This is a genomic window from Streptomyces sp. NPDC029122 (assembly GCF_055569445.1).
Genome location: NZ_JBVHWK010000025.1, coordinates 55107 through 110686, shown reverse-complemented (window position 1 = coordinate 110686; position 55580 = coordinate 55107). Strand labels below are relative to the sequence as shown.

Annotated in this window: 51 protein-coding genes and 1 other RNA gene (2 of these 52 cut by a window edge); 28 read left to right on the top strand and 24 right to left on the bottom strand. The window is 72.8% G+C overall.

Features of this window, described 5'->3' with window-relative positions; genetic code table 11:
* Both ACZ4WZ_RS26010 and ACZ4WZ_RS26005 read left to right on the top strand, forming a co-directional pair.
* A protein-coding gene (locus tag ACZ4WZ_RS26010; protein ID WP_467893907.1) for a hypothetical protein crosses the window boundary here: on the top strand, nt 1-119 show its 3' end. Its footprint begins 568 nt before the window's first position; only the last 119 of its 687 coding nucleotides appear in the window; the start codon falls outside the window, past its left edge; its stop codon occupies nt 117-119.
* A 911-nt stretch (nt 120-1030) separates the two neighbouring features.
* Nucleotides 1031-2785, top strand: a complete 1755-nt coding sequence (locus ACZ4WZ_RS26005) for a GmrSD restriction endonuclease domain-containing protein (RefSeq protein ID WP_467893905.1) — start codon at nt 1031-1033, stop codon at nt 2783-2785.
* An 885-nt stretch (nt 2786-3670) separates the two neighbouring features.
* Here the strand turns inward: ACZ4WZ_RS26005 and ACZ4WZ_RS26000 are convergent.
* A complete protein-coding gene (locus ACZ4WZ_RS26000; RefSeq protein WP_344153501.1) occupies nt 3671-5032 on the bottom strand; it encodes a glutamine synthetase family protein in 1362 nt (453 codons plus the stop codon).
* A gap of 176 nt (nt 5033-5208) precedes the next feature.
* Here ACZ4WZ_RS26000 and ACZ4WZ_RS25995 point away from each other — a divergent pair, with 176 nt between their 5' ends.
* From ACZ4WZ_RS25995 to ACZ4WZ_RS25985, 3 genes are all read left to right on the top strand, one after another.
* The gene (locus ACZ4WZ_RS25995) at nt 5209-5592 is read left to right on the top strand and encodes a hypothetical protein (protein ID WP_467893903.1); all 384 of its coding nucleotides are present in this window, start codon (nt 5209-5211) and stop codon (nt 5590-5592) included.
* Between the two features lie 69 nt (nt 5593-5661).
* Nucleotides 5662-6312 (top strand): DUF3105 domain-containing protein, encoded by a 651-nt coding sequence (locus tag ACZ4WZ_RS25990; RefSeq protein ID WP_467893901.1) that lies wholly within the window; start codon nt 5662-5664, stop codon nt 6310-6312.
* Nucleotides 6309-6983 carry a DUF305 domain-containing protein gene (locus ACZ4WZ_RS25985; RefSeq protein ID WP_467893899.1) on the top strand — a complete coding sequence of 225 codons (675 nt, stop codon included), beginning with the start codon at nt 6309-6311 and terminating at the stop codon, nt 6981-6983. The genes ACZ4WZ_RS25990 and ACZ4WZ_RS25985 overlap by 4 nt, the downstream gene beginning before the upstream one ends.
* 18 nt (nt 6984-7001) lie before the next feature.
* On the opposite strand, the gene ACZ4WZ_RS25980 is transcribed toward ACZ4WZ_RS25985, so the two are convergent.
* Entirely contained in the window at nt 7002-7859 is an 858-nt protein-coding gene (locus tag ACZ4WZ_RS25980) for an alpha/beta fold hydrolase (protein WP_467893897.1), read from the bottom strand.
* A 38-nt stretch (nt 7860-7897) separates the two neighbouring features.
* Nucleotides 7898-8626 (bottom strand): DUF998 domain-containing protein, encoded by a 729-nt coding sequence (locus tag ACZ4WZ_RS25975; RefSeq protein WP_467893895.1) that lies wholly within the window; start codon nt 8624-8626, stop codon nt 7898-7900.
* A gap of 308 nt (nt 8627-8934) precedes the next feature.
* Between ACZ4WZ_RS25975 and ACZ4WZ_RS25970 the strand changes: the two genes are divergently transcribed.
* Nucleotides 8935-10161 carry a hypothetical protein gene (locus tag ACZ4WZ_RS25970; RefSeq protein ID WP_467893894.1) on the top strand — a complete coding sequence of 409 codons (1227 nt, stop codon included), beginning with the start codon at nt 8935-8937 and terminating at the stop codon, nt 10159-10161.
* Nucleotides 10162-10241: 80 nt separating this feature from the next.
* A complete protein-coding gene (locus tag ACZ4WZ_RS25965; RefSeq protein WP_467893892.1) occupies nt 10242-11996 on the top strand; it encodes an NAD+ synthase in 1755 nt (584 codons plus the stop codon).
* A gap of 84 nt (nt 11997-12080) precedes the next feature.
* On the opposite strand, the gene ACZ4WZ_RS25960 is transcribed toward ACZ4WZ_RS25965, so the two are convergent.
* Nucleotides 12081-13109, bottom strand: coding sequence for an endonuclease/exonuclease/phosphatase family protein (locus tag ACZ4WZ_RS25960; RefSeq protein ID WP_467893890.1), 1029 nt, complete (start codon nt 13107-13109; stop codon nt 12081-12083).
* Between the two features lie 306 nt (nt 13110-13415).
* Here ACZ4WZ_RS25960 and panB point away from each other — a divergent pair, with 306 nt between their 5' ends.
* The 3 genes from panB to ACZ4WZ_RS25945 all read left to right on the top strand — a co-directional run bounded on the left by panB (nt 13416) and on the right by ACZ4WZ_RS25945 (nt 16281).
* Nucleotides 13416-14276 (top strand): 3-methyl-2-oxobutanoate hydroxymethyltransferase, encoded by an 861-nt coding sequence (gene panB / locus ACZ4WZ_RS25955; RefSeq protein ID WP_467893888.1) that lies wholly within the window; start codon nt 13416-13418, stop codon nt 14274-14276.
* A gap of 128 nt (nt 14277-14404) precedes the next feature.
* Nucleotides 14405-15436, top strand: coding sequence for an ATP-binding cassette domain-containing protein (locus tag ACZ4WZ_RS25950; protein ID WP_467893886.1), 1032 nt, complete (start codon nt 14405-14407; stop codon nt 15434-15436).
* Nucleotides 15433-16281 (top strand): ABC transporter permease, encoded by an 849-nt coding sequence (locus tag ACZ4WZ_RS25945; RefSeq protein ID WP_467893885.1) that lies wholly within the window; start codon nt 15433-15435, stop codon nt 16279-16281. The genes ACZ4WZ_RS25950 and ACZ4WZ_RS25945 overlap by 4 nt, the downstream gene beginning before the upstream one ends.
* 64 nt (nt 16282-16345) lie before the next feature.
* Here the strand turns inward: ACZ4WZ_RS25945 and ACZ4WZ_RS25940 are convergent, their stop codons facing one another.
* Nucleotides 16346-19678, bottom strand: a complete 3333-nt coding sequence (locus tag ACZ4WZ_RS25940; protein ID WP_467893883.1) for an ATP-binding protein — start codon at nt 19676-19678, stop codon at nt 16346-16348.
* Nucleotides 19679-19739: 61 nt separating this feature from the next.
* Between ACZ4WZ_RS25940 and ACZ4WZ_RS25935 the strand changes: the two genes are divergently transcribed.
* Nucleotides 19740-20543, top strand: a complete 804-nt coding sequence (locus ACZ4WZ_RS25935) for a site-2 protease family protein (protein WP_467893881.1) — start codon at nt 19740-19742, stop codon at nt 20541-20543.
* A gap of 54 nt (nt 20544-20597) precedes the next feature.
* Here the strand turns inward: ACZ4WZ_RS25935 and ACZ4WZ_RS25930 are convergent, their stop codons facing one another.
* Nucleotides 20598-20780: a hypothetical protein gene (locus ACZ4WZ_RS25930; protein WP_467893880.1), complete on the bottom strand. Its 183-nt coding sequence runs from the start codon at nt 20778-20780 to the stop codon at nt 20598-20600.
* Between the two features lie 140 nt (nt 20781-20920).
* Nucleotides 20921-21625, bottom strand: a complete 705-nt coding sequence (gene npdG, locus ACZ4WZ_RS25925) for an NADPH-dependent F420 reductase (RefSeq protein WP_467893879.1) — start codon at nt 21623-21625, stop codon at nt 20921-20923.
* 61 nt (nt 21626-21686) lie between these two features.
* On the opposite strand from npdG, the gene ACZ4WZ_RS25920 reads away from it, so the two are divergent.
* Nucleotides 21687-22292, top strand: a complete 606-nt coding sequence (locus tag ACZ4WZ_RS25920; RefSeq protein ID WP_467893878.1) for a hypothetical protein — start codon at nt 21687-21689, stop codon at nt 22290-22292.
* Nucleotides 22293-22316: 24 nt separating this feature from the next.
* Here the strand turns inward: ACZ4WZ_RS25920 and ACZ4WZ_RS25915 are convergent, their stop codons facing one another.
* On the bottom strand, nt 22317-22559 hold the full coding sequence (locus ACZ4WZ_RS25915) for a hypothetical protein (RefSeq protein WP_467893876.1): 243 nt from the start codon (nt 22557-22559) through the stop codon (nt 22317-22319).
* A 109-nt stretch (nt 22560-22668) separates the two neighbouring features.
* Between ACZ4WZ_RS25915 and map the strand changes: the two genes are divergently transcribed.
* Nucleotides 22669-23526 carry a type I methionyl aminopeptidase gene (gene map, locus ACZ4WZ_RS25910; RefSeq protein WP_388935920.1) on the top strand — a complete coding sequence of 286 codons (858 nt, stop codon included), beginning with the start codon at nt 22669-22671 and terminating at the stop codon, nt 23524-23526.
* 185 nt (nt 23527-23711) lie between these two features.
* Nucleotides 23712-24359, top strand: coding sequence for a biliverdin-producing heme oxygenase (locus ACZ4WZ_RS25905; RefSeq protein ID WP_467893874.1), 648 nt, complete (start codon nt 23712-23714; stop codon nt 24357-24359).
* A gap of 75 nt (nt 24360-24434) precedes the next feature.
* Here ACZ4WZ_RS25905 and ACZ4WZ_RS25900 read toward each other — a convergent pair whose 3' ends face one another.
* Nucleotides 24435-25085: a PhzF family phenazine biosynthesis protein gene (locus tag ACZ4WZ_RS25900; RefSeq protein WP_467893872.1), complete on the bottom strand. Its 651-nt coding sequence runs from the start codon at nt 25083-25085 to the stop codon at nt 24435-24437.
* A 387-nt stretch (nt 25086-25472) separates the two neighbouring features.
* Between ACZ4WZ_RS25900 and efeO the strand changes: the two genes are divergently transcribed.
* The 3 genes from efeO to efeU are packed head-to-tail and all read left to right on the top strand — an operon-like array spanning nt 25473 to nt 28787.
* A complete protein-coding gene (efeO, locus tag ACZ4WZ_RS25895; protein WP_467893870.1) occupies nt 25473-26624 on the top strand; it encodes an iron uptake system protein EfeO in 1152 nt (383 codons plus the stop codon).
* Nucleotides 26625-26655: 31 nt separating this feature from the next.
* Entirely contained in the window at nt 26656-27918 is a 1263-nt protein-coding gene (gene efeB / locus ACZ4WZ_RS25890) for an iron uptake transporter deferrochelatase/peroxidase subunit (RefSeq protein WP_467893868.1), read from the top strand.
* Between the two features lie 23 nt (nt 27919-27941).
* The gene (gene efeU / locus ACZ4WZ_RS25885; RefSeq protein ID WP_467893866.1) at nt 27942-28787 is read left to right on the top strand and encodes an iron uptake transporter permease EfeU; all 846 of its coding nucleotides are present in this window, start codon (nt 27942-27944) and stop codon (nt 28785-28787) included.
* A gap of 50 nt (nt 28788-28837) precedes the next feature.
* Here efeU and ACZ4WZ_RS25880 read toward each other — a convergent pair whose 3' ends face one another.
* Nucleotides 28838-29599 carry an SDR family oxidoreductase gene (locus ACZ4WZ_RS25880; RefSeq protein WP_467893864.1) on the bottom strand — a complete coding sequence of 254 codons (762 nt, stop codon included), beginning with the start codon at nt 29597-29599 and terminating at the stop codon, nt 28838-28840.
* Between the two features lie 108 nt (nt 29600-29707).
* Between ACZ4WZ_RS25880 and ACZ4WZ_RS25875 the strand changes: the two genes are divergently transcribed.
* Entirely contained in the window at nt 29708-31108 is a 1401-nt protein-coding gene (locus ACZ4WZ_RS25875) for a multidrug effflux MFS transporter (RefSeq protein WP_467893862.1), read from the top strand.
* A gap of 9 nt (nt 31109-31117) precedes the next feature.
* Nucleotides 31118-32128, top strand: a complete 1011-nt coding sequence (locus ACZ4WZ_RS25870; protein WP_467893860.1) for a small ribosomal subunit Rsm22 family protein — start codon at nt 31118-31120, stop codon at nt 32126-32128.
* A 27-nt stretch (nt 32129-32155) separates the two neighbouring features.
* Here the strand turns inward: ACZ4WZ_RS25870 and ddaH are convergent, their stop codons facing one another.
* Nucleotides 32156-32965: a dimethylargininase gene (ddaH, locus tag ACZ4WZ_RS25865; RefSeq protein WP_467893859.1), complete on the bottom strand. Its 810-nt coding sequence runs from the start codon at nt 32963-32965 to the stop codon at nt 32156-32158.
* Nucleotides 32966-33121: 156 nt separating this feature from the next.
* On the opposite strand from ddaH, the gene ACZ4WZ_RS25860 reads away from it, so the two are divergent.
* Nucleotides 33122-33748: a TetR/AcrR family transcriptional regulator gene (locus ACZ4WZ_RS25860; protein WP_467893857.1), complete on the top strand. Its 627-nt coding sequence runs from the start codon at nt 33122-33124 to the stop codon at nt 33746-33748.
* Nucleotides 33749-33898: 150 nt separating this feature from the next.
* On the top strand, nt 33899-34648 hold the full coding sequence (locus ACZ4WZ_RS25855) for a bifunctional DNA primase/polymerase (RefSeq protein WP_467893856.1): 750 nt from the start codon (nt 33899-33901) through the stop codon (nt 34646-34648).
* A gap of 76 nt (nt 34649-34724) precedes the next feature.
* On the opposite strand, the gene yaaA is transcribed toward ACZ4WZ_RS25855, so the two are convergent.
* Complete coding sequence (yaaA, locus tag ACZ4WZ_RS25850) at nt 34725-35525, bottom strand: peroxide stress protein YaaA (protein WP_467893854.1); 801 nt, start codon at nt 35523-35525, stop codon at nt 34725-34727.
* 164 nt (nt 35526-35689) lie between these two features.
* Here yaaA and ACZ4WZ_RS25845 point away from each other — a divergent pair, with 164 nt between their 5' ends.
* Entirely contained in the window at nt 35690-37132 is a 1443-nt protein-coding gene (locus tag ACZ4WZ_RS25845; protein WP_467893853.1) for an RNB domain-containing ribonuclease, read from the top strand.
* Nucleotides 37133-37162: 30 nt separating this feature from the next.
* On the opposite strand, the gene ACZ4WZ_RS25840 is transcribed toward ACZ4WZ_RS25845, so the two are convergent.
* Nucleotides 37163-37972 carry a hypothetical protein gene (locus ACZ4WZ_RS25840; RefSeq protein WP_467893852.1) on the bottom strand — a complete coding sequence of 270 codons (810 nt, stop codon included), beginning with the start codon at nt 37970-37972 and terminating at the stop codon, nt 37163-37165.
* Complete coding sequence (locus ACZ4WZ_RS25835) at nt 37969-38703, bottom strand: MerR family transcriptional regulator (protein WP_467893851.1); 735 nt, start codon at nt 38701-38703, stop codon at nt 37969-37971. Before ACZ4WZ_RS25835 ends, ACZ4WZ_RS25840 begins: the two co-directional genes overlap by 4 nt.
* 76 nt (nt 38704-38779) lie before the next feature.
* Between ACZ4WZ_RS25835 and rnpB the strand changes: the two genes are divergently transcribed.
* Both rnpB and ACZ4WZ_RS25825 read left to right on the top strand, forming a co-directional pair.
* Nucleotides 38780-39182, top strand: an RNA gene (gene rnpB / locus ACZ4WZ_RS25830) — RNase P RNA component class A.
* 157 nt (nt 39183-39339) lie between these two features.
* Nucleotides 39340-40113, top strand: coding sequence for a glycosyltransferase family 2 protein (locus tag ACZ4WZ_RS25825; protein WP_467893850.1), 774 nt, complete (start codon nt 39340-39342; stop codon nt 40111-40113).
* Between the two features lie 41 nt (nt 40114-40154).
* On the opposite strand, the gene ACZ4WZ_RS25820 is transcribed toward ACZ4WZ_RS25825, so the two are convergent.
* The 4 genes from ACZ4WZ_RS25820 to ACZ4WZ_RS25805 all read right to left on the bottom strand — a co-directional run bounded on the left by ACZ4WZ_RS25820 (nt 40155) and on the right by ACZ4WZ_RS25805 (nt 44082).
* Nucleotides 40155-40769, bottom strand: coding sequence for a DUF4352 domain-containing protein (locus ACZ4WZ_RS25820; protein ID WP_467893848.1), 615 nt, complete (start codon nt 40767-40769; stop codon nt 40155-40157).
* Between the two features lie 300 nt (nt 40770-41069).
* Nucleotides 41070-42482 carry a bifunctional RNase H/acid phosphatase gene (locus ACZ4WZ_RS25815; RefSeq protein ID WP_467893846.1) on the bottom strand — a complete coding sequence of 471 codons (1413 nt, stop codon included), beginning with the start codon at nt 42480-42482 and terminating at the stop codon, nt 41070-41072.
* Nucleotides 42482-43225 carry a zinc ribbon domain-containing protein gene (locus ACZ4WZ_RS25810; protein ID WP_467893925.1) on the bottom strand — a complete coding sequence of 248 codons (744 nt, stop codon included), beginning with the start codon at nt 43223-43225 and terminating at the stop codon, nt 42482-42484. The genes ACZ4WZ_RS25815 and ACZ4WZ_RS25810 overlap by 1 nt, the downstream gene beginning before the upstream one ends.
* Nucleotides 43222-44082, bottom strand: coding sequence for a Nif3-like dinuclear metal center hexameric protein (locus tag ACZ4WZ_RS25805; protein ID WP_467893844.1), 861 nt, complete (start codon nt 44080-44082; stop codon nt 43222-43224). Before ACZ4WZ_RS25805 ends, ACZ4WZ_RS25810 begins: the two co-directional genes overlap by 4 nt.
* A 176-nt stretch (nt 44083-44258) precedes the next feature.
* On the opposite strand from ACZ4WZ_RS25805, the gene ACZ4WZ_RS25800 reads away from it, so the two are divergent.
* Both ACZ4WZ_RS25800 and ACZ4WZ_RS25795 read left to right on the top strand, forming a co-directional pair.
* A complete protein-coding gene (locus tag ACZ4WZ_RS25800; RefSeq protein ID WP_467893843.1) occupies nt 44259-45395 on the top strand; it encodes a hypothetical protein in 1137 nt (378 codons plus the stop codon).
* A gap of 94 nt (nt 45396-45489) precedes the next feature.
* Nucleotides 45490-46017, top strand: a complete 528-nt coding sequence (locus tag ACZ4WZ_RS25795) for a ferredoxin (RefSeq protein WP_467893842.1) — start codon at nt 45490-45492, stop codon at nt 46015-46017.
* A 58-nt stretch (nt 46018-46075) separates the two neighbouring features.
* On the opposite strand, the gene ACZ4WZ_RS25790 is transcribed toward ACZ4WZ_RS25795, so the two are convergent.
* The 3 genes from ACZ4WZ_RS25790 to ACZ4WZ_RS25780 form a co-directional block, all read right to left on the bottom strand.
* On the bottom strand, nt 46076-47017 hold the full coding sequence (locus tag ACZ4WZ_RS25790; protein ID WP_467893840.1) for a 3-oxoacyl-ACP reductase: 942 nt from the start codon (nt 47015-47017) through the stop codon (nt 46076-46078).
* Nucleotides 47018-47096: 79 nt separating this feature from the next.
* On the bottom strand, nt 47097-48173 hold the full coding sequence (locus tag ACZ4WZ_RS25785; protein WP_467893839.1) for a Zn-dependent alcohol dehydrogenase: 1077 nt from the start codon (nt 48171-48173) through the stop codon (nt 47097-47099).
* 22 nt (nt 48174-48195) lie between these two features.
* Complete coding sequence (locus ACZ4WZ_RS25780) at nt 48196-49068, bottom strand: MaoC/PaaZ C-terminal domain-containing protein (protein WP_467893837.1); 873 nt, start codon at nt 49066-49068, stop codon at nt 48196-48198.
* A gap of 250 nt (nt 49069-49318) precedes the next feature.
* Here ACZ4WZ_RS25780 and ACZ4WZ_RS25775 point away from each other — a divergent pair, with 250 nt between their 5' ends.
* Entirely contained in the window at nt 49319-49678 is a 360-nt protein-coding gene (locus ACZ4WZ_RS25775) for a response regulator (RefSeq protein ID WP_388936235.1), read from the top strand.
* Between the two features lie 98 nt (nt 49679-49776).
* On the opposite strand, the gene ACZ4WZ_RS25770 is transcribed toward ACZ4WZ_RS25775, so the two are convergent.
* On the bottom strand, nt 49777-51081 hold the full coding sequence (locus ACZ4WZ_RS25770) for a cytochrome P450 family protein (RefSeq protein WP_467893836.1): 1305 nt from the start codon (nt 51079-51081) through the stop codon (nt 49777-49779).
* Nucleotides 51082-51310: 229 nt separating this feature from the next.
* Between ACZ4WZ_RS25770 and ACZ4WZ_RS25765 the strand changes: the two genes are divergently transcribed.
* On the top strand, nt 51311-52480 hold the full coding sequence (locus ACZ4WZ_RS25765; RefSeq protein WP_467893834.1) for an amidohydrolase family protein: 1170 nt from the start codon (nt 51311-51313) through the stop codon (nt 52478-52480).
* A 45-nt stretch (nt 52481-52525) separates the two neighbouring features.
* Here ACZ4WZ_RS25765 and ACZ4WZ_RS25760 read toward each other — a convergent pair whose 3' ends face one another.
* Together ACZ4WZ_RS25760 and ACZ4WZ_RS25755 are read right to left on the bottom strand one after the other, a co-directional pair.
* Entirely contained in the window at nt 52526-53710 is a 1185-nt protein-coding gene (locus tag ACZ4WZ_RS25760) for a thiolase C-terminal domain-containing protein (RefSeq protein WP_467893833.1), read from the bottom strand.
* Nucleotides 53711-53754: 44 nt separating this feature from the next.
* Nucleotides 53755-55580 carry the 3' portion of an acyl-CoA dehydrogenase gene (locus ACZ4WZ_RS25755; protein ID WP_467893831.1) on the bottom strand. Its footprint extends 340 nt past the window's final position, so the window shows 1826 of its 2166 coding nt (coding positions 341-2166); its start codon lies beyond the right edge, outside the window; it ends in the stop codon at nt 53755-53757.

Sequence of the window (55580 nt, the reverse complement as noted above, 5' to 3'; positions counted from 1 at the left end):
TCGACCTCCCGGCGACCGTCAACGGCGTCTCCCCGAGCGTGTTCATGACCCTCCACGTGCCGTCCGCGGGCCTGAGCGCCCGCAGCGACCAGGTCACCCTCACCTGCGCCAAGCCGTAGAAACCCCGCCGGGCCGCCGGCCCCCGACCGACGGCCCGCACGAGCGGAGCCGAGCCCTACAGCACCGGGAGGTTCTTGCGCAGCTCGACTCCCCAACCTGCCGCATCCCTGCCTGACCCCGTCATCAGCAGGAAGGGGGCGTCCATGGCAATCGCCAAGCGCCCTCGGCCACCGTCGGACGGCCCACAGACGGCCCAGGTACACCGCCCCGCGCTGTCGGCGGGCGGTTCCTGGCGAGCACATCGTCTTCACGACCGGGCCAAGCGAGCGCGATCCCGACACGCTCGCACAGGCCGACTCATCTCCGACGGCTCGCTCGGCCCGCAGAACAGCGTGCACGGATTTCGCTGCCCTTGAGCCTGTCGTGGTTCGAGCAGCTGCCCGATTCGCGCTCGTAGCCGCTGCGCTTAATTGGCCAGCGTCAGCGACCTCACCTCACACACGCTCAGCTCAGCGGTAGTCGGCGGCCCAACCGGGGTCGAAAGTCAGGGACGACAATGCCCGATGAGAGCACCTCCAGTCCGCGCGCGGCGGCCGCCTTGACCAAGTCGTTCTCACACGAGCTACGGCAGGGGTACGGCACGGCCCAGGGCCCAGGAGGCAATGCCTGGCCCGGGCTAGCAGGGACAGCGCAGCCTCCAGAGGCAGACTGAAGTAGACGCTAGCAAGGGTTGACCTGCGCAAACGTTCCTCAGCAACACACGGCGCTCGCATCGCACGCGGCGACCTGAGTCCCCTTTGCGGGGAGGGTGTGTGCCGAGACAAGGAACATGCCGACCTGCCCCCCTCGACTACGGCAATACGCCAGACAGCATCGCCTTATTGTGCAAAACTTCCTCATCTGTCAGTCAGTCAACCCTGAGGAGGAGCTCTTGTCGACAGAACCTCACGTCTCGATCACGCCCCGAGGCATGAGCGTCCAGGAAGCTTACCGTCTCTTTCGCGATGATTCACTTTTCGTTAACAGGCGATATCAGCGGAAGCTCGTATGGGCCGTTTCCGAAAAGCAGCTGCTCATCCGCAGCATCTTGGACGGATATCCCATCCCTCTGATCCTGCTCGCCGAGCGTCCCGAGATCCACGGCGCGGGTAGATACGAGATCATCGACGGCATGCAGCGACTCGATGCGATTTTCTCTTTCATCGAGCAGCGATTCGATTACGAGGGTATGCACTTCGATCTAAGCCAGAGCGCTCGAGCTCAACAAGCCGCGAAGGCAGGCGCCTTCCCGCCTGTCGATACCCTAATGTCGCTTCCGGCGGACAAGTGTGCAAACATTCTCGATTATCAACTCGCAGTGACCATCTTCCCTACACATACCGAACAGCAGATCACAGAAGTTTTCAGTCGGATCAATTCAAACGGCCGGCAGCTGAGTGTTCAAGAGAAGCGGCAGGCCGGAATACTAAACCGGTTCTCCGAAGCCGTGCGGTCCGTAGCCAGCTCATTGCGGGGTGACGTATCCGAGGACATTCTATTCCTCCACGATATGCCCAGCATTTCCATTGACTCGTCACGCGAGCGCCAACAATACGGCGTACGAGCCGACGACACACTTTGGATTAGGCACGGGATCCTAAACGTCAAACAGCTCCGAGAAGGCTACGATGAACAGATGGTTGCCGACATCGCCGCCTCAATCCTCTTCGGAGTCCCGTTCCCTGCAAGTCGCGAGGCGTTTGATGAACTATACGACACCGAGAGCGAAAAGTATCGACGCCTGGATGTGGCCCTTTCCGCCTATGGCGCTAAGCGCCTAGAGTCGGAGATCAAGTCGACCTTCTCAGTAATGTCAGAGGTCATCGACAGTCAACTCGCAACCCCCAATGGGCTGCGCAACCTCGTTCGCCCGGGGAGTGCAAACCCGATCCGCACTCCTTTCTACGCGATCTTCATGGCATTCTTTGATTTGATCGTAAAACAACAGAAATCTCCTGACGATTACCCGGCAATCGTCTCCGCCTTGAAGGGAGTGGGATCAAAGCTCGAGAGCGGGAAGCACTACACCTCCTCCGAGGAGCGCGTATCAAATATCGACACGATCACCGGATTGATTCAGCGCCACTTCGTCAACAAGGTCCCGCCCGTGTTTGGGCATGGTGCGGGACTTTCTCTCGACTTCGAAAACTCGCTGCGTAGATCGAAAATCGAGACAGCGCGTTATGAATTCAAACAAGGGCTACTCCGGCTCGACAGTTCTCGCGAATGGGACAGTGAGATCGTTGGACGCCTGGCCGAGACGATCTGCGGTATCGCGAACACTAAACCCGGCACCGACGGATACCTCTTCCTCGGCGTTGCCGACAAGGAAGCCCACGCGACCCGCATTCGCCAGATGGATTCAATGACCCCAATTCCGATTGGGGTGCATCATGTGGTAGGGGTTGAACGGGAGGCTAACGCTAAGAGCATGACGCTAGACAGCTATGTTCAGCGATTTGTAGAACAACTTTCCCGCGCGGGCCTCAGCGAACCTCTCGCAACACAAGTCTTGTCAGCCATTGACACCATCGACTACAAGGGCCTTTCGGTCATTCGAGTATTGGTGCCAGGCCAGCAAGAGTTGTCGTTCCGAAATGGCACCGTCTTCGTGCGCCGCGGATCCTCCACTGAGCGTGTGCATGAATCGCAAGAGATCGTCGCATTGTCAAGGCAATTTCGCTAACCTTCCATTACCGGTGCAGCTCCGGGTTTGCCGTACCCGGAGCCCTACCGCTGCCTTCGACTGATAAACCCACAGCGCTCGAGTGTCAGCGGGGACCTAAAGCCCGGACAGCTCACTCACATCCGTCCGGGCTCCGACATTTCAACAAGCCAGCAAGTGATAATTCGCCACGCGTGTCCGATTCTCCAGGCCATGGGTATCTACCACCTCAACACCCTCAGCACGAAGCTCTTGCCTCCACAGTCATGCACGAGGAGGCTCGGCTCGCGCAGGCAATGACCGCACAGCGGATGGGCGGGCGAAGGATCAATCGGGTGCAGGTGAGGGGACGGGGTCGGCGTTCGGAGCGGGGCTCCAGGGTGCTGGAGATAATCACACCGAGCGTGGGGCCTGCGCCTGGAGCTCGTCCAGGGCCAATTCCTCGGCTGTGGACGGGGGTATCCGTCTCGCGGAAGTAGCTACTAGCCAGGTCCTCGCCGCCGGCGTTCACCATGAGCACATCGCCCGAGAACGCCCCTTCCGCCAGCGGGCACTGGCAGGAAGCTCGATGCCCGATTCATCCACATCACATCGTCGACGTGCGTCACGCGGGTCCTCCTCCTCAGGCAGGTACTGGACCAGGACCACGTCACCGGTGACGGCGGCCTCAGCGAGGTGCATCCGGCGGGCGAAGCCGCCCGTGCTTGGTAGCGGGGTTCGGGAAGCAGAGGTCGCCGACTACCAGAGGGGCGAAGGCGAGGTTGGCTCGTCGGGCAGGCCCTCAGGGATGAACGCCGTGGCCGCCGAGGCGACGGCGGGCGGCCTGAAGGGGGGAGACGGGTCCGGGCCGGCGGCTTGGTGCCACCGGCCCGGGGTCGTGATGCTGGGGTACTGCCGGAGCTGGGGTTACAGCACCGGGAGGTTCTTGCGCAGTTCGAAGGCGGTGACCTCCGAGCGGTACTCCTCCCACTCCTGCTTCTTGTTGCGCAGGAAGAAGTCGAAGACGTGTTCGCCGAGGGTTTCGGCGACCAGTTCGCTGCGCTCCATCAGGGAGATGGCTTCGCCCAGGTTCTGCGGGAGGGGTTCGATGCCCATCGCGCGGCGTTCGGCGTCGGAGAGGGCCCAGACGTCGTCATCGGCGCCCGCCGGGAGTTCGTAGCCCTCCTCGATGCCCTTGAGGCCCGCCGCCAGGAGTACGGCGTACGTCAGGTAGGGGTTGGCGCCGGAGTCGATCGAGCGGACCTCGACCCGGGAGGAACCCGTCTTGCCCGGCTTGTACATCGGGACGCGGATCAGCGCCGAGCGGTTGTTGTGGCCCCAGCAGATGTACGAGGGGGCCTCGCCGCCCGAGCCGGCGGTGCGGGAGGAGCCGCCCCAGATGCGCTTGTAGGAGTTGACCCACTGGTTGGTGACGGCGGCCGTCTCCGCGGCGTGCTTCAGGAGGCCCGCGATGAAGGAGCGGCCCACCTTCGAGAGCTGGTACTCGGCACCCGACTCGTAGAAGGCGTTGCGGTCGCCCTCGAAGAGGGACAGGTGGGTGTGCATGCCCGAGCCCGGGTACTCGGAGAAGGGCTTCGGCATGAACGTGGCCTGGACGCCCTGTTCGAGGGCGACCTGCTTCATGACCAGGCGGAACGTCATGATGTTGTCGGCGGTCGAGAGGGCGTCGGCGTAGCGGAGGTCGATCTCCTGCTGGCCCGGGGCGCCCTCGTGGTGGCTGAATTCCACCGAGATGCCCATGGACTCGAGCATGGTGATCGCCTGGCGGCGGAAGTCCATGCCCACGTTCTGCGGGGTGTGGTCGAAGTAGCCGGAGTTGTCGGCCGGGACGGGGCGGGTGCCGTCCAGCGGCTTGTCCTTCAGCAGGAAGAACTCGATCTCCGGGTGGGTGTAGAAGGTGAAGCCCAGGTCGGACGTCTTGGCCAGGATGCGCTTGAGGACGTAGCGCGGGTCCGCGAACGAGGGCGAGCCGTCCGGCATCAGGATGTCGCAGAACATCCGGGCCGTCCCGGGGGCCTCGGCGCGCCACGGCAGTATCTGGAAGGTCCCGGGGTCCGGCTTGGCGATCATGTCGGACTCGTAGACCCGGGCGAAGCCCTCGATCGCCGAGCCGTCGAAGCCGATGCCCTCGTCGAAGGCCTGCTCCAGTTCGGCGGGGGCGACCGCGACGGACTTCAGGAAGCCCAGCACATCGGTGAACCACAGGCGCACGAAGCGGATGTCGCGCTCCTCGAGCGTCCGGAGGACGAATTCCTGCTGCTTGTCCATGCCTTCATCCTCGCAGTTCAGACGATCCGTGCACCACCACCCCAAAAGGGCGGAGGAGCGCGGTCGGGCCCGTCCAGTATCGCCAGTGGTGGTTTCCGCCACATTACGCACCCCCCAGAGCCGATGGCACCCCCGCTCCGACCGCGCACAAGCCATGAGCATTACCATCGGCGCCCATGGGGGGCTGGGAGTACACGGGGAGCGGACGCCGCGGGCGTCCCTTCCGGCGCGCCTTCCTCGTGCTGCTGATCGCGGCCGGGGTGGCGGCCGGCCTGGCGTTCCTCTGCGTGCGGCCCTCGGCGGAACCCGGACGGGTGCACGCCGGGCACGGCGGGCACGCCGCGCACGCCACCTGTGTGTCCCCGTACGACCCTCCGGGCTGTTCCCCCCTCTCCCACGTCACCCCGGCCGTGCTGCCCGCCCCGCCGCCCGCCGTGGCCCTGCCCCGGAGCGGGCCGGTGCCCGCCGCCCGCCCGGGCGCGGCCGCGGGGCCGGTGCGGCCGCCCGGGACCCTCGCGCGCGCCCCCGGCCTGCACGTCCTGCAAGTGCTGCGGACCTGAGCGCTCCGGCGCACCGGACGGCACCACCGGCTCCACCCCCACACCCCCTCAGCAGAAGGAACAGGGCACATGGCCAGCAGGACGTCACAGCAGAACTCCCGCCAGCAGCGCATAGCCGAGATGCGCCGCGCCGAGCAGGCGCGCGAGCGGCGCAACAAGATCCTCGCGATCAGCGTCTCCACGGCGATCGTCGCCGGGCTCGTCGGATTCGGCGCCTGGGTGCTGATCGACCAGAAGCAGAAGGAGAAGGACGCGGAGGCGGCGCGCAAGGCGCCGGTCTCGGGCGAGCAGACCTGGGACGCGAAGAAGCTCGGCCGCAACCACGTCGAGACCCCGGTCAAGTACGAGATGAACCCGCCCGTCGGCGGCGACCACCACCCCCGCTGGATGAACTGCGACGGCGACGTCTACAAGAACCCGATCCCCGAGGTGAACGCCGTCCACTCGCTGGAGCACGGCGCGGTCTGGGTGACGTACAACGACAAGGCCGACAAGGCCGAGGTCGACAAGCTCGCCGAGAAGGTCGGCAAGACCCCGTACACGCTGCTCAGCCCCGTCAAGGAGCAGGCCGGCGCGATCATGCTCAGCGCCTGGGGCAAGCAGCTGACGGTGGACAAGGCGGACGACCCGCGCGTGGCGCAGTTCTTCACCAAGTACGTGCAGGGCCAGCAGACCCCCGAGCCGGGCGCGGCCTGCACCAACGGGGTGGGCGAGAAGTGACCCGTACGTACTGGGCGGCGGGCGCGGCCGTCGTGCTCGCCGTGCTGTTCGCGGTGGGGGCCACGGTCGCCACCGCGAACGGCCCGGACGGTGACGGCGGGCGCTCCCCGTCCGCCGCCGCGCCGGCCCTGTACTCGCCGGACGCGGGCTTCGCCCGGGACATGGCGGTGCACCACCAGCAGGCGGTGGAGATGTCCTTCATCGTCCGCGACCGCACCCAGGACGAGCCCGTGCGCAGCCTCGCGTACGACATCGCGAACACCCAGGCCAACCAGCGCGGCATGCTGCTGGGCTGGCTGGACCTGTGGGGGCTGCCGAAGGTGGTGGCGGACGAGCCGCCGATGTCGTGGATGTCCTCGCCGGAGGGCCACGGCGGGTCCGGGGGCCACGCGGGGCACGCCGGCGCCAAGCCCGGGGCGCTGATGCCCGGGATGGCCACGAAGGAGGAGCTCTCGCGGCTCGGCGCGGCGAACGGCCGGGACGCCGAGGTGCTGTACCTCCAGCTGATGACCGACCACCACAAGGGCGGCGTCGCCATGGCCGAGGGCTGTGCCCGCCAGTGCGCCACCCCGGCGGAGCGGGCACTGGCCCAGGGCATGGTCGAGGCGCAGCAGTCGGAGCTGAACCTGATGGCGGACATGCTGCGCGGGCGCGGGGCGGCGCCGCGGTAGCCCGGCCCGGCCCGGCGGCTACCCGCGGGCGTGCAGGACCGCCCGTGCCACCTGGTGCGGGCGGTCCAGCATGACCAGGTGTCCGGCCGGTTCGGCGACCTCGAAGCGGGCGCCGAGCACCTCGGCGAGGGCCGCCTGGCGGCCGAGCCAGCGCCGGGCGGCGTCGCCCGGTGAACCGTCGTGGCCGGCCAGGACGGTGGCGGGCGCCGCCAGCGGGTGCTCCGCGCGGAGGGCGAGCAGCTCGGCGGCGGTGTCGGGGTAGCGGGAGTTCTCCAGGAGCGCCCCGCGCCAGACCCGGCCCGTGCGGTAGCAGCGGCGTACGAGGTCCCGCCCGGCCGGATCCGCGGCCCGGCCGGCCCGGGAGGCCCGTACGGCCCCGCCGCGCAGCGCGGGCCCCAGGGCGGCCGGGAGCCCGGCGGCGGTCACGGCCCGGCCGAGCGCGCGGGCGGCGGCGGTGCGCAGCGCGGCGGGCAGCACCGTACGGGGTGCCTCCTCGACGCTGGAGTCGACGAGGACGAGGGCGTCGGTGCGCTCCGGGTACAGGCGGGCGAAGGCCTCGGCGTGGAACCCGGCGATGGAGTGCCCGACGACGGTGACCGGCACGCCGCCCAGGCCCAGCCCGTCCAGCAGGCCCGCGATCCGGCGGGCCTCGCCGGCGGCGCCGGGCGGCTCGGTCGCCGGGGCGCTCAGCCCGTGCCCCGGCCGGTCGAAGCGGATCACGGTCCGGTCCCGGGCCGCGAGCAGGGCCGCGACCGGGTCCCAGTCGAACCAGGCCATGGCGAGCCCGGCGCTCAGCACCACGGGCGGCCCGGCGCCCTCGACGACGACGTGCAGCGGGATCCCGTCCACGCGGACGAAGCGGGGCGGGGGATTCACGTACGGCACTCCTCGTGGACGAAGCGGGGCGGGGGGGTTCACGTACGGCGCTCCTCGTGGACGGAGCGGGCCAGCAGCCCCAGCCAGAGCGCGACCAGCAGCACCTGGAGCCGCTGCCCCGCGCCGAGCGCCCAGGTGCCGTGCCCGGCGGTGAACAGGGCGATGGCGGTCAGCGTCCAGACGGTGGCGAGCAGCTCCATGGTGACGAGGGCGGGGCCGTAGCGGGCGAGGGGCGCGAGCCGCCCGTACCGCCGGGCGGCGACGGTGAGCGCCACCGTCCCGATGAGGGCGCCGGTCATGGCGAGGCTGCTGCTGATGGCATGGGCCTGATGGGTGGCCGGGACGAGTCCGGCGGTCTCGCGGGCGGCGCATTCGGGGTCGGTGGTGGGCCGGCAGCTGAGCGGCAGCCAGGCGTCGGCGGCGGTGGCCGCGCCGAAGAGGGTGATCCCGCACCAGCCGGCGACGGCCCAGGGGCCCCGGGACGGGGGGTGGCGGACCAGGCGCGCCAGGGCGAGCAGCCCGCCGAGGAAGACGAGCAGGCCCGCGGTGAAGTCGGTGGCCCGGAAGAGGCCGCCGAGGGGCTGGTCCTGGGCGGCGAGTTCGCTGACGTAGGTCTCGATGGGGTTGAGGCCGGTGGAGAGGACGACTTCGAGCACCCAGGCGGTGTACGCGGCCGCGCCGAGACCGATGAGGAGGGCGACGGGCCGGGTGCTCGGGGGCGCGTCTCCTGCGGTGCGGTACGGACGTTTCGGGCGTTCTGTACGCATGGGGTGAATGATCCTCAGCAGATCCGGCATCGGCGTGCGGCGCCCCCGGGCGGTGCCGCGGCCGGGATCGCCCGGATGCGCGCCCAGGGCCATCCGGCCGAGCCCCGCACGCGGAGAACGCGTGCGCGGCCTGCCGCGTTCCCCGGGCTGAAGTCCGGATTCCGGCACTTCGGCCGATTCCGCTCCCGGGCCGGGGTGCGGGGGCCGAATCCGCTTGGAGGGTGCCGGGGGGCATGGCAGGCTGCCCGCATCGTCCGTACACCGCGTTCCGCGCTCCGTACGCCGCACACTCCAAGGACGCCTCAGGCATGAGTACGCCCCCGAACCCGCCCGGGACCCCGTCCGGTCCGCCGCCCGAGCCCGCGGACGCGCCCATACCGGGGGCGGAGAAGCCGTCACCGGAGAAGCCGTCACCGGAGGAGCCGCGGACGCCGCAGACGGACCCCGCGGCGTCCGCGCCGGAGCCGGCGGCCCCCGCCCCCGAGCCGGTGCGGCCGTCGCTGACGAAGACCCCGCCGACGGACGCCCCGCCGGCCCAGGCCCCGACGGCCCAGGCCCCGCCCGCCGACGCCCCGCCCGCCGAGATCCCGCCGCCCCCGCCCGGGGAGTTCAACCCGTGGGCCGCGCCCGCCCCGGGGGCGGCCCCGCCGCAGTTCCCGCCGAGCGCCGCCGCCCCGCCCCCCGGCGCCTGGGGCCACGCCGGCCCGCCGCCCCCGCCGCCCTACGCCGCGTACCCCGACTATGCCGCCCATCCCGGCTTCCGGCCCGCGCCCGTCGCGCCCTCCAACGGGATGGCCGTCGCCGCGCTGGTCCTGGGGCTGGTGGCCGTCCCGGTGGCCATCATCCCGTTCGTGTTCTGGATCGGCGCGCTCCTCGGCCTGACCGCCCTCGGCCTCGGCGTCGCCGCCCTCGTGCGCGCCCTGGCCGGTGCCCCGCGCAAGGTGATGTCGCTCGTGGGCGCCGGCCTCGGCCTGCTCAGCCTGGGCGCCTGCGTCGGCGGCTTGTTCCTCACCGTCGCCGTCGTCGACCGGGCCGTCGAGCGCGCCGGCCGCGAGATCACCGTCGATCCGGAGTGGGACGAGGAGTGGGACGAGGACGACCTGCTCGAAGGTGACGAGGACGCCGCCGTGCCCCCGCCGGGCCCCGGCATCACGACCCCGCTCGACTTCGGCCGTACGTACACGTACCCCAGCGGGATCCAGGTGAGCATCGCCGAACCCCGGAAGTACACCACCAGCAGCCAGTGGATCGAGGTGGGCAACGCGGTGCGGGTGGACTTCACCATCACCAACACCTCCGACCGGCCCCACCGCGTCATCCACGCGATTCCCGCGGTCCTCGACGACCAGGGCCGGCCCGGCAAGCTCGTCTTCGACGGCCGGATGCCCAAGCGCGTCGAGAGGGTGATCGAGCCGGGCCACACGGCGTCCGGCAGCGCCGCCTTCGAGGTGCCGGAGGGTACGAAGTCCATCAGCGCGGACCTCTCCCCCGGCGTCCTGCTGCCCCCGGCGAAGTTCAGCGGCCCGGTCCGCTGAACCGTCCGCCGGGCCCCGGAACCGGTGGCGCCACGGCCCGGCCCAGGACATCGCGTCAGAAAGACGATTAGACTGGGCCCGTGCCTCAACTACGCCTCGCGCTGAATCAGATCGACTCGCAGGTCGGCAACATCGCCGCCAACTCCGACTCGGTCGTGCACTGGACGCGGCACTCCGCCGAGCAGGGCGCCCACCTCGTGGCGTTCCCGGAGATGACGCTGACGGGCTACCCCGTCGAGGACCTGGCCCTGCGGGCGTCCTTCGTGGACGCGTCCCGCACCGCGCTGGCCGCGCTGGCCCGGCGGCTGGCGGACGAGGGGCTCGGCGGGCTCCCCGTCGTCGTCGGCTACCTCGACCGCAGCGAGCGGGCCGCCCCCCGGCTGGGACGCCCCGCGGGGTCCCCGGAGAACGCGGCCGCCGTGCTGTACCGCGGCCGGGTCGTCCTGCGGTTCGCCAAGCACCACCTGCCCAACTACGGGGTCTTCGACGAGTTCCGGTACTTCGTGCCGGGGGAGACCCAGCCCGTCATCCGGGTGCACGGCGTCGACGTCGCCCTGGCCATCTGCGAGGACCTCTGGCAGGAGGGCGGCCGCGTCCCGGCCACCCGCGCCGCCGGGGCCGGGCTGCTGATCTCCGTCAACGCTTCCCCGTACGAGCGCAACAAGGACGACGTGCGCCTCGAACTGGTCCGCAAGCGCGCCCAGGAGGCCGGCTGCACCCTCGCCTACGTGGCGATGATGGGCGGCCAGGACGACCTGGTCTTCGACGGCGACTCGATCGTCGTGGACGCGTCCGGCGAGGTCATCGTCCGCGCCCCGCAGTTCTCCGAGGGCTGCGTCCTGGTCGACCTGGACCTGCCGGCGGCGCGGGCGGACGCCCCCGAGGGGGTGGTGGACGACGGTCTGCGCATCGACCGGGTGATCCTCTCCGAGGAGCCGGTGGAGGCGTACGAGCCGGCCGTGACCGGCGGCTACGCCGAGCGCCTGGACGACGACGAGGAGGTGTACGACGCGCTGGTCGTGGGGCTGCGCGCGTACGTCAGGAAGAACGGCTTCCGTTCCGTCCTGATCGGGCTCTCCGGGGGCATCGACTCGGCGCTCGTCGCGGCCATCGCCTGCGACGCGGTCGGGGCGCAGAACGTGTACGGCATCGCCATGCCCTCGAAGTACTCCTCGGAGCACTCCAGGGGGGACGCCGCGGATCTGGCGGAACGGACCGGGCTGAACTTCCGCACCGTCTCGATCGAGCCGATGTTCGACGCCTACATGGGCTCGCTGGGCCTGACCGGCCTGGCCGAGGAGAACCTCCAGTCCCGGCTGCGCGGCACCCTGCTGATGGCGGTGTCCAACCAGGAGGGGCACATCGTGCTGGCCCCGGGCAACAAGTCCGAGCTGGCCGTCGGCTACTCCACCCTCTACGGGGACTCCGTCGGCGCCTACGGGCCGATCAAGGACGTCTACAAGAGCGACGTCTTCCGGCTCGCCCGGTACCGCAACCGGGCCGCCGTCGAGCGGGGCGAGACCCCTCCCATCCCGGAGAACTCGATCGTGAAGCCGCCGAGCGCCGAGCTGCGCCCGGGCCAGGTGGACACGGACTCGCTGCCGGACTACCCGGTGCTCGACGCGATCCTGGACCTGTACGTGGACCGCGACCAGGGCCTGGAGGAGATCGTCGCGGCCGGCTTCGACCGGCAGCTGGTGGCCCGGACCCTGCGGATGGTGGACACGGCCGAGTACAAGCGCCGCCAGTACCCGCCGGGCACCAAGATCTCCGCGAAGGGCTTCGGCAAGGACCGCCGGCTGCCCATCACCAACGGCTGGCGCGAGCGCGCGTAGCGGCCGCACCCGGCCCGATGGGAAGGGCCGGGGGCCCGCCGCTCGTGCGGCGGGCCCCCGGCCGGCTTTCCGCGGGCGCGCCGCTCACTTGCGCACGGTCACCCGGGCGGCCACCGGGAGGTGGTCGCTGCCCGTGCGGGGCAGGGTCCAGGAGGCCTCCGGCTTGACCCCGCGCACCATGATCTGGTCGATCCGCGCCATCGGGAACTGGGCCGGCCAGCTGAAGCCGAAGCCGTCGCCGGCCGCGCCCTGGGTGGAACGCATCTGCGAGGTGACCTCGGACAGGGCGCGGTCGTTCATGGTGCCGTTGAGGTCGCCGAGCAGGATGACGTTCTTCAGCGGTTCGGCGGCGAGGGCCGCGCCGAGCGCGTCGGCGCTGTTGTCGCGCTGGTTGGCGGTGAAGCCGGCGTTGAGCTTGACCCGGACCGAGGGGAGGTGGGCGACGTACACGCCGATCTCGCCGAAGGGGCTCGCGACGGTGGTGCGCATGGCGCGGGTCCAGCCGAGCCGGATGTCCACGGGCTTGCTGGAGGTCAGCGGGTACTTGCTCCACACGCCGACCGTGCCCTCGACCGCGTGGTACTTGTACGCGCCTCCGAGCGCCTTCTCGTAGACGGGGACGGCGCTCGCCTTGAGCTCGGTCAGGGCCAGCACGTCCGCCCGCGAGGTGGCGAGCGCCTCGCCGGTGCCGCGCGGGTCGGGGTTGTCGGCGTCGACGTTGTGGGCGGCCACCATCAGGTTGCCGCGGGAGCCCGACTTGTCGGTGACCAGGCCGCCGAAGAGGTTCACCCAGACCGCGGCCGTCAGCAGTATCGCGATCAGGGCCGTCGCGGACCTGCGGATCACGGCGATGGCGAGCAGGACCGGCACGGCCAGCCCCAGCCAGGGCAGGAAGGTCTCGACGAGGCTGCCGAGGTTGCCCACGTCGTTGGACAGCTCGGCGTGGAAGATCATCACCAGCGAGATCAGGGCAGCGACGCCGGCGGTGACGATGCCGCGCTTCCAGATGCCGCGGTCGCCCCGCAACTCGGCGAGTAGGCGCTTCAGTCCGGATCCGGGGGGCCCGGGCTCGGAGCCGCCGTTCCCCGTCTCCGTCATGTACGCCTGTGCCATGCCATGTCCTCGCTGCCGTGCTCGCGCTCCGTCCCCGTGCCTTGACCCTAGGCGATGTCGGGAGCCTTCCGTGCCGTCCTCGCGGCCGTACAACCGGGAGGACGAACGGTCGTGCGGCAAGGGTTCCGCTTGTCACGAAACGCGCACATTGGCTCCGGCGCGCCTGGAGACGGGCCAGGAGTGTGACGGACCGGTCAGCGCGCCGCGGCCCTCCCACTTCCGTCCACGGCCGGACGGGTGCCACCATGGTGGGTGAGTCCGGGGACGCCGTGAGGGCGCCTCGAGATGACACAAGGAGCAGTTGCAATGACGCATGCCGTTTCGCCTGCCCGCGAAGCCGCCTCCCCCACCCTGTACGGAGGCACGGGCAACCGGCGGATCACCGTCCGCGACCTCAACCTCGCCAAGGAGCGCGGCGAGAAGTGGCCCATGCTCACCGCCTACGACGCCATGACGGCGTCCGTGTTCGACGAGGCCGGGATCCCGGTGATCCTCGTCGGTGACTCCATGGGCAACTGTCACCTCGGCTACGACACCACCGTCCCCGTGACGATGGACGAGATGACCCTGCTGTCGGCGGCCGTCGTACGGGGCACCAGCCGGGCCCTGGTCGTCGGCGACCTGCCGTTCGGCTCCTACCAGGAAGGCGCCGTGCAGGCGCTGCGCAGCGCGACCCGGCTGGTGAAGGACGCCGGTGTCGGGGCGGTCAAGCTGGAGGGCGGGGAGCGCTCGCTGCCCCAGACCGAGCTGATCGTCCAGTCCGGCATCCCGGTCATGTCCCACCTGGGCCTGACCCCGCAGTCCGTGAACGCCATGGGCTACCGGGTGCAGGGCCGCACCGACGAGGCCGCGCACCAGCTGCTGCGCGACGCGAAGGCCGCGCAGGACGCGGGCGCCTTCGCGGTGGTCCTGGAGCTGGTCCCGGCCGAGCTGGCCGCCGAGGTCACCCGGTCGCTGCACATCCCGACCGTCGGCATCGGCGCGGGCTCGGAGTGCGACGCGCAGGTGCTGGTGTGGACCGACATGATGGGCCTGACCGGCGGGAAGATGCCGCGCTTCGTCAAGCAGTACGCGAACCTGCGCCGGACCATGGGTGACGCGGCGAAGGCCTTCGCCGAGGACGTGGTGGGCGGAACGTTCCCGCAGGAGGAGCACGCCTTCCACTAGTCCCCGCGTACCGACAGCCCGCCGGCAGGCCCGCCGGCGGGCTGTCGGCTGCCTGCCCCCGGGTCGTCGGCCGCGTGTCGGAGGGCTGTCGGCCGGCTGTCGGAGCTTTGTCAGTGACGGCTGGTCCCATGGTGGACATGACGCGAAACGACAAGAACTCCCACGCCGTGGAAGTGCGGGGGCTGGTCAAGCACTACGGCGAGACCAAGGCCCTGGACGGGGTCGACCTGGACGTCCGCGAGGGCACCGTGCTCGGCGTGCTGGGCCCGAACGGCGCCGGCAAGACCACCCTGGTCCGCTGCCTGTCCACCCTGATCGTCCCCGACGCGGGCACCGCCACGGTCGCCGGCTTCGACGTGGTCCGCCAGCCCCGGCAGCTGCGCCGCACGATCGGCCTCACCGGCCAGTACGCCTCGGTCGACGAGAAGCTCTCCGGCTGGGAGAACCTCTACATGATCGGCCGGCTGCTGGACCTGTCCCGCAAGGACGCCCGGGCCCGCGCGGACGAGCTGCTGGAGCGGTTCTCCCTGACCGAGGCCGCGAAGAAGGCGGCGATGCACTACTCCGGCGGGATGCGCCGCCGGCTCGACCTTGCCGCCTCGATGATCGGCCGCCCGGCGGTGCTCTACCTGGACGAGCCGACCACCGGTCTGGACCCCCGTACCCGCAACGAGGTGTGGGACGAGGTGCAGCGGATGGTCGCCGAGGGCGCCACCGTGCTGCTCACCACGCAGTACATGGAGGAGGCCGAGCAGCTCGCGAACGAGCTGACGGTCATCGACCGCGGCAAGGTCATCGCCAAGGGCAGGGTCGACGAGCTGAAGGCCCGTGTCGGGGGCCGCACCCTGCGGATCCGGCCGGTGCACCCGTCCGACCTGCCGGAGATCGCCCGCTCGCTGGCGGAGGCCGGGCTGGACGGGGTGGCCGGCTCCCAGGCGGTGCCGGACGAGGGGGTGCTGCTGGTGCCGATCCTGAGCGACGGGCAGCTGACCGCGGTGGTCGGCCTGCTGGCGGCCCGCGGGTACGCGATCGCCGACCTCGGCACGTACCTGCCCAGTCTGGACGAGGTGTTCCTGTCCATCACCGGCCAGAAGCCGGCGACGGCCGAGGACGCCGCGCCCACCCGGAAGACCGAGCCGAACCAGGAGGTCGCGGCATGAGCACCGCCACCACGACGAAGCCCAGCACCACCGCGGCCGTCACGGCCGCGTCCCGCCCGCCCGCCGAGGGCCGGATCGGCGTGCGGGCCAACCTGCGCCACATCGGCGCGCTCGTCCGCCGCAACGCCCTCCAGATCAAGCAGGACCCGGAGTCGATGTTCGACGTCCTGTTCATGCCGATCATCTTCACGCTGCTGTTCGTGTTCGTCTTCGGCGGCGCGATCTCCGGCAAGGGCAACCAGGGCGAGTACGTCAACTACGTGGTCCCGGGCCTGATGGCGATGATGGGCATGAACATCGCGATGGGTGTCGGCACCGGCGTCAACGACGACTTCAAGAAGGGCGTGATGGACCGCTTCCGGTCCATGCCCATCGCCCGGTCCTCGGTCCTCGTCGCGAAGATCGTGGTGGAGCTCGGCCGGATGATGGTCGCCATCGCCATCCTGCTCACCGTGGGCTTCATCCTGGGCCTGTCCATCAAGTCCTCGGTGCTGGACCTGTTCCTCGCCATCGGGCTGTCGGCCGTCTTCGGCGCCTCCCTGATGTGGATCTTCATCCTGCTGGGTCTGACCCTGAAGACCGCGCAGGCCGTCCAGGGCATGGCGATGCTGGTCCTGATGCCGCTGCAGTTCGGCAGCTCGATCTTCGCCCCGCCGACGACGATGCCGGGCTGGCTGCAGTCCTTCACGGACTACAACCCGCTGTCCAACCTGGCCGACGCCGCCCGCGGCCTGATCAACGGCACCCCGCTGGGGAACTCCGTGTGGGTCACGCTGGCCTGGTCGGTCGCCATCACGGCGGTCACCATGCCGGTCGCGGTCCGCAAGTTCCGCCAGAAGACCTGATCCCCGGCCGGCCGGTCCGTCAGGATCGCGTCCCGGACGGCACCGCACGGGGGAGCCGGCCGGATCAGATGAGGGCGGTGGCCTCCTCCAGGGTGAGGCCGCCGCCCTCGGCGTACGCCGCCTCGTACGCGGCGTCCCCCAGCGCCGCCCGCGCCCGTTCCTCGGCGAGGGCGGCGTCCTCGCGTTCGGAGGAGACCGGGACGTGCCCGGCCGGCAGGTGGGCGCGGTAGGCGCCGATCAGCCGCGCGCTCTCGTACGCCTGCCCCGGGCCGCCCAGGCCGCTCCGGGCCACCGCGGCCGTCAGCAGGTACAGGGCGGGCATCTGCGGGGCGACCATCATCGCCAGCGGGTGCCGGACGGCCCCCGCCGCCTCCCGGGCCAGCAGCAGGGCGTCCTCGTACTTGCCCTCCTGGTTGTCCAGCCAGGCCGTCGTAGCGAGGAGGAACACGTCGAAGACGGCGAAGGCACCGAGGGCGAACTCCTCGCGCAGCATCCTGATCTGGGCGCGGGCCTCGGGGATGCGGCCGGTGCGGCCGTAGACGCCCGCGAGGAACATCCGGGCGGCGGGCATGGCCTCGTTGCCGAACCGCTCCACGGCGGAGAGGCTCTCCGTGAGGATCCCCTCGGCCTCCTCGATCCGGCCGCTCTCCACGAGGGACCCGGCCATCCGAACCCGCAGCACCGTCACCTGCGCCTTGGCGCCGAGGCGTTCGGCGTACTCGATCGCCTCGCGGTAGTCCCGGGCGGACAGGGCGTAGTCCCCGCGCTTCTCCCGGGACTCGGCACGGGCCGACAGGGCCTCGGCGCAGCCCCAGTCGTCGCCGAGTTCACGGAAGAGGGACAGGCTCTCGTCGGCGTCGCGGGAGGCGTCGCCGGCCCAGTCGGCGCGGTTGGCGAGGATGTTGGCCCGCAGCTGGAGGGCGGAGGCGAGCTCCCAGCGGTAGCCGAGCTCGCGGGCGGTGTCGACGGTGGCGTCCACGACCCGCTTGAGCAGCCCGGCGTCGCCCGCGATCATCACGGCGTAGATCCACAGGGAGGCCGGGGTCCGGCAGGTCTGCGGGAGTCCGGGCCGGTAGGTGGCGAGCACGCCCGCCACCTGCTCGCGGACCTCGGGGTTGTCCCAGTCGGTGCTGGTCTGGTCCCGGGAGGCCAGCCGCACCAGGTGCAGGGCGCGCCAGCCCTCGGTGAGGACCTCGCCGGAGTAGGGCGGGGGCGAGTCGACGAGCCGTTCGTAGACGGGCCCGGCGGGGACGTGGGGCGGCCGGAAGGGGTCGGGGCCGAGCTCGGCGGCGGCCTCGGACCAGTGCCGGGACTCGGCGCGGAGGTCCTGCATGTGCCAGTACCAGCCGAGCGAGTGGACGAGGCACAGCACTTCGCCGGTGTCGCGGGCGGCGACGGCCCGGCGCAGGGCGGTACGGAGGTTCTCGTACTCGGTGGCGAGCCGGTCGGCGGCCGCGCGCTGGCCGTGGCCGCGGAGCAGGGGTTCGGTGGTGCGGGCGAGTTCGCGGTAGTGGACGAGGTGGCGGTGCTCGGTGGCCTCGCGGTCCTTTCCCGCGCCGGCCTCGGCGAGGCGCTCGGCGGCGTATTCGCCGACGGTCTCCAGGAGGCGGTAGCGCATGTCTCCGGCGGGGCCGGGCGCGGCCACGACGAGGGACTTGTCGACGAGGGCGGCCATGGCGTCGGCGACGTCGGTGTCCGGGCCGGCGTCCGGGTCCGCGCAGACGGCTTCGGCGGCGTCCAGGTCGCAGCCGCCCGCGAAGACGGACAGCCGTCTGAGGACGGCCCGTTCCGGCTCGTCCAGCAGGTCCCAGGACCAGTCGACGACGGCGCGCAGGGTCTGTTGGCGGGGCAGGACGGTGCGGGCGCCGCCGGTCAGCAGGCGGAAGCGGTCGTCGAGCCGGTCGGCGATCTGGCGCGGGGTGAGGAGCCGCAGGCGGGCGGCGGCCAGCTCGATGGCGAGCGGCAGCCCGTCGAGTCGGCGGCAGATCTCGGCCGCGGCGGCCGGGTCGTCGGTGACCCGGAACCCGGGCCGGGCGGCGGCGCCCCGGTCGCCGAGCAGCCGCAGGGCGACGGGGTCGGGCAGCGGTTCGACGGGGCGCAGGAACTCCCCGGGCACGCCGAGGGGTTCCCGGCTGGTGGCGAGGATCCGCACGCCGGGGCAGTGGGTCAGGAGCCGTTCGGCGAGTACGGCGGCGGCGCCGATGACGTGCTCGCAGTTGTCGAGGAGCAGCAGCAGCCGGCGGCGGGAGCAGTGCTCGGCGAGCCGGTCGAGGGGGTGGTCCCCGGCCCGGTCGGTCAGTGCGCGCAGCTCCTCGGCGGCGGCCCCGCGCAGCTTGGTCCCGCGGGCGCCGAGTGCGGCGAGGGCCGCCTCGGGGACGTCCTCCGGGTCCTCCACGGGCGCCAGCTCGACGAACCACACCCCGTCGGGCCAGGCGTCGGCGGCGGAGCGCGCGTGCGTCTCGGCGGCCTCTTGCGAGAGCCGAGTCTTGCCGGCCCCGCCGGGGCCGAGGAGCGTGACCAGCCGGGCCCGGGCGAGGTCGTCGCCGATGACGCGGATGTCGTCCTCCCGCCCGACGAAGGTGGTGAGCCGCGCCCGGAGGTTCCCGGGGGGCCCGGCGTCGTGCCCGGGGGCGGGGGCGGTGGGGAGCGGGGCGGGGGCGGCCGGGGGTGGCTGGGGGGCCTGCGGGGGCGGGGAGAGGAGCTCCGCGTGGAGGGCGCGCAGGGCGGGGCCCGGGTCCGTGCCGAGGCGGGCGGCGAGGTCCTGACGGACGGTCTCGTACGCGGCCAGCGCCTCCGCCGGGCGGCCCGCCGCACGCAGGGCCCGGATCCGCAGCACCTGCGAGGGCTCGTCCAGCGGCTGCCGCGCACACAGCTCGGTCAGCTCCGGCAGGACCTGTTCCGCCTCGCCCAGCGCCAGCGCCGCGTCCAGGCGGCCCCGGCGCGCGTCCATCCGTACGGCCTCCCAGCGCGCGGACCCGGCCGCCGGATCGGGGAGGGAGGCCAGCGCCGGGCCCCGCCACAGGGCGAGCCCCTCGTCGTACAGGGCCGCCGCCCGGGCCGGGTCCGGCTCGGCCGCGGCGGCGCGCACGAGCCGCTCGAAGCGGTACAGGTCGACGTCGTCCCGCTCCGCCTCCAGCCGGTAGCCTCCCTCCACGGACCGCACGGCCGCGTGCCCGAGCGTCCGCCGCAGCCGCCCCACCAGCGCCTGGAGCGCCGCGACGGCGTCGGCCGGCGGGCCGGCGTCCCACACCTCGGCGACCAGCAGCTCCGCCGGCACCGCGCGGCCCGGCCGCAGGGCGAGCGCGGTCAGCAGGGCGCGCAGGCGCGCTCCGCCGACGGCGACGGGGGTCCCGTCGTCGCGGATGGCCTGGGCGGTGCCGAGAATCGCGTAGCGCACCGGCCCATTCTCTCCGGCACCGCGCCCCCGGCCACGCCGGGCCCGGGGTAGGTTTCGCGGCATGGTTCATCAGGGCGTCCGCAGCGAGCGGCAGATCAGTTCCGTGTTCCTCGGCATCGTCGCCGTCATGGCCGTGACCGGCTGGGCGGTGTGGACGGACTACGCGGCGAGCACGGGGCTGGCCGTGTTCCTCTTCGTCACGTCCGCGTGGGTGGTCTCGCTGTGCCTGCACGAGTACGCGCACGCCCGGACCGCGCTGCACGGCGGCGACATCACGGTCGGCGCCAAGGGCTACCTCACCCTGAACCCGCTGAAGTACACGCATCCGCTGCTCAGCATCGTCCTGCCGGTGGTCTTCGTGATCCTGGGCGGGCTGGGCCTGCCCGGCGGGGCCGTGTACATCGAGCTCGACCGGATCCGGGACCGCTGGAAGCACAGCCTCGTCTCGGCGGCGGGGCCGCTGACGAACGTGGCCTTCGCGGTGGTCTGCACCGCCCCGTTCTGGCTGGGCGCCCTCGACGGGGTCCCGCTCCCCTTCCGTTTCGCGCTGGCCTTCCTCGCGCTGCTCCAGGTCTCGGCGGCGATCCTGAACTTCCTGCCGGTGCCGGGCCTGGACGGCTACGGGATCATCGAGCCCTGGCTCCCCCACCGCGTCCGCCGCGAGCTGGCCCCGCTGGCGCCGTTCGCGCTGATCGGGGTGTTCGTGCTGCTGTGGATCCCGGAGGTGAACGCCGTCTTCTTCGACGCGGTCCGGGGGATCCTGCGCGGGCTCGGCGTCTCGGACCTGGAGACGTACTGCGGCCGCGACCTGTACCGCTTCTGGCAGGGCTCGGACGGGTTCTTCTGCACGGCCCCGCAGGACTAGGGGGTGTCCTGCGGGACGGCCGGACCACGCCGGCCGACGGCCCCGGCCGCCCGGCTACGCGGCCCGCTGCCGCTTCTCGACCTTGGCCTTGCGCACGTAGAACCAGGCCATGTTGGACGTGACGCCGGCCAGCAGCACCCACACGATCCCGAGGAAGCTGCCCTCCACGAAGGCGACCACGGCCGCGGCCACGGCAAGGACGCAGACGACAAGGGCGAACACGGCAAGGCGGGGCATCGGGAACAGCTCCTCGGGGACACGTAAGGGGGTCGAACCCCTCCAGTGTCCCCCATCCCGCCCGGGCCCCGCCGCCGACGCGGGCCCCGAGGGGCGGTGCGGCCCCCGGAGGGCGGTGCGGGCCCCGGGGGCGGTTCGGGTCAGACGTCGGTGAGGCGCAGGCCCGCGTGGGCCTTGTAGCGGCGGTTGGTGGAGATGAGGTTGGCCACCATCGCCTCGACCTGGTGGGCGTTGCGCAGGCGGCCGGCGAAGACGCCGCGCATGCCCGGGATGCGGGCGGCGAGGGCCTGGACGAGGTCGGTGTCGGCGCGGGATTCGCCCAGGACCATCACGTCGGTGTCGATCTCCTCGACCGAGGCGTCCTGGAGGAGGACGGCGGAGAGGTGGTGGAAGGCGGCGGTGACGCGGGAGGCGGGGAGCAGGGCGGCGGCCTGCTGGGCGGCGCTGCCCTCTTCGACCTGGAGGGCGTATGCGCCCTGCTTGTCGAAGCCGAGGGGGTTCACGCAGTCCACGACGAGCTTGCCGGCGAGGTCCTCGCGCAGGGCTTCGAGGGTCTTGGCGTGGCCCTCCCACGGCACCGCGATGATCACGATGTCACTGCGGCGGGCGCATTCGGCGTTGTCGGCGCCCTCGACGCCGAGGCCGAGATCTTCGGCCGCGCTGCGGGCGCGGTCGGCGGCGCGGGAGCCGATGATCACCTTCTGGCCCGCGCGGGCGAGCCGGTATGCCAGGCCGCGGCCCTGGTCGCCGGTGCCGCCGAGGACGCCGACGACGAGGCCGGAGACGTCCGGGAGGTCCCAGGGGTCCTTGGCCGGCGGCTTCTGGGTGCTGTCTGAGGAAGTCATGGGGGCGAGGGTACTGCCGAGTAGGCCGGACGAGGAGAGTCCGATGGTGCAGGATGCCGCCATGGATGCCGTGAGGGTGGCGCTGCTGCGCGAGGTGCTCGCCGGGACCGGGTGGCCGGACGAGGCCCGGCGCTTCGCGGGCTCGCTGCGGCGGTCGGTGGCGCCGTGCGGGGGCAGCCTGCTGCTGGTGGGGACCGAGCAGTACGAGCCCTGGCACCTGGCGGCGCACCTGGTGGACGAGGCCGCCTGGTCGGGTCAGCCGGAGCTGGCGCCGACGCTGGTGCGCCACCACGTGCGGCCGGGTGAGCCGCCGCACCTGTCGGTGGGGCTGAGCCGGCTGGAGGCGGCCCGGCGCGGGCACACGCTGCTGGTGGTGGCGCCGGAGCGGCCCGGCGGGGGGCTGCTGGAGCGGGTGCACGACGCCCGGCGCGCGGGGGCGACCGTACTGTCCCTGGACGGCGGGGACCCCGACCTGGGCACCCTCGCCCACGACGCCCTGTCGGTGCCGCCGGTCACCTCGGAGCTGGATCTGGACACCGTGCAGCACCTGGTCAGCGCGGCGGCCGGGGAGAACGGCCCGCCGGAGCGGCGGGGGCCGCGGCGGCTGCGCGACCGGCTGGCCGGGCTGGCCGAGCGGCTGACCGCTCCCCCGCCCAGCCGCTGGTAGGCCGCGCCGACGCGGACGGCCCGGTCAGGGGGTGGGGCCGCCGCCTTCCTCGTCCTCGCGGGTCTTGTCGTTCCACTTGGGGTCGTTCTGCCATTCGAGGTTGCGTTCCTGCGCGGTCTCCATGGCGTGGGCGGCCTCTTCACGGGTGGTGTAGGGGCCGAAGCGGTCCTTGGCCGGGCACTCGGGACCTTCCTCGACCTTCCGGTGGACCAGGCAGTAGTACCACTCGCCCGGTTTTCCCACCTGACGCTTCTTGAACAGGGCCATCACCTCGGGGCTCCTCTCGACGCCGGCTTTCCGGTACCGCCGCTCGATACCGTTCGATACCGCTCCTCGTCGCCATGCTGCCCCATCGCCGCTGGATACACTCGCTTGCATGTCTGGCCAGTCGCTGCTCGTACCAGGCGAGCTCTCTCCCGTCCGTTCCGTCCCCGGAAACATCCGCCGGCCCGAGTACGTGGGCAAGCCCGCGCCCGCTCCGTACACCGGACCGGAGGTGCAGTCGGCCGAGACGATCGAGGCCATGCGCATCGCCGGCCGGATCGCCGCGCAGGCGATGGAGGAGGCCGCGAAGCACATCGCGCCCGGGGTGACCACCGACGAGCTGGACCGGGTCGCGCACGAGTACATGTGCGACCACGGCGCCTACCCGTCGACGCTCGGTTACCGGGGGTTCCCGAAGTCCCTGTGCTCCTCGCTGAACGAGGTCATCTGCCACGGGATCCCGGACTCGACCGTCCTGCGGGACGGCGACATCGTGAACCTCGACGTGACCGCGTACATCGGCGGGGTGCACGGCGACAACAACGCCACCTACCTGTGCGGCGAGGTGGACGAGGAGTCGCGGCTGCTGGTGGAGCGCACCCGGGAGGCCCTGAACCGGGCGATCAAGGCGGTCAAGCCCGGCCGCCAGATCAACGTCATCGGCCGCGTCATCGAGTCGTACGCGAAGCGGTTCGGGTACGGGGTGGTCCGGGACTTCACCGGCCACGGCATCAACTCGTCCTTCCACTCGGGCCTGATCATCCCGCACTACGACAGCCCGCACGCCACCACCGTCATCGAGCCCGGGATGACCTTCACCATCGAGCCGATGCTGACGCTGGGGACCCACGAGTACGACATGTGGGAGGACGGCTGGACGGTCGTCACGAAGGACCGCAAGCGCACGGCGCAGTTCGAGCACACCCTGGTGGTGACGGACACCGGCGCGGAGATCCTGACCCTGCCGTAGGGGCCGGCCGCGGGGGCGCGTCGGCCGGGGCGCGTCGGCCGGGGCGCGTCGGCGTGATTTCGCCGCCCGGAGGGTTTTTACCGACAAGGCGTCGGGAACACATTGACTGAGGTAAGCCTAAGCAGGAGGATCGGGCGTGGCGGCGGTGTGTCGCCGGGCCCGTTCCTCTTCTCCGGAGGTCAGTCTTGGACGCGTTCTCCACGGTCATCCGTGTCGCCTCGCACGAGCAGCACACCGAAGCCGAGACCTCGACGTTCATGAGCGACCTGCTCGGCGGGCGCCTCGGGGTGGACGCGTACACCCGCTACACCGAGCAGCTGTGGTTCGTGTACCGGGCGCTGGAGGACGGCGCCGAGTCGCTGCGGGAGGACCCGGTGGCGGGCCCCTTCATACGGCCCGAGCTGATGCGCGTCGCCGAGATCGAGCGCGACCTGGCCCACCTGCTCGGCCCGGGCTGGCGGGACGCCGTCAGCGCACTGCCGGCGACGCGGGCGTACGCGGACCGGGTCGCTCAGTGCGCGGCCTCCTGGCCGGGCGGGTACGTCGCCCACCACTACACCCGCTACCTGGGTGACCTCTCCGGCGGCCAGATCATCCGGGACAAGGCCGAGCGCACCTGGGGCTTCGAGCGCAAGGGCGACGGCGTGCGGTTCTACGTCTTCGCGGACATCTCCAACCCGGCCGCCTTCAAGCGGACCTACCGGGAGCTGCTGGACGCGATCGCCGCGGACGACCTGGAGAAGCAGCGCATCATCGACGAGTGCAAGCGGGCCTTCGACTTCAACGGCGCGGTCTTCCGCGAGTTGGGCGAGGAGTTCCCGCTCAGCGCGTAGGCCCCGGGCTGCCGGGCGGTGCGACGGGCGAGGGGCCGGGCAGGTGCGTGCGCACCGGCCCGGCCCCCTCGTGCGTCACGCGGCGAAGCGGACGCGGCCGCCGATCTCGATCGTGCCGTCGGGGCCGGGGGCGGTGAGGATCTGGGAGCCGGCGCCCTGGGTGATGTTGAGGGCGCGGTCCAGCTCGGCGGTGAGGAGTATCGCCGCCGAGCCGGTGGCCTCGTCCTCGGTGATGACCCCGTCCGGGCGGCGCGGGAAGCCGCGGGCGCGGATCCGTCCCGCGGTCTCGTCCTCCCAGGCCCACGCGTACAGCCAGCCCTCGCCGGGCGGCGGGGCGGGCAGCGCGTCGACCTCGGCGGGGGTGGCGTACTGCTCGGTGCGCTTGCCGGTGACCCACTCGGGGCGGGCGGTGATCCAGGTGAACTCGCCGTCGTCACGCGCCCATACGGATCCGGCGGGCGGCTGGAGCTCCTCGATGTCCAGCAGCCAGGCGACCCCGACCAGCGGGTGTCCGGCGAAGGACATCCGGGTGCCGGGGGTGCGGATGTCGACGACCCCGCGCTCGGGGTCGTCGACGAACACCGTCTCGCTGTAGCCCAGTTCGGCGGCGAGGGCCTGCCGGGAGGCGTCGTCCGGGCAGGTGCGGCCGTCGCGGACGACTCCGAGCAGGTTGCCGAAGCGGCCGTCACCCGCGCAGAAGACCTTGATCACGTCTAGATCGTTCACGCTGGCATTCAAGCACGGCGCGGCGTCCGGACCCCGTGGCCGGGGAGCGCACGGCTGCCGGTGGAGGTGCTCGCGATCCTCGCACGGGCGCCCCGCCTCCGGAGGTCCCGATGCGGGACCGCCGCACTCCGCGCCCCCGCCCCGCCGGGCCCCGCGGGGGCCGGAGCGGACGGTGCTTGACTCCCGTTTGACCCTCCCTTGAGGGGGTCATGGAGGGGTCGTGACGGGCTCGTGTCCGGGGCCGGAACCTGAGAGACGAATCACTGGACGACTGGGTGCCGGTCAGGTAAGCCTCGGTTAAGTTAGGTCGGCCTCACCGGCCTGCCCCGCCTTCACCGGCCTGCCCCCGCCTTCCCCGGCCTGCCCCGCCTTCACCCAGGAGCCCCCATGCGCCCCGCCCGCCTCACCGTGCTCACCGCGGCAGCAGCCGTCGCCGCGCTCACCGCAGTCACCGGCTGCGCCGAGAAGAGCGACAAGAGCGGTTCCGGAGCGATCCACGTGAACGCGACCGACAGCGCCTGCGAGGTCTCGCGGACCGAGTTCCCGGCCGGCAAGGTCTCCATCGAGGTGGAGAACAAGGGTTCCAAGGTGACCGAGCTCTACGTGCTCTTCCCGGACGACCGGATCGTCTCCGAGCGGGAGAACATCGGCCCCGGTACCAAGGCCACCATCACCGCGGAGATCAAGGCGGGCGACTACGAGTTCGTCTGCAAGCCAGGCATGAAGGGCGACGGCATCCGCACGAAGGTCAAGGCCACCGGCAAGGGCGGCACCGAGAAGCGCAGCCCCGAGCTGGACGCCGCGGTCGCCGCGTACCGCAAGTACGTCCAGGAGCAGGCCGACGAGACCCTGCCGAAGGCCCAGGTCTTCGCCGACGCCGTCAAGGCCGGGGACCTGGAGGCCGCGAAGAAGGCCTACGCCCCCTCCCGCATCGGCTGGGAGCGCACCGAGCCCGTCGCCGAGTCCTTCGGCGACATCGACCCGAAGGTCGACGTCCGCGAGGACGGCCTGGAGGCCGGCCAGGACCCGGCCAAGGACTGGACCGGCTGGCACCGCCTGGAGAAGTCCCTCTTCCAGGACGGCAAGATCGGCGACGAGGAGAAGAAGCTCGCCGACACCCTGATCGCCGACCTGACCGCATGGCAGAAGAAGGTCGGCCAGGCCGAGATCACACCCACCTCCATGGCCAACGGCGCCAAGGAGCTGCTCGACGAGGTCGCCACCGGCAAGGTGACGGGCGAGGAAGAGCGCTACAGCCACACCGACCTGGTCGACTTCAAGGCCAACGTGGAGGGCGCCCAGAAGTCCTACGAGCTCCTCAAGGCGGTCACCGTCAAGAACGAGCCGGAGCTCGCCAAGCAGCTGGACACCCAGTTCGCCGCGCTGAACACCCTGCTCGACAAGTACCGCGCCGACAAGAACGGCTACGAGTTCACCTCGTACGACAAGGTCGGCGAGGCGGAGCGCAAGGAGCTCTCGGACGGTGTGAACGCACTGGCCGAGCCCCTCTCCAAGCTGGCCGCCGCGGTCGTCAAGTAGTCCGGAGCCAGGCAGAGGCGGGAGATCCACCATGACCGACGAGGTGTCGGAAGAGACCACGGGCGCCGCCGGGGCGCCCTCGCGCCGCGCCGTACTGGGCTGGGGCGGGGCCGGGCTGGCGGTCGGCGCGGCCGCGGCCGGCGGCGCGGCGGCCGCGTTCGGCGGTGGCCCGGACGTCTCCCCGGCGGCAGCGGCCGGTGCGGCGGTCCCCTTCCACGGCGAGCACCAGGCCGGCATCGCGAGCGCCGTCCAGGACCGGCTGCACTTCGCGGCCTTCGACGTGCGGACGAAGAGCCGCGACGAGCTGGTCGGGCTCCTCAAGGACTGGACGGCGGCGGCCCGGCTGATGACGGCCGGGCAGCCGGTCGGCGACGCGTACGGCGGCCTGCCCGAGGCCCCGCCCACCGACACCGGCGAGGCCCTCGGCCTCAAGCCCTCCCGCCTCACCCTGACCATCGGCTTCGGCCCGGGCCTGTTCGCCAAGGACCGCTTCGGTCTGGAGGGCAGGCGCCCGGAGGCGCTGGTGGACCTGGAGCTCTTCCCCGGCGACAACCTGGACGCGGCCCGCTCCGGCGGCGACCTGTGCGTCCAGGCCTGCGCCGACGACCCGCAGGTCGCCGTGCACGCCATCCGCCAGCTGGCCCGCATCGGCTTCGGCAAGGTCGCGGTGCGCTGGTCGCAGCTGGGCTTCGGCAAGACCTCGTCCACCACCCCGGACGAGCAGACCCCGCGCAACATGATGGGTTTCAAGGACGGCACCCGGAACATCTCGGGCACCGACAAGACGGCCCTGGCCAAGCACGTGTGGGTCGGCGCGGGCGACGGCAGCGACTGGATGACCGGTGGCTCGTACCTGGTGGCGCGCCGCATCCGGATGAACATCGAGACCTGGGACCGCACCTCCCTGCAGGAGCAGGAGGACATCTTCGGCCGGGACAAGGGCGAGGGTGCCCCCGTGGGCAAGTCGAGGGAGCGCGACGAGCCGTTCCTGAAGGCGATGAAGCCGGAGGCACACGTGCGCCTCGCGCACCCCGACAGCAACGACGGGGCGACGATCCTGCGGCGCGGCTATTCCTTCACCGACGGCACGGACGGCCTGGGCCGCCTCGACGCGGGCCTGTTCTTCCTGGCCTACCAGCGTGACGTCCGCAAGGGCTTCGTCCCCGTCCAGCGCAGCCTGGCGAAGGCCGATGTTCTCAACGAGTACATCCAGCACGTGGGTTCGGCGGTCTTCGCCGTCCCGCCGGGCGTCCGCGACAAGGACGACTGGTGGGGCCGGACTCTGTTCGCATAAGTCCCCGCCGGAGAGGAAACGCCGTGTTCGGCAACTATCTGATCGGCCTGCGCGAGGGGCTGGAGGCCAGCCTGGTCGTCTGCATCCTCGTCGCCTACCTGGTCAAGACCGGGAACCGGGCCGCGCTGCGCCCGGTCTGGCTCGGCATCGCGATCGCCTGCGGGCTCTCGCTCGCCTTCGGCGCGCTGCTGGAATTCGGCACCCAGGAGCTGACCTTCGAGGCGCAGGAGCTGCTGGGCGGCACCCTGTCGATCGTCTCGGTGGGCCTGGTGACGTGGATGGTCTTCTGGATGAAGCGCACCGCGCGGCACCTGAAGGCCGAACTGCACGGCAGGCTCGACTCGGCGCTCGCCGTCGGTACCGGCGCGCTGGTCGCCACCGCCTTCCTGGCGGTGGGCCGCGAGGGGCTGGAGACGGCGCTGTTCGTGTGGGCGTCGGTCCGCGCGAGCGGCGAGGGGTCCTCCGCACCGCTGATCGGCGTACTGCTGGGCATCGCGACCGCCGTCGTCCTCGGCTGGCTGTTCTACCGCGGCGCCCTGAAGATCAACCTGGCGAGGTTCTTCACGTGGACCGGCGGGATGCTGGTGATCGTCGCCGCGGGCGTGCTCGCGTACGGGGTCCACGACCTCCAGGAGGCCCGCTTCCTCGGCGGCCTCCAGGACAAGGCGTTCGACGTCAGCTCGGCGGTCCCGCCGGACAGCTGGTACGGGGTCCTCCTCAAGGGCGTCTTCAACTTCCAGCCGGATCCGACCGTCCACCAGCTGGCGGTGTGGTCCCTCTACCTGGCGGTCGTCCTGACCCTCTTCCTCCTCCCGGCCCGCCCGCGCGGCGCGGCCGGGACCCCGGCCCCCGCCGAGTCCCGGGCCTGACCGGGGCGGCGGCGCCCCGGGGACCGACCGGGGCGGTTCCGGCCGGGCGGTCAGCCCCTGCCGATGTACGGCATCGCGGTGGCCATCACCGTCGCGAACTGGACGTTGGCCTCCAGCGGCAGTTCCGCCATGTGCAGCACCGTGCGGGCCACGTCGCCGGCGTCCATCACCGGCTCCACCGCCAGCTGCCCGTTCGCCTGGAGGATGCCGGTCCGCATGCGCTCGGTCATCTCGGTGGCCGCGTTGCCGATGTCGATCTGGCCGCAGGCGATCCGGTACGGACGCCCGTCGAGCGACAGGGACTTGGTCAGGCCGGTCATGGCGTGCTTGGTCGCGGTGTAGGCGATGGAGTGGGGGCGGGGGACGTGGGCGGAGATGGAGCCGTTGTTGATGATCCGGCCGCCCTGCGGGTCCTGCTCCTTCATCAGCCGGAACGCCGCCTGCGCGCAGAGGAAGGAGCCGGTCAGGTTGACGTCCACGACCTGGCGCCAGGCCTCGTACGCGATGTCCTCCAGCGGGACCCCGGCGGGACCGAAGGTGCCGGCGTTGTTGAAGAGCAGGTCGAGGCGTCCGTAGCGGGCCCGGACCGTGTCGAACAGCGCGGCGACGTCCCGCGGGTCGCTGACGTCGGCCCGTACGGGCAGCACGTCCGCGCCCGCTCCGGCCGCGGCGGCCGTCTCCTCCAGCGGACCGGTCCGCCGCCCGGCCACGGCCACCGACCAGCCGGCGCCGGCCAGGGCCAGGGCCACGGAACGGCCGATCCCGGAACCGGCTCCGGTCACTACAGCGGTCTTCTTCGCGGGTGCGCTCATGGGGCCGCAGAGTACGTCACAGCGGACATGCGGCCCGGGGCGTTCCGACAGCTGAGAGCATGGGTCGGTCAGGGGTGGATAAAGCAGATGAAAAGACTGGAGTTCCGCATGTCGGAGAGTGGCCCCCCGACGGCCCCCTCACACGGGCCGTCACCCGAGCCGTCGTCCGAACCCTCCCCCGAGCCCCCGTCCCGGAACTCCCCGGACGCCGCCACCGCCCCCCTGACGGCGGCGCGCCGCACCAGCCTGCTGGTCACGTTCGTCCTCGGCGGCCTCAGCGCGCTCCCCCCGCTCTCCATGGACATGTACCTGCCGGCCCTGCCGGAGGTCACCGCCGCCCTGCGCAGTCCGGCCGCGACCGTCCAGCTCACCCTCACCTCCTGCCTCGCCGGCATGGCGCTCGGCCAGCTGGTCATCGGCCCCATGAGCGACAAGTGGGGCCGCCGCCGGCCACTGCTGACCGGCATGGTCGTCTACGTCCTCGCCACCGCGATCTGCGCCCTCGCCCCGAGCGCCGAGCTGCTGATCGGCTTCCGGCTGCTCCAGGGCCTGGCCGGGGCGGCCGCCATCGTGATCGCGCGGGCCGTCGTACGCGACCTGTACGAGGGGGTGGAGATGGCGCGCTTCTTCTCCACCCTGATGCTGATATCGGGGGCCGCCCCGGTCATCGCGCCGCTCATCGGCGGCCAGGTGCTCCGCTTCGCCGACTGGCGCGGGGTCTTCGCCGTCCTCACCGCCGTCGGCCTCGCGCTCACCCTGCTGGTGTGGCGCGGCCTCGGCGAGACGCTGCCGCCCGAGCGGCGCCAGACCGGCGGAGTGGGGGCCGCGCTGCGGACCATGCGCGGGCTGCTCGGCGACCGTGTCTTCACCGGCTACACCATGGCGGGCGGCTTCGCCTTCGCGGTGCTCTTCTCCTACATAGCCGCCTCGCCCTTCGTCGTGCAGGAGATCTACGGGGCCTCCCCGCAGGCCTTCAGCCTGCTGTTCGGCCTGAACTCCGTCGGGCTGATCGCCGTCGGCCAGATCAACGGCAAGCTGCTGGTGGGCCGGATCAGCCTGGACAAGGCCCTGGGCGCGGGCCTGGCCGTCATCACCGCCGCCTCCGTCGCCCTGCTGCTGATGTCGGCCGGGGTGTTCGGGAAGGCCGGGCTGGTGCCCGTCGCCGCCGCGCTGTTCGTGCTGATGTCGGCGATGGGCCTGGTGCTGCCGAACACCAACGCGCAGGCCCTGATGCGCACCCCGCACGCCGCCGGGTCGGCGTCCGCGCTGCTGGGCACCTCCTCGTTCCTGGTCGGGGCGGTCGCCTCGCCGCTGGTCGGGATCGCCGGGGAGGACACGGCGGTGCCGATGGCGGTGGTGCAGCTGAGCTGCTCGCTGCTGGCGGTGGCCTGCTTCCTCGGGATGTGCCGGCCCTGGCGGCCGCGCGAGCCCATGGCCGTACCGGGCACACCGGCGGCCCCGGCGGCTCCTCCCGGACCGGCCGCGTCCGCGGCGCCCGGGGCGCCGTAAACTTCGCTGGTGACCGCCGCACCCGCCCCCACCACCGCCGACACCCTCCGCAGCGCGCTCGCCGGGCTGCTCGACGGGCTCCCGCCGAAGCAGGCCTCGGCCGCCGTCGAGCGCCTGATCGCCAGCTACCGGGGTGCCACCCCCACCGACACCCCCGTCCTGCGCGACCGCTCCGACGTCGCGGCGTACGCGGCGTACCGGATGCCGGCCACCTTCGAAGCCGTACGCTCCGCCCTGGCCGGGCTGGCCGGAGCCGCGCCGGAGTGGGCGCCGGGCTCGCACGTGGACGTGGGCGGCGGCACGGGTGCCGCGACCTGGGCGGTGGACGCCACGTGGGACGGGCCCCGCGAGACGACGGTGCTGGACTGGGCGGAGCCGGCGCTGGCGCTCGGCAAGGAGCTGGCGGGCCGCTCGTCCTCCGCGGTGCTGCGTGCGGCCGAATGGCGCCGGGCCGTCATCGGGAGCGGGATCGGCCTGCCCGACGCGGACCTGGTGACCGTGTCGTACGTACTCGGCGAACTGACCGCGCAGGCCCGTCGGGCGGTCGTCGCGGAGGCGGCCCGCGCGGGCCGGGCGGTGGTGCTGATCGAGCCGGGCACGCCCGAGGGATACCTGCGGATCCGCGAGGCCCGCGAGCAGCTGATCGAGGCCGGGATGACGGTGGCGGCGCCCTGCCCGCACGACGGGGCCTGCCCCATCGAGGCCGGGCAGGACTGGTGCCACTTCTCGGCGCGGGTCAGCCGCTCCTCCCTGCACCGGCAGGTCAAGGGCGGGTCCCTGGCGTACGAGGACGAGAAGTTCAGCTACGTCGCGGCGACCCGGTTCCCCGTGACGCCGGTCCCCTCCCGGATCACGCGCAAGCCGCAGATCCGGAAGGGGCTGGTCCTGCTGGACCTGTGCGGTCCCGAGGAGACGGGGCTGTCCCGGGCGACGGTCACCAAGCGCCACGGCGGCCTCTACAAGGCGGCCCGGGACGCCGAGTGGGGCGACGCCTGGCCCCCCGCCCCCGACCACGGCTAGGGGGTATCCGCCCCCGATCCGCCGGACCTAGGGGCGCAGCTCCTGGGTGCAGCACTTGACGCTGCCGCCGCCCTTGAGCAGCTCGCCGAGGTCCATCGGGATCGGCTCGAAGCCCCGGTCCCGCAGCGGCGCCAGCAGTCCGGTCGCGCCCTGCGGGAGCAGGACGTGGCGTCCGTCGGAGACCGAGTTCAGGCCGAAGGCGGCCGCGTCCTCGTCCTCCACGAGCAGGGCGTCCGGGAACAGCCTGCGCAGCACGGCCCGGCTGCCCGGGGAGAACGCCGGCGGATGGTACATGATCTCGTCGCCGTCGAGGACGCAGAGCGCCGTGTCCAGGTGGTAGTAGCGCGGGTCCACCAGGTCGAGCCCGATGACGGGGCGGCCGAAGAACTCCTGCGCCTCGTCGTGCGAGAGCGGGCTGGAGCGGAAGCCCCGGCCGGCCAGGATGTAGCCGGCGGTGACGGCGAAGTCCCCCTCGCCCTCGTTGACGTGCGAGGGTTCGTGCACGTCGACGAAGCCGTTCGCGCGGAACCAGTCGAGGTGGATCTCCGCCTCGGCGGCGCGTTCCGGGTAGGCGAAGCGGGCGCCGAGCACCCGGCCGTCGACGACGAGGGCCCCGTTCGCGGCGAAGACCATGTCGGGCAGGCCGGGATCGGGGACGAGGGTCTCGACGGTGTGGCCGAGGGAGAGGTAGCGGTCCCTCAGGTCTTCCCACTGGGCTTGTGCGAGGGGCAGGTCCACCGGTTTCGTGGGGTCCATCCACGGGTTGATGGAGTACGTGACCCTGAAGTGCGCGGGTGGGCACATCAGGTAGCGCCGGGGTGTGGCGTCTCTGCGCAAAGAAGGCTCCTCACGACTACGACTACGGACTCACGGTGCTGTGCGTGTCGAGAGAATCGTCTCTCCTCCGGGGTGACCGCGCAGTGAACTGATCGGGTGGTTTACCACAACGGCTCGGAGACGATACGTCTCGGACCGGCTTGATACGTTGGACCGGTGACCAAGTCCCCCGACGCCACCCGGCGCAGCGACCGCTCCCGGCGCGCCATCCTCGACGCCGCCCTCGTGCTGGTCGGCGAGGTCGGCTACAACAAGCTGACCATCGAGGCCATCGCGGCCCGCGCGGGAGTCGGCAAGCAGACGATCTACCGCTGGTGGCCGTCGAAGGCCGCCGTCCTGCTGGACGCCTCGCTGGCGCTGGCCGGGGACGCCGGTGCGGAGGCCGGCTGGAGCGGCTTCCCCGACACCGGGGACCTGGCGGCGGACCTGAAGGCCGTGCTGCGGGCCACGGTCGACGAGTTCGCCGACCCGCGGTACGAGGCGCCCGCGCGCGCCCTGACCGCCGCCGGGGCGACCGACCCGGAGCTGGGGGCGCGTTTCACGGAGAAGCTGCTGGAGCCGCAGCTGGCGCTGTACGAGGCGCGGTTGCGGGCGGCCGCCGAGGCCGGTCAGCTCCCGGCGGACCTGGATCTACGGCTGACCGTGGAGATGCTGGTGGGTCCGCTGACGTACCGGTGGCTGATGCGGACCGCGCCGCTGACGCACGCGTTCGCGGACGCGCTGGTGGACGCGGTGCTGGGCGGCGTGGGATACGTCACCGCCGGGCGGCGGCCGGGCCGGTGACGGCGGCATGACCGAGAAGCATATGGCCGGATTATGTGTTTATGCGGGCATCTCGATCGCGGAGTCCGTTCGGGGGGTGCGGTCACCCGGCGCCCCCGATGGTGGGACCATGGAATGGTCTGCCGGGGCAACGGTGAGGTGAGGGGATAGATGGGGTCTGAGTCCGGCCGCGTCAAACGCGGCGAGCAGAGCAGGATTTCCCAGTGGCTGCGGCGCCGCTCGAAACCCGCCCCCGAGGACCCCGGCAAGGAGCGAGAAGCCCTGCTGATCGCCGTCGCCGCCGCCGGACTCCCCCTCGCCCCGGCCGCGCATCCCTCGGGATACCGGTGTTCGTGCGACCGCATCGGCTGTCCCACGCCCGCGCGGCACCCCGTCTCCTTCGCCTGGCAGACCCAGTCGACCACCGACCGCGCGCAGGTCGAGCGCTGGGCCCGCAACCAGCCCCAGGCCAACTTCATCACCGCGACCGGCATGGTGCACGACGTCCTGGACGTCCCCCTGGAAGCCGGCCGCAGCGCGCTGGAGCGCTTGCTCGCCGCCGGCATCGAGGTCGGCCCCGTCGCCGAATCGGGCGGCACCGGCGAACAGGCCCGGATGCTCTTCTTCACGGCGACCCGCGGGACGCCGGAGGACGAGGACGAATGGTGGCCCTGCGAACTGGACTGCCACCCCGAGACCATGGACGAACACCCCGGCCTTCGCTGGCACTGCCGCGGCAGCTACGTGCTGCTCCCCCCTGCCGCCCTGCCGGGAGACCACTCGGTGAGCTGGCTGCGCGACGTCCGCCACCCGCTCCCCGACCCGCTGACCCTCCTGGAGACCCTCACGGACGCCTGCGCCCAGTACGCGGGCACGACCGACCAGACCCCGGCCGCGGTGGCCTGGCCGCTGGGGCACTGAAGACCCGCGCCGCCGCGGCCCGGCCGGCCGGCCGGACCGCGGCGGCGCGAAGCCGGCTGACCCGCCCGCGGGCGGGTCAGTGGACCTGGGTGACGACCACGTCCAGGGACCAGGCCTTCGCCGGCTTCGCGGGGGCCTCGGCCTCCACCACGTAACCCAGGTCCCGCAGGGCCGTCACCAGCTCCGCCGGCGACGCCGGGACGGCCCCGGCCAGCAGCAGGTCGCGTACCAGGCGTCCCTTGGTGGCCTTGTTGAAGTGGCTCACGACCGAGCGCTTCTCCACCCCGTCCACGATCTGCGAGTGCAGCACCCGCACGGTGGCGGTCCGGCCCGCCGTCTCCCCCTTCGGCTTCCACGCCGACGCGTACGCCGACGAGCGCAGGTCCAGCACCAGCCCGTCCCCCGCCGCCTGCGGCATCACCTCCGCCATCGGCGTACGCCAGTACGCGCCCAGCGCGCCCCGACCCGGCAGCTTGACCCCCATCGAGCAGCGGTAGGAGGGGATCCGGTCGGTCACCCGCACCGCGCCCCACAGCCCGGAGAACACCAGCAGCGACCGCTCGGCCAGCTCCCGCGCGGGCGCCGGCAGTCCCGCCAGGTCCAGGGCGTCGTAGAGCACACCGGTGTAGATCTCCCCGGCCGGGCGGGCCGGCGCCGAGCGCAGGGCGGCGTTCTTCGCGACCTCCCCGCGCAGCCCCTCGCTGAGGCCGAGCACCTCACGCGCCTTCGGCTCGTCCGCCGCGCACAGCTCGACGAGTTCCTCCAGCACGGCCGCCCGCGCCGGGGCCAGGCCCGACAGGGACAGGGACGCGGGGTCGAGCGGTGCGCCGGAGCCGCCGGCGGCCTTTCCCTCGGAGGGCGGCAGCAGCACGAGCACGGTGGTTCTCCTTCATGACGACACGGCACAGGGGATGCGGCCCCGGAGCCAGGGTAGACGGCCCGCCGCCACCCGGTCACAGGCGAACGGCCGCGCCCGCGCCCCGTCCGGCGGCGGTCCGGCCGGCCCGCGCGGATCCGGCGGAGTCGGCCTACGCTCGGTCCATGCCACGCCGTCACATGCACATGGCCGGAACGGACGGGGCGGCCCTGCGCGCCGCGCTGGGCGACCTGCGGACGCGACTGGGCGTGCCCGGCACCTTCCCGGCCGAGGTGCTCGCCGAGGCCGAGCGGGCGGCCGCCGCCCCCCGGCTGCCGTCCGAGGACCTGACCGGCCTGCCCTTCTTCACCGTCGACCCGCCCGCCTCCATGGACCTCGACCAGGCCATGCACCTGGCGAAGCGGTCCACCGGCGGCTACCGCGTGCACTACGCCATCGCCGACGTCGCCGCGTTCGTCGGCCCGGGCGGCGCCCTCGACGCCGAGGCCCACCGCAGGGTGACCACCCTCTACTTCCCCGACACGAAGGTGCCCCTGCACCCGCCCGTGCTCTCCGAGGACGCGGCCAGCCTGCTGCCGGACCGCACCCGCCCGGCCCTCGTATGGCGGATGGACCTGGACTCCGACGGCCGGGTCGAGACCACCGACGTACGCCGGGCCCTGGTGCGCAGCCGGGCCAGGCTCGACTACGAAGGCGTCCAGAAGGCCGTCGACACCGGCACCGCCGACCCCTCCCTGGCCCTGCTGAAGGACATCGGGACCCTGCGCGAGGCCCTGGAGGCCGAACGCGGCGGCATCTCCCTGAGCGTGCCCGAGCAGGAGGTCATCGCGCACGACGGCTCGTACAGCCTGGCCTACCGGGCCCCCCTCCCGGCCGACGGCTGGAACGCCCAGGTCTCCCTGATGACCGGCATGGCGGCCGCCGAACTGATGCTGGCCTCCGGTACGGGCATCCTGCGCACCCTCCCCGCCGCCCCCGACGGAGCGGTCGGGCGGCTGCGCCGGGCCGCGAAGGCCCTGCGGATCGAGTGGCCGCACCACGTCCCGTACGCGGTGCTCGTCCGTTCCCTCGACCCGCGCCTGCCCGCGCACGCCGCCTTCCTCCAGGAGTGCACGAGCCTGCTGCGCGGCGCCGGCTACACGGTCTTCACCGGCGGCCGGACCCCGGACCCCGCCCTCCACGCGGCGGTCGCCGCCCCGTACGCGCACTGCACCGCGCCGCTGCGGCGGCTCGCCGACCGCTACGCCGGTGAGCTGTGCGTGGCGGCGGCCGCGGGGGCGGAACCCCCGGCGTGGGCGGTCGAGGCGCTGGAGGCGCTGCCGCAGGAAATGGCGGGCGGCATCCGGCTGGCCAACTCGGCCGAGCGGGAGTGCGTGGACCTGGTGGAGGCGGCCCTGCTCAAGGACCGGGTCGGGGAGACCTTCGAGGCGACGGTCATCGACGTCAGGGAACAGGAACCGCAGGTCGGGACGGTCCACTTGGAGGACCCGGCGGTGGTGGGCCGGGTCGAGTCCCGGGAGGGGCGGCTGCCGCTCGGCGAACGGATCCGGGTCCGGCTGACCCGCGCCGACCCGGGCGTGGCGAAGATCCTCTTCGCGCGGGCGTGAGCGGGCGTGGACCGTCGCGTACGGGCGGCGTCACGGGGCCGCGGCCCGCCGCAGTGCGGTCACCAGCGCGCGGGGGTCGTCGGCGTGGAAACGGACCGTGCGGGCCAGGGCGCGGGCGCCGAGCGGGCGGCGGAAGTCCAGCGGGCGGTTCAGTTCCAGGGTAACGGTCGTCTGGCCGCCCACGATCAGGTCGAGCATCCCGTCGTCGGAGAGGGTGACGAGCCGGCCCTCGGGGTAGCGGCGCTCCACCCGGGCCGAGGCCACCGCGTCCGGCGGGACGGTCAGGTCGAACAGGACCCCGTAGCGGATCCGCAGCGTCCCGTCGGCCCGCAGCACGTGCGGGCGGGTGACGCAGGCGGCGTGCAGGGCGAGCACCAGCAGCACCCCGTAGACGTCGAGCACCAGCACCACGCGGTGCACGGCGGGCCAGGGGATGAGCACGGCCAGCGCGGCGGTCTCGACAATCGACACGAAGAGCAGCCCGTACATCATGGCCGTCTGCGGTCCGGTGTACCGGGCGGCGAGATCGCCCGGCCGCACCCCGTGCTCGCGGCGCGCGACCCACCGCCCGAGGGAGGCGGCGGCCCGCAGCTCGTGCAGCAGCAGCCGCAGGACCGGCTCCGGCACGACGGCCCGTACGGCCGCCCGCCAGGAGCCGGTGCGCCGCCGCAGCGAGCACAGCACCCGGGCCTCCAGCAGCAGCGCCCCGAGCAGCAGCCCCTCGGCGGCGGCCGTCGCCCACCCGGGCGGGCGCACCCCGGCCGCGAGGCAGAGTACGAGGAGCAGCTCGCCGGGTATCACGGCGGCGGCCGCGATCCGGGCCGCGCGTACGGCGCTCATGGCCGCCCCCTCGCGATGAAGGCCGCCATCACCCGGCGTACCACCTCCGCCTGCGCGGGGGCGTACTCCGCGAGCAGCGCCTCCCCGAACCCGGCGACGACGGGCCCGCCGGGCGGGATCGCGTCGAAGACCGCGTCGGGGACGGCGGCGACCATGGCCCGGGCGAGCGGGTCGATCCGGGGGTCGTCGGCGGGGGCGTCGGCCAGCTCGTCCAGCCGCTCGTACAGTCGGAGCACGGCGGGGTCCGAGGCCAGCGGCCCGAGCAGGGCGTAGAGCTCCTCGCCGTCGGCGCCCGCGGCGTCGAGCAGGGTCAGGTGCTCGCGGTCCTTCGCGGCGGCCGGGGAGTCCGTCGGCGGCGCCTTCGCCAGCAGCGCGGCGAGCGCGGGCGGGACCGGCTCGCCCTCGCCGGGACCGGCTGCGAGCAGCACCGCGAGTCGGCGCCGGCGCGCGGCCAGCTCCGCCTCCTGCCGCGCGAGGTCGGCGTCCAGCTCCCGGAGTACGTCGGCCGGCTCGCGCCCCGCGTCGTCGGCGAGGACGCCGCGCACTTCGTCGAGGCCCAGCCCGAGCTCGGTGAGCCGGCGCACCCGGGCCAGGAGCACGGCGTCGCGCACGGTGTAGGCCCGGTAGCCGTTGGGGCGTCTGGGCGGCTCCGGGAGCAGCCCGACGTGGTGGTAGTGCCGGACCGCCCGGGTACTGACCCCGACCAGCGCGGCGATCTCTCCGATCCGCATGCCGCCAGTAGAAACCCTGCCGCTGCGTCAAGGTCAAGCCGCGGCGGACAGCCGGTAGCATGGTCGGCACGACAGACGAGTCGGCCGGGCGGCCGCGTCGGGATCCCCGGATCCCGCCGAGGAACGTCCGGGCTCCACAGGGCAGGGTGGTGGGTAACGCCCACCCGGGGTGACCCGCGGGACAGTGCCACAGAAAACAGACCGCCGGGGGCTTCGGTCCCCGGTAAGGGTGAAACGGTGGTGTAAGAGACCACCAGCGCCTGAGGTGACTCAGGCGGCTAGGTAAACCCCACCTGGAGCAAGGTCAAGAGGATCCGTCCCCGGACGGGTCTGCGCGAACGTTTGAGGGCTGCCCGCCCGATGTTCGCGGGTAGACCGCACGAGGCCGGCGGCAACGCCGGTCCTAGATGGATGGCCGTCTCCCCGGCGACCGCGAGGTCGCCGGGTGACAGAACCCGGCGTACAGGCCGGCTCGTCTGCCGTTCCTCCTCCCCGCACGAGGCGGGCGATCGGCTTCACGTACTCCTCGGGCGGCGACCGTTCGGCCGCCGGACACCCCCCTGGGGCCGGCGGAAGCTCCTCCTCGTTCGCGGTGCTTGAATGGACCGTCGTTCCCGGTCCGCAAGGAGAAGCGCTGTGCCCCTGGTGTCTGTCGTGATGCCCGTGTACAACTCGGCCGCCACCCTCGGCGCAGCCGTCCGATCGGTGCTCACACAGACCCACGGCGACGTGGAGCTGCTGGTCACCGACGACCGGTCCTCCGATGGCTCCATGGACCTGCTCCGCGAGTTCGCCGAGCAGGACGAGCGCGTCCTGCCGGAGTCGGCACCCGTACAGGGCGGTGCCGGCCGGGCCCGCAACCTCGCGATCGAACGGGCCCGCGGGGACTACATCGCCTTCCTCGACAGCGACGACATGTGGCTTCCGGAGAAGACCGAGAAGCAGCTCGCCTTCGCCGCGGCAGGCGATGCGCCCTTGACGTTCACCTCCTACTTCAAGATGGACGCCGACTACGCCGGCGAGAGCACCGACTGGGTCCCGAACGGGCGGGTGGTCCGTGCCCGGGAGCACGTGGACTACCGCGCGATGCTGGTCCGGGACCACATCGGTGCTCTCACCGCCATGTACGACCGCAAGGCCCTGGGCACGAGGCTGATGCCGGAGATGCGCAAGCGCCAGGACTACGCCCTCTGGCTGTCGATCATGCGGAGTGGCGCTGAGGCGCGGGGCCTGGCCGAGCCGCTCGCGGTGTACCGGGCCCACCAGGCGGGGTCGCTGTCCTCCAACAAGCTGTCGCTCGTGCGGTACAACTGGGCCCTGTACCGCGAGCACGAGCACCTGTCGGTCCCGCGGGCGACGCGGGCGCTGGCCGGCGCCGCGTGGCAGTCGCTGCGCAACTCGCGCATCTAGATCCGTGCGCCGGAGCGGCCCGGCCGGAGTGGGTGGCGCCGCTACTTCACCGGGGCGCTGTACGTCTTCCCGAGCAGGCCGTTCTTGAAGTGGACCGTCTTCGCGGTGACCTTCCCCTTGACCGTGATCGTCCCGGAGACCTTCTCGCCCTTGGCCAGCTTGACGGTGTCGATCTGGTCCTCGGCAGCCGCCAGCTCGATCTGCTTGCGGGTTCCGTCCTCGGTCGTCACCTCGAAGAAGAAGACGTTGACGTCGACTTCCTTGGCGCTGTTGTTGACGACGGTCACCTGGACCGAGGTGTGGTCGCCTCCCTGGGCGAGGATGCTCGCCTTGTACTCGGCCGGTGAGGCGGTCACCACCACATCGGCGTTCGTCGCGGGCGCCGGGGCCGGCGCCTCGGGCTGCGCCGCGCCGGACTGTGCCGGGGCCGCGGAGGGGGCTGCGGGGGCCGGGCTCTTGGCGTCCGCCGTGCCGCCCTTGGAGCCGGCGCCGCTGAGGACCATCGCGCCGCAGCCGAAGAGGACCAGCGACAGGACGAGCAGCCCGCCGCAGCCGAAGCCGATTATCTTGCCGGCATTGCTCTTCTTCGGGGGCTGCGGCGGGGCCGGGTAGCCGTAGGGCGGGGGCGGCTGCTGGCCGGGGTAAGGGGTGGTCATGTCGGCTCCTCCACTGTGCAGTTGCTGTCGGGCTCAGCACCGGATGCCGAACACCCTCGGAAGGAGCGCCATCAGATCGGGACGTGAGCGGCGTCAGCTTAGACAACAAACGGAATGCGCCGCCGGCAGTCCCGGGAATGAGACGGGGTTCTTCCGGATCAGCGGCGCCGGCCGGGAGGAGCACCCTTGAGAACCCCCGTTCCCGGCGCACGGGTTCACCCCGCCCACCCGGGCGGTCCGAAGCGCACCTGACGCGCGAAGGCCCCCGCCGGGCGGGGGCCTTCGCGTGCTCGCGGTGGTTCAGCGCAGGTGCGAGGTGTCGTTCAGGAGGCGGACCGAGGCGTTGCCGTCGGCGTAGTAGGCCACCGCCGACAGGGAGGCCGCGGAGAGCTCCATCCGGAACAGGGACTCCGGCGGTGCGCCCAGGGCGAGCCGGACCAGCGTCTTGACCGGCGTCACGTGCGTGACCAGCAGCACCGTGCGGCCCGCGTGCGCGGCCAGCAGCCGGTCACGCGCCGCCGAGACCCGGCGGGTGACGGCGGTGAAGCTCTCGCCGCCGCCCGTGGGCGCCGCCCTCGGGGAGTCCAGCCACGCTTGGAGGTCGTCCGGGAAGCGCTCCCGCACCTCGGCGAAGGTCAGGCCCTCCCAGGCGCCGAAATCCGTCTCGCGCAGGCCCTCCTCGACCGCGACCGGCAGCCCGAGCCGGTCGGCCACGGCCTGCGCGGTCTCCCGGCAGCGGCGCAGCGGGGAGCTGACGACGGCCTGTACGGTGCCCCGCGCGGCCAGCGCCTCGGCGACGGCGGCGGCCTGGCGGCGGCCGGCCGGGGACAGCTCCGGGTCGGTGCCGCCGCTGCCGGAGAAGCGCTTCTGCGGGGTCAGGGCGGTCTCGCCGTGACGCAGCAGCACGAAGGTGGCGGGGGTCCCCGTGTCGGGCCCGCCCCAGCCGGTGCCGGTGGCTCGGGGGGCGCCGGCCGCCGCCGGGGTCGCGTCCGCCGCCGTGCCGGAGCCCGGTGCGGGGATGCCGACCGGGGCCGTGGCCACCCCCCCCGCCCCGCCCTCGGCGCCGCCGAAGAGCGTGCCGGCCCCGGAGGCGGCGGCGCTGCGGGCGGCCCGTACGTCGGTGTCGGGCGCGAGGGTGCCCGTACCGGCGCCGGAGCCGGCGGCCGCACGGGTGCCCGTACCGGCGCCGGAGGCGAGGGCCGCACGGACCGCCGCGGCGCCCTTCGCCGCGTCACCCGGAGGCCCGGCCGGAACCGGGGCGGCGGCGAGGTCGGCCGTGGAGGCGGACGGCTCCCACTGCTTGCCGCGCTTGCCCGCGTCCATCGCCTCGTTGGCGAGCCGGTCGGCGTGCTTGTTCTTCTCGCGCGGGATCCACTCGTACGTGACCTGCGCGCGCGGAAGGATCTTCGCGGCCTCCGCCGCGAGCGGCTTCATGTCGGGGTGCTTGATCTTCCAGCGGCCCGACATCTGCTCCACGACCAGCTTGGAGTCCATCCGGACCCGCACCACCGCGTCCGGCGCCAGCTCGCGCGCCGCCTTCAGGCCCGCGATCAGGCCCTTGTACTCGGCGACGTTGTTCGTGGCGACACCGATGAACTCGGCGCGCTCGGCCAGGGTCTCCCCCGTGACCGGGTCGAGGACGACCGCCCCGTAGCCGGCGGGACCCGGGTTGCCCCGGGAACCGCCGTCCGCCTCCACGACGAAACGCGGCATCAGATGCCCGAGTCCGCCGCACGGACCAGGATGCGGCCGCAGTTCTCGTGCCGGACGACCTGGTCGCGGGCCGCGGCCTTGATCTCGTTGATCTCCGCCATGTCGAGCTCCAGCCGGCAGCCCTCGCAACGGCGCTGGTAGAGGCGCGCGGCGCCGACCCCGCCCTGCTTGACTCGGATCTTCTCGTACAGCGCCATCAGGTCGGACGGCATGGAGGCGACGATGACCTCGCGGTCCTTGGCGATCTTCGCGGCCTCGGCGTCGAGCTCGCCGGTGGCGGCGTCGCGCCGCGCGGTGGCGTCCGCCAGCTTGGCCTCCAGCGAGGAAACGCGCTCGGTGATCCCGGTGACCCGCTCCTGCGCGCCCTCCAGCCGCTCCATGACCTCCAGGACCACGTCCTCCAGGTCGGCCTGCCGCTTGGCGAGCGAGGCGACCTCGCTCTGCAGGTTCGCCAGGTCCCGGGCCGAGATGCCCGCGCCGGAATCCAGGCGCTGCTGGTCCCGGGCCGCGCGCTGGCGGACCTGGTCGACGTCCTGCTCGGCCTTGGTCTGCTCGCGGGCGGCGTCACTGGCCTGCGTCTGGGCGGCGACGAGGAGGTCGCGCTGCTGGCTGAGTTCCTTGGTCAGGGAGTCGACCTCGGCGTGCTCGGGCAGCGACTTGCGCTTGTGGGCGAGCTGAGACAGCCGGACGTCCAGGGCCTGGACGTCGAGAAGTCGGATCTGGTCGGCGGGCTCGGCGTTCAGTTGGGGGCTCCAGAGGCACTAGAAGGGGGTGTGACGGACGGCGCGTGCGCCGTCCAGGGGTCGGTGACCGTGCGCGAGACGTGGGTCCGCAGACCCCAGCCGTGGCGCTCGGAGATCGCGTCGAGCTCGGCGGCGGCCTGCTCGCACCAGGGCCACTCGGTGGCCCAGTGCGCCGCGTCGACGAGGGCGAGCGGGCTCTGCTCGCGGGCCTCGGACACCGGGTGGTGGCGCAGGTCGGCGGTGAGGAAGGCGTCCACACCGGCGGCCCGGACCTGCGCGAAGAGGCTGTCGCCGGAGCCGCCGCTGACGGCGACGGTGCGGATCGGCGCGTCCGGGTCACCGGCCGCGCGGATGCCCTGCGCGGTGCGCGGCAGCCGGGCGGCGGCGCGGGCGGCGAACTCGCGCAGGGTCTCGGGGTGGTCCAGCTCGCAGATCCGGCCTAGTCCCCGACGGCCCGCCGGGTCGGTGGGGTCGGGCACGAGGGGGCCGGTGACGCGCAGGTCGAGGGCGCCGGCGAGGGCGTCGGAGACCCCGGGGTCGGCGGTGTCGGCGTTGGTGTGGGCCACGTGCAGGGCGATGCCGTTCCTGATCAGCGTGTGCACGACACGGCCCTTGAAGGTGTCCGCGGCGACGGTGGTGGTGCCGCGCAGGTAGAGGGGGTGGTGCGTGACGACCAGGTCGGCGCCGAGCTTCACCGCCTCGTCGACGATCTCCTGTACGGGGTCCACGGCGAAGAGCACCCGGGTGACCTCGGCATCGGGGTCGCCGCAGACGGTGCCGACGGCGTCCCACTCCTCGGCCCGCGAGGGGGGCCAGAGAGCGTCCAGCGCGGCGATGACTTCAGAGAGACGGGGCACGGGCCAAGGCTACCGTCCGTGGCGGCCGGTGGTCCCCTGGCCGGGTGAGCAGCACAACCGCATCGTCCGTCACCGGCGAATCGGCGGGGGGCCACCCGTACGTGTGAAGCGCGCCGGGTCGCGCTGTTCGGCTGGGAGTGCGAAAACTAGCTTCCTCTGCGGAGGTGACGGCCCGGATGACTGTCTGTGCCACCGAGACCACGAAGACCAGCACGTCCCCGGACCCGGAGCTCACCGCCCCGGCGGCCCCCGGGGACACGGCCCCGGCTGCGGCGGCTCCCGCCCTCACGATCGCCGCCGACGGGGCGTACGCGGCCCGGCTGGCCGGCGAGGGCGAGGCGCGCTACCCGGAGCGCTGGACGCTGGGCGGCCCCGAGCCCTACGCCGTACCGCTGCCCCTGGCGCAGCCGGAGGAGGCGGACAGCGAGGTGCTCGCCCTGGCCGACGGGCAGGTGCTGATCCACCGCCGCGTCGCCGACCGGCACGCGTTCTCCCTGCTGTACCCCTCCGGCGCCGCGGCGGGCCCGCGCACCGGGGAGGCCCGGCTGGGCTCGGTCGCCGCCGAGGAGGGGGTACGGGTCCGCCTGCTGCCGCCGTCACCGGACGGGTGCGGGGCCTACGCCCTGGCGGTGGGGGCCGAGGAGAGCACCGTCTGGCAGGTGGCCGGGAGCTCCGGCGGGCCCCGGCGGGCCGCGGTGGTCCCGGGCCGCTGCTCCGGCGGGGTCTGGCTGGACCGCACGGGCCGGCTCCTGGCCCTGGACCGCGAGGTGGACGGCCGCACCAAGGCCGTCGCCGTGGACCTGGGCCGGGGCGGGGTGGTCAGCCCGCTGCTCCAGATCGCCGAGCACAGCGACGACCGGCTGCTGCTGGCCGCCCCGGACAGCGGGCTGCTGCTGATCCGCTCGGACGCCCCGGGTGAGCCGCGGCTGGGCTGGGGGGTGCTGGGCAGCGAGCGCCCGGTCCGCTTCCCGGAGTGCCTGCGGCTGGAGGACGCCCACCCCTTCGCGGTGCAGCCGGGTCAGGTCCTGATGCCGGAGACCTGCGGGGTGGCGCTCCGGGTGGGCGGAGGCGGTCTCGCGCTGTGGCGGCCCGCCGACCGGCACGTCTTCCGGCTGGGCGCCCCGGAGGGATGGCTCGGGAGCGGGCTGTGGACCCCGGAGGGGCGGCTGCGCCTGCCGTACTCCACCCCCGGGGTGCCCTGCGGGGTCGTGAGCCTGAGCCAGCCGCCCGCCCCGCCGCCGCCCGTCCGTGTGGACCCGCCCCCGCCGCCCCCCACCCGGCCGGTGCCGCTCCAGCAGGCGCCCCTGCGCTGACCGGGCGCGGCGGGCACCGTGACAGGGGTGGGGCCGCCGGGTGCCTCCCAGGACGTCTCTTTCGGATCTTGCCGGACGCTGGCACCCTCTCGCTGTGGAAACCTACTTCGATCCCTTGCCCCTGCTCGGTGACGCGCGCGTGTCGTTCCGTGGTGAGTGGGCGGACCGGAAGTGGTTGAACGTCCCCGGCCCGTTCTACGGTGCCGACACCGACAACTGCGGTACCGGCCGGATCCACGCACCGGAGCTCGTGCTCTACGAAGCCAGGTATTTCACCGAGTACGTCTACCGTCAGCCGAGGACGACGGAAGAGCTCTGGCGGCTGGTCGACGCTGCCGAGGACGATCCGATGACGGGCTACGGCTGCGACGGTGACGTGCACTGGACGCCGACAGTGGTCCGGGAGTGGTGGCGCGACCGGGGACGGATCCGGGAATACCTGGCAATTCATCGCCGCGGGTTCGAGGCCGATGACGTGAAGTGGGGGCAGGGCACGGCCGCTGCCGCCCGCGACTACGCCGCGTACCTCGACGGCGGCCTCGCCCTGCACCTGCGTGCCTACCTCTTCTGGCTCGAAGAACAGCGCTCACCGACGCCGACAGACCTGCTGCCGCACCTGTAGGGGGCTGCCCTCCAAGGTGCCGTCGGCATCCCACCCCCGCTGATCCGAAGGAAACGGCCTAGCCGTGCTTGAGGCTCAGGACCTCGGTCGCCGCGAAGGTCTCGTTCGGCGGGCGCGAGTCGTAGTGCGGGGTGAGGAGCCCGTCGAGCTCCTCGAAGGTGAAGGCCTCCTTGGCCGTGTCGAACTTCGCGGCGACCCGGGGGCGTTCCATCACGGCGACGATCCCGCCGTGCACCACGAAGAGCTGCCCGTTGGCCTTGGCGGAGGCCGGTGAGGCCAGGTAGCCGACCAGCGGGGAGACGTGCTCGGGGGCGAGGGCGTCGAGCCTGCCGTCCTCGGGGACCTGGAAGCCGGCGAAGACGTCCTCGGTCATCCGGGTGCGGGCGCGCGGGCAGATGGCGTTGGCCGTCACCCCGTACTTGGCCAGGGCCAGGGCGGTCGAGGTGGTCAGGCCGACGATGCCGCCCTTGGCGGCGGCGTAGTTGGGCTGGCCGGCCGAGCCGCCCAGGAAGGCCTCCGAGGAGGTGTTGACGATCCGCCCGTACACGGGGCCGCCCGCCGCCTTGGAGCGTTCGCGCCAGTGCGCGGCGGCGAAGTGGGTGGTGTTGAAGTGGCCCTTGAGGTGGACCCGGATCACCGAGTCCCACTCGTCCTCCGTCATCGAGAAGACCATCCGGTCGCGCAGGATCCCCGCGTTGTTGACGAGGACGTCGAGCTTGCCGAAGCGGGAGACCGCCAGGGCGACCAGCTCCCGGGCCTGCTCGAAGTCGGCCACGTCACCGAGGTGCGCCACCGCCTGCCCGCCCGCCGCGCGGATCTCCTCGGCCACCTCCTCCGCCGGGGCGGCCGAGGCCTCTCCCGAGCCGTCGCGGCCGCTCTGCCCGTAGTCGTTGACGACGACGCTCGCGCCGAGCCGGGCGAGTTCGAGCGCCTCGGCCCGGCCGAGCCCGCGGCCCGCGCCGGTGACGATGGCGGAGAGCCCCTCAAGTGGGAGTGACATCCGTGGCGTTCCTCTCAGCGGTCTTGGAGCAGCGGTCGTGGGGCAGTGGTCGTCGAGCACCGGTCTTGGCGCAGTGGTCTCAGAGTTCGATGCAGGTGCGCAGGGCGACGCCGGTGCGCATCTGGTCGAGGGCGTCGTTGATCTCGGCCAGGGTCACCCGGTGGCTGATCAGGTTCTCCAGGTCGATCCGGCCGGCCCGCCACAGCGCGATCGTGCGCTCGTACGAGCGGAGCACGTCGCCGCCCCCGTACATCGACGGGAGGATCTTCTTCTCGTCGAAGAACAGGGAGAACATGTCGACCTGGAAGTCGTCGTCGAGGGCGCCCGCGCCGACCACGACGACGGAGCCTCCGCGCCGCGTCATCTCGTACGCCTTCCGCGCGGTCGCGGACTTGCCGACGACCTCGAAGACGTAGTCGAAGCCCTCGCCGGCCGTGATCCGGTTCCTGGCGTCGGCGAACTCCTCCGGGGAGACGGCCTCGGTGGCGCCGAACCGCAGCGCCGCCTCGCGCCGCGAGGCGACCGGGTCGACGGCGAGGATCTGCGCCGCGCCCTGGACCTTGGCGCCCTGGACGACGGATATGCCGACGCCGCCGCAGCCGATGACGGCGACCGAGGAACCGGCCTCCACCCGGGCGGTGTTGATGGCCGCGCCGAGTCCGGTGGTGACGCCGCAGCCGATCAGCGCGGCGATGTCGAAGGGCAGGTCGTCGGGGATGGGGACGGCGCAGGCGGCCGGGACGACCATGTCCTCGGCGAAGGTGCCGGTCCCGGCGAAGCCGAAGACGTCACCGGCCGCCCGCTTGAAGTTGGGGGTGGCGACGTTCCCGAAGGCCTCCAGGCACAGGTGCCCCTGGCCGCGCCTGCAGGCGGGGCAGTGGCCGCACGGCGGCAGCCAGCAGACGAGGACGCGGTCGCCGATCGCGTGGCCGGTGACGCCGTCACCGACGTCCGTGATCACGCCGGAGCCCTCGTGGCCGGGGATGAAGGGGGCGGGCTGCGGCAGTACGCCGCTCATCGCCGAGAGGTCGGAGTGGCACAGCCCGGTGGCCTTGACGCGGATCCGGACCTTGCCGGGGCCGAAGCCCACGGCCTCCATGTCGTCGACGACCTCGAGCTTGTCCTGGCCTATCTCGCTCTGCAGTGCTGCGCGCACGGTGCGGCTCCTTCCGTGGATGCTACGAGTGTTCGACGACGGTGTCCGCGAGGACCGGCGCGTCGTCCCGTTCGACGGCGGTCACCGAGACCAGTACGCGGCCTTCCTCCTGCCACATCCGGATGCGCAGCGTCTCGCCCGGGAAGACGATCCCGGCGAAGCGCGTGCGGTAGGCGCGGACCCGTGACACGTCCCCGCCGAGCGCGGTGTCGACGACGGCCTTGAGGGTCATCCCGTACGAGCACAGGCCGTGCAGGATCGGCTTGTCGAAGCCGGCCAGCTTGGCGAACTCGGGGTCGGCGTGGAGGGGGTTCCAGTCCCCGGAGAGCCGGTAGAGCAGCGCCTGTTCCTCCCGGATGGCCCGCTCCTCGGTGCGGTCGGGGGCGCGTCCGGGCAGTTCCTCCCTGACGGAGGGGCCGCGTTCGCCGCCGAAGCCGCCCTCACCGCGTACGAAGATCTGCGCGTCGCTGGTCCACAGCGGCCCGCCGGCGTCCGCGACCTCGGTGCGCAGCACGATCACGGCCGCCTTCCCCTTGTCGTAGAGGGCGGCGACCCTGGCGGAGGAGGTGGCGCTTCCCTTGACGGGGATGGGCCGGTGCAGCTCGATGGACTGGCCGCCGTGCAGGACGTCGGCGAGGTTGACCTCGATGCCGGGGGCGGCGAGACCGCCGAGCATGGCCATGCCGGCCCCGGCGACGGTCGCGAAGCTGGGCAGGACGTGGAGCCTGGACTCCAGGGTGTAGCGCAGCTCGTCGGGGTCGGTGGCCAGGTTCTGGCCGTGCAGCGGCGTGCCCGCTCCGAGGCCGAGGTGGTAGAGCTGGATGTCCTTGTGGTCCCAGCCGATGTCCCCCCGACGGGGTTCGGCGGCGAGGGCCCTGGCGGCATCGATCGGCATGAGGATGCTGCTCCTTCGGTTCCTTGGAAGACCTCGGCACGGCCGTCCGCACCGTCGGCCGCACCGAGGTCGTGTGCGGGGCCGCACACCGGGACGCGTTCTAGAACGCGTTCTAGCAGCGGGCCGAAGGCATGTATAACGCACGCCCCGACACTTGGGAAGACCGCTGACTTCGCGTCAGATCGGTCTGCCGCAACGCGTGTTGCGACTCGGGCCCGGGGCCGGCCGTTACGCTTCGGCGGTGGACGAAATGCCCCTGACGCACAGGCCCGCGCGCTCCCTGCGCGTCCTGCTGGAGCCGCCGGACCCGGCCCTCGCGCTGCTGCTCGGCCTCCAGCCGGACATCGAGGTGGTGGACTCCCCCACGGCCCGGCCGCAGGTGGCGCTGGTGGAGGAGGTCGCCGCGGTGACGGCGCTGCTCGCCGACGATCCCGAGTGCCGGGTCCTGCTGACCGCCGGCTCGGCCCGCCCCGGCCTGCTGGAGGCGGCCCTGACGGCGGGCGCGGCGGGGCTGGTCCTGCGGGACGGCCCCGTCGAGGACCTGGCGGACTGCCTGCGCCGCGCCTCCACGGGCGAGACGGTGGTGGACCCGGCGCTGGCGGGCCCGTAGACCGGCAGACCGGCAGACCGGCTGGCCGGCCGGCCGCGGACGCGCGGAGGCCCTCCGCCGGTGACGGCGGAGGGCCGCCGGCCGCGCCGGGGCGGGGCTCAGCCCGCGGGCTTCGTCCAGTCGTCGACCGTCCGTGAGGGGTCCAGCGCCACCGGCAGCCGCTCCAGCCCCCGGAAAGCGGGGAACGGCCCCTTCAGCCAGTCACCACCGTGCGCCGACGGCATCGCCAGCACCATGTCGGGGAAGCGGTCCAGCAGCGACGTCAGGCAGATCTCCAGCTCCAGGCGGGCCAGCGGCGCGCCCAGACAGTAGTGCGCCCCGAAACCGAAGCCGAGGTGACTGCCCTGGAGCCCCTCGCGCGTGAAGTCGAGCCTGTCGGGCTCGGGGAACTTCTCCGGGTCCCGGTTCGCGGAGGCGATCGCGATCTGGATGACGGCGCCCCGCGGAATGACCGTCCCGCCGATTTCCACGTCCTCCAGCGCGTACCGGAAGGTGGAGGTTTCCACCGAGCCCTCGAAACGGACCATTTCCTCGATCGCCCGCGGAAGGAGTTCCCGGTTCTCCTGGACGGCCTTCAGCTGTTCCGGATGGGTCAGCAGGCTGTAGACGCAGTTGCCGATCTGGAGGGTGGTGGTCTTGTGGCCCGCGAAGAGCAGCACCCAGATCATCGAGACGAGTTCGTCGTCCGTCAGCGGTTCCTCGTCGTGCGGGGTTTCCGCCAGCACGCTCAGGAAGTCGTCGGTGGGATTCTCGCGGGTGCGGTGGATCAGGTCCGTGAAGTAGTCGCGCAGCCAGTGCTCGGCCTCGACCAGTTCGTGCTTCAGGTCCCTGCTGAACCGGGAGCGGGTCACCTGGGCGAACCACTCCAGCACCTCGACGCGCTCGTCCCCGACGATGCCGAGCAGCTCGCAGATGACCATGACGGGCAGCGGCAGCGCGAAGGCCGCCATCAGGTCGACGGGCTCGTCCGTCGGGCACCGGTCGAGCAGCCCGTTCACCAGTTCCTGGATGTGCGGGCGCAGGTCCTTGACGTGGCGCGGGGTGAAGGCCGTCTTGGCGATGTGGCGCAGCCGGGTGTGCCGGGGCGGGTCCGCGAAGAGGAGGTTGTCGTCGAGCGCCTCGCACGCGTCCCCGAACAGGGCGTGGTAGGTGTCGATGGCCTCGTGCATGTCCTTGCCGACGCGATGGTCGGCGAAGACCGCGTGGGCGTCCTCGTACCGGGTGATGAGGTACGTGGGCACTCCGTGCCCGGGGGTCAGCCGGGCGATCGGGGCCTTCTCGCGCAGCGACCGGTAGACCGGATAGGGGCACTGCCGGTATTCCGGCGTGCCCTTCGTCACCGCCGCCACCGCGTCTTCGAGCGCGGGTCCGTCCCCCACTGCCACTGTCGGTTCAGTCGTCACGCGCTCATACCTCTCGGGTATCCCGGAATGGACAGTCGGCTCCTTTCCCTGGGCCGAATGACGGCCAAACCGCGTTGACCCGTTCGGAGCCGAATGCTCCCCCTCGGGAATGTCCGGGCGGCGGCGGCCCGGGCCCGCCCTAAGGTGTTCGCTGATCACGTTCCGCGACCCCGTTCCGCGATCCCGGGGCGCGATCCCGGGGCGCGGCCCGAAGAGAGGGAATGCGCCCATGCCGGAATACGGCGCCGGCGGTTTCGCCGCCAGTGGAGCAGCACGGCCCGCCACCGCGGCCGCGGAGGACGACGACGGCAGCCGGGCGGTGATCGACGTCCACCACCACTTCTGCGCCCCGGCCTGGCGGGAGTGGGGCGAGGCGCGGGGGCTGGTGGATCCGCGGGCGCTGCCGCCGTGGGCCCGCTGGGACGCGGAGTCCGCGCTGGCGCTCATGGACCGGGCGGGGATCGCCACCGCCGTGCTCAAGCCGATGCTGCCCGCCCGGTACGAGAGCTCCGCGCAGCTGCGGGAGGCCGTCACCGTGACGCTGCGGGCGGCGGTGGAAGCGGCCGAGGCGCATCCGGGACGGTTCTTCTTCCACACCCCGCTCTTCCTGGACGACCTGGAGGTCTCCTCCTGGGCGCTGCGCCACGGGCTCGACGAGCTGGGCGCGGTGGGGGTGAACGTCACCGCCAACTACGGCGGGGTGTACCTGGGGGACCCCGTGTACGACGGGATCTTCGCCGAGCTGGACGAGCGTGCCGCCGTGGTGGACACCCACCCGCACAACCTCCCGGCCGTCCCGGCGGGCCCGCCGCCCGGCGCGGGCGGTCCCGGCGCGGGCGGTCCCGGCGCGGGCGGTCCCGGCGCGGGCGGTCCCGGCGCGGGCGGTCCCGGCGCGGGCGGTCCCGGCGCGGGCGGACGGCCGGGGGCCGGGGGGCCGCCCGGGGCCACCGTTCCGGGGCTGCCGAACTTCCTGTGCGACTTCCTCCTCGACACCACTCGCGCCGCCGCCAACATGATCCGCAACCGGACCCTCGACCGCTTCCCGAACCTGTCGGTGGTCCTGCCGCACGGCGGCGGCTTCCTCCCGCACATCGCGACCCGGCTGGAGGCCTTCGCGGGCTCCTTCGACCCTCCGGTGGAGCCCGCGGCGGTCCGGGACCACCTGCACCGCTTCTACTACGACACCGCCGGCCCGATGTCCCCGGCCGGCACCCTGCTGGCCACCGTGGACCCGGCCCGGATCCTCTTCGGCAGCGACTGGCCCGCCTGCCCCGCCGGCATGGTCGCGGACATCGCCGTACCCGCGCTGGCCGCGGACCCGGCCCTGACGCCCGCGCTGCGCCGCGCCATCAACCGGGAGAACGCGCTGCGCCTGATGCCCCGGCTGGTGCCCGCGTAGGCGTCCGGCGGGGTACTCCGGCACGGCACTCCGGCTGCGGGGAGTTCACCTGCGCAGCAGGGTCACCACCGCCGCGCCGCCCAGCCCGATGTTGTGCGCCAGCCCGACCCGGGCGCCGGGGACCTGGCGGGCGCCCGCCTCGCCGCGCAGCTGCCACACCAGTTCCGCCGCCTGCGCGAGCCCCGTCGCCCCGAGCGGGTGGCCCTTGGAGATCAGGCCGCCCGAGGGGTTGACCACCCACCGGCCGCCGTAGGTGGTGGCACCGCTCTCGACGAGCTCGCCGGAGGCGCCGTCGGCGCACATGCCGAGCGCCTCGTAGGTCAGCAGTTCGTTGACCGAGAAGCAGTCGTGCAGTTCGACGACGTCGACGTCCTCGATGCCGAGCCCGGAGGCCTCGTACACCCGGCGGCCCGCGGCGGCCGTCATGGGCTTGCCGACGACGTCGATGCAGGAGCCGCCGAAGCTCTCGGCGGTGTCCGTGGTCATCGCCTGGGCGACGATCTCGACGGCCTTGTGGTGCAGTCCGTGCGCGACGACGAACCGCTCCGAGACGACGAGGGCGGCCGCGGCCCCGTCGGAGGTGGGCGAGCACTGGAGCTTGGTCAGCGGGGAGTGGACGGTCTTGGCCGCGAGGACCTCCTCGACCGTGTACACGTCCTGGAACTGCGCGTTCGGGTTGTTCGCGGAGTGCCGGTGGTTCTTGGCGCCGACCGCCGCCAGCTGGGCGGGCGTGGTGCCGTACCGCTCCATGTGCTCGCGGGCGGCGTTCCCGAAGATCTGCGCGGTGGGCGGGGACATCTCGAAGCCGTGCGCGGCCGCCATGATCCCGTAGTGCCGGGCCACCGGCGAGGCGGAGAAGTCACCGCCGTCGGCGCCGCCGCCCAGCGCCCCGCGCTTCATCTTCTCGAAGCCGACGGCGAGCACGCAGTCGGCAAGGCCGCCCTGGACGAACTGCCGCGCCATCATCAGGGCCGTGGAGCCCGTCGCGCAGTTGTTGCTGACGTTGTAGACGGGGACGCCCGTCAGGCCCAGTCCGTACACCGCCCGCTGACCGGCGGTGGAGGGCTGGAAGCAGTAGCCGGCCGGCACCTGCTCGACCAGCCCGTAGTCCACGCCGGCGTCGGCGAGCGCCGCGCCGCCGGCCTCCTCGGCCATGTCCCAGTACTGCCAGTCCCGTGACTCCGGCTTCTCGAACTTCGTCATGCCGACGCCCACGATGTATGGCTTCATGCCCGTTGACTCCTCGTCCGTAAGTCCCGTAGTCCGTAAGTCCGTCAGTCCCTGGGGAGGCCGAGGATCCGCTCGGCGACGACGTTGAGCTGGACCTGTGTGGTGCCCCCGGCGATGGTCAGGCAGCGGGACATGAGCATCCCGTGCACCGCCCGCTCCCCCGCGCCCTCCCGCACCGCGCCCGCCGGGCCGAGCAGTTCCAGGACCAGTTCGGCGGTCCGCTGCTGGTGGGGGGTCTGCACGAGCTTGCGTACGGACGCCCCCGCGCCCGGATCCAGCCCGGACACCTGCTGGAGGGTGGTCCGCAGGCCGATGCAGGCGAGGGCGTGCGCCTCGGCGGCGAGCGCGCCGATGCGGGCCGGGTACGGGCCGTCGAGCTCCGCCGACCTGGCGATCAGTGCCTCCAGACCCGAGGCGGCTCCCGGGCCGCCCGGCCCCGGGGCGGCGTCGAAGCTCATCTGGTCGGCCATGTGGACGCGCTCGTTGCCGAGGGTGTTGCGGGCGACCCGCCACCCGCCGCCGGCCTCCCCGACCAGGGCGTCGGCCGGGAGCACGGCGTCCTCGAACCAGACCTCGTTGAAGAGGGCCTCGCCGGTGATCTCCCTGAGCGGGCGGATCTCGATGCCGGGGGTGTTCTTCATGTCGACGACGAAGTACCCGAGCCCCTTGTGCTTGGGCGCGGCCGGATCGGTCCGGGCCAGCAGGATCCCGAAGTCGGCGGTGTGCGCGGAACTCGTCCACACCTTCTGCCCGTTGACCTTCCAGGAACCGTCGGCGGCGCGTTCGGCGCGCGTCCGCAGGGAGGCCAGGTCGGAGCCCGCGCCGGGCTCCGAGAAGAGCTGGCACCAGGTCGTGTCCCCGCGCAGGGCCGGCAGGACGTGGGCGGCGCGCTGCGCGTCGGTCCCGTAGGCGAGCAGCGACGGCACCACCCAGGTGGCGATGCCGAGGTCGGCGAGCCTGACGCCGGCCTCCCTCAGCTCCTGCTGGACGACGAGCTGCTCGACGGGCCCGGCGCCGAGTCCGTACGGGGGCGGGAGGTGGGGGGCCGCGTACCCGGTGGGGGCCAGCACCCGGCGGGCGGCGGCCGGGTCGAGGCCGCGGGCGGCCCCGATGGCGGCGCGGGCGGCCGCCCGGTGCGTCTCGGCCTCGGGCGGCAGTTCGAGGCGCAGCTCGCGCCGGGCGCCGGCCGCGGCGAGGCGCGCGGCGCGGACGCGGTGGCCGTCGCCGGGGCCCAGGAGCTGGCGGGCGACGAGGGAGCGGCGCAGGTAGAGGTGGGCGTCGTGTTCCCAGGTGAAGCCGATGCCGCCGAGGATCTGGATGCAGTCCTTGGCGCAGGAGTACGCGGCGTCGAGGGCGGTCGCGGCGGCGAGGGCGGTGACGAGCGAGCGTACCGGCGGGGTGTCGTCCGCGCTGTTCGCGGCGTCCCAGGCGAGGGCCCGGGCCTGTTCGAGGCGGACCAGCATGTCGGCGCACAGGTGCTTGACGCCCTGGAAGCGGCCGATGGGGCTGCCGAACTGCTCGCGCGTCCTGGCGTGCTCGGCGGCGGTGTGCACCGCCCAGGCGGCGGTGCCGCAGGCGTCGGCGGCGAAGAGGGCGCAGGCCAGGTCCCGGACGAGGGCGGTGTCGAGCCGCAGCAGCCCGCCGGGCGGGACGGCGGCGTTCCGCGCCCGGACCTCGGCGGTGGGGCGGGTGGGGTCGGCGCCCTCGTGGGTGCGGATGCCGAGCGCGGCGGCGTCGACCGCGAACCAGCGGGTGGCGCCCTCCGCCACGGCGGCGAGGACCACCAGGTCGGCCTCGCCCCCGCCGAGCACGGGGGGCGCCTCCCCGTCCAGCCGCCATCCGGCGCCTTCGACGGGGACGGCGGTGAGCG

Excerpts from the sequence above, each read along its gene's own strand:
- ACZ4WZ_RS25950 (WP_467893886.1), top strand. The coding sequence starts at position 14,405 with ATGGTGGACATGACGCGAAACGACAAGAACTCCCACGCCGTGGAAGTG.
- ACZ4WZ_RS26000 (WP_344153501.1), bottom strand. The coding sequence starts at position 5,032 with ATGGACAAGCAGCAGGAATTCGTCCTCCGGACGCTCGAGGAGCGCGAC.
- ACZ4WZ_RS25975 (WP_467893895.1), bottom strand. The coding sequence starts at position 8,626 with ATGCGTACAGAACGCCCGAAACGTCCGTACCGCACCGCAGGAGACGCG.
- ACZ4WZ_RS25790 (WP_467893840.1), bottom strand. The coding sequence starts at position 47,017 with ATGTCACTCCCACTTGAGGGGCTCTCCGCCATCGTCACCGGCGCGGGC.
- ACZ4WZ_RS25775 (WP_388936235.1), top strand. The coding sequence starts at position 49,319 with ATGCCCCTGACGCACAGGCCCGCGCGCTCCCTGCGCGTCCTGCTGGAG.
- ACZ4WZ_RS25990 (WP_467893901.1), top strand. The coding sequence starts at position 5,662 with ATGGCCAGCAGGACGTCACAGCAGAACTCCCGCCAGCAGCGCATAGCC.
- ACZ4WZ_RS25765 (WP_467893834.1), top strand. The coding sequence starts at position 51,311 with ATGCCGGAATACGGCGCCGGCGGTTTCGCCGCCAGTGGAGCAGCACGG.
- ACZ4WZ_RS25855 (WP_467893856.1), top strand. The coding sequence starts at position 33,899 with ATGGGGTCTGAGTCCGGCCGCGTCAAACGCGGCGAGCAGAGCAGGATT.
- ACZ4WZ_RS25930 (WP_467893880.1), bottom strand. The coding sequence starts at position 20,780 with ATGCCCCGCCTTGCCGTGTTCGCCCTTGTCGTCTGCGTCCTTGCCGTG.
- ACZ4WZ_RS25920 (WP_467893878.1), top strand. The coding sequence starts at position 21,687 with ATGGATGCCGTGAGGGTGGCGCTGCTGCGCGAGGTGCTCGCCGGGACC.
- ACZ4WZ_RS25760 (WP_467893833.1), bottom strand. The coding sequence starts at position 53,710 with ATGAAGCCATACATCGTGGGCGTCGGCATGACGAAGTTCGAGAAGCCG.
- ACZ4WZ_RS25820 (WP_467893848.1), bottom strand. The coding sequence starts at position 40,769 with ATGACCACCCCTTACCCCGGCCAGCAGCCGCCCCCGCCCTACGGCTAC.
- efeB (WP_467893868.1), top strand. The coding sequence starts at position 26,656 with ATGACCGACGAGGTGTCGGAAGAGACCACGGGCGCCGCCGGGGCGCCC.
- ACZ4WZ_RS25970 (WP_467893894.1), top strand. The coding sequence starts at position 8,935 with ATGAGTACGCCCCCGAACCCGCCCGGGACCCCGTCCGGTCCGCCGCCC.
- ACZ4WZ_RS25840 (WP_467893852.1), bottom strand. The coding sequence starts at position 37,972 with ATGAGCGCCGTACGCGCGGCCCGGATCGCGGCCGCCGCCGTGATACCC.
- ACZ4WZ_RS25845 (WP_467893853.1), top strand. The coding sequence starts at position 35,690 with ATGCCACGCCGTCACATGCACATGGCCGGAACGGACGGGGCGGCCCTG.
- ACZ4WZ_RS25960 (WP_467893890.1), bottom strand. The coding sequence starts at position 13,109 with ATGGCACAGGCGTACATGACGGAGACGGGGAACGGCGGCTCCGAGCCC.
- ACZ4WZ_RS25935 (WP_467893881.1), top strand. The coding sequence starts at position 19,740 with ATGGTTCATCAGGGCGTCCGCAGCGAGCGGCAGATCAGTTCCGTGTTC.
- ACZ4WZ_RS25780 (WP_467893837.1), bottom strand. The coding sequence starts at position 49,068 with ATGCCGATCGATGCCGCCAGGGCCCTCGCCGCCGAACCCCGTCGGGGG.
- ACZ4WZ_RS26005 (WP_467893905.1), top strand. The coding sequence starts at position 1,031 with ATGAGCGTCCAGGAAGCTTACCGTCTCTTTCGCGATGATTCACTTTTC.
- npdG (WP_467893879.1), bottom strand. The coding sequence starts at position 21,625 with ATGACTTCCTCAGACAGCACCCAGAAGCCGCCGGCCAAGGACCCCTGG.
- ACZ4WZ_RS25880 (WP_467893864.1), bottom strand. The coding sequence starts at position 29,599 with ATGAGCGCACCCGCGAAGAAGACCGCTGTAGTGACCGGAGCCGGTTCC.
- ACZ4WZ_RS25815 (WP_467893846.1), bottom strand. The coding sequence starts at position 42,482 with ATGCCGCGTTTCGTCGTGGAGGCGGACGGCGGTTCCCGGGGCAACCCG.
- ACZ4WZ_RS25995 (WP_467893903.1), top strand. The coding sequence starts at position 5,209 with ATGGGGGGCTGGGAGTACACGGGGAGCGGACGCCGCGGGCGTCCCTTC.
- ACZ4WZ_RS25835 (WP_467893851.1), bottom strand. The coding sequence starts at position 38,703 with ATGCGGATCGGAGAGATCGCCGCGCTGGTCGGGGTCAGTACCCGGGCG.
- map (WP_388935920.1), top strand. The coding sequence starts at position 22,669 with ATGTCTGGCCAGTCGCTGCTCGTACCAGGCGAGCTCTCTCCCGTCCGT.
- panB (WP_467893888.1), top strand. The coding sequence starts at position 13,416 with ATGACGCATGCCGTTTCGCCTGCCCGCGAAGCCGCCTCCCCCACCCTG.
- ACZ4WZ_RS25945 (WP_467893885.1), top strand. The coding sequence starts at position 15,433 with ATGAGCACCGCCACCACGACGAAGCCCAGCACCACCGCGGCCGTCACG.
- ACZ4WZ_RS25800 (WP_467893843.1), top strand. The coding sequence starts at position 44,259 with ATGACTGTCTGTGCCACCGAGACCACGAAGACCAGCACGTCCCCGGAC.
- efeO (WP_467893870.1), top strand. The coding sequence starts at position 25,473 with ATGCGCCCCGCCCGCCTCACCGTGCTCACCGCGGCAGCAGCCGTCGCC.
- ACZ4WZ_RS25915 (WP_467893876.1), bottom strand. The coding sequence starts at position 22,559 with ATGGCCCTGTTCAAGAAGCGTCAGGTGGGAAAACCGGGCGAGTGGTAC.
- ACZ4WZ_RS25875 (WP_467893862.1), top strand. The coding sequence starts at position 29,708 with ATGTCGGAGAGTGGCCCCCCGACGGCCCCCTCACACGGGCCGTCACCC.